We start from the raw sequence: 57671 nt of genomic DNA on the forward strand, positions 1-57671 counted from the left end.
CACCGCTCAAGCCGTCCTGGGCTTGCTGGAACTGCTTGAGTTTTTCCGGGTTGTCCAGGGTACTGGCATCCACCTGGATCGAGGTGGCCTTGGCCCGTGCTTCGATCACGGCGGTCAGGGTGTCCTGTTCATGGGCCGCATAGCCCTTGACCACTTCCACCAGGTTGGGGATCAGGTCGGCGCGCCGCTGGTACTGGTTCTGCACCTGGGCCCAGGCCGCCTTGGCCTGTTCGTCCAGGGTCGGGATCTTGTTGATGCCGCAACCGCTCAGCACGGTGCTCACCAGTATCAATGCCACGGCCTTCCAGCCCCAGCGGTAACCTTGTGCTGCTTGCATGGTGTTTCTCCTGCCAAACCTATGAAATTTACCGACTGACGCGTTAGCCACGGGCTTAGGGCATAATCCGCCACCACCCACTGGATTGCATCGTGCCAATCAGCTAAAAGATGCCCAGCGCCAATAAGAGTTCAGAAGTGTGCGGTATTTATCTGAACAACACCCGAACAACAATAGACGCTCTCCGGTCCCAAGGCTGCGAGAAAGGATTTTCATGAAGAAGCTGTGTTTGCTGGGCCTTGTTGTCAGTTTGGCCACTCATTCCGTATTTGCCGAAACAAAGCCCGCAGTACTCAAGGACAAAGACGCCTTCGTCAGTGATCTGCTGAAACAAATGACCCTCGATGAAAAGATCGGCCAGTTGCGCCTGATCAGCATCGGGCCGGAAATGCCCCGCGAGCTGATCCGCAAGGAAATCGCCGCAGGCCGTATCGGCGGCACCTTCAACTCGATCACCCGCCCGGAAAACCGTCCGATGCAGGACGCGGCCATGCGCAGCCGGCTGAAGATCCCGATGTTCTTCGCCTATGACGTGATCCACGGCCACCGCACGATTTTCCCCATCAGCCTCGCCCTGGCCTCCAGCTGGGACATGGACGCCATCGGCCATTCCGGGCGCATCGCCGCCCAGGAAGCCGCCGCCGACAGCCTCGACATCACCTTTGCACCGATGGTCGACATCTCCCGTGACCCACGCTGGGGGCGCACCTCCGAAGGTTTTGGCGAAGACACCTACCTCACCTCGCGCATTGCCGAAGTGATGGTCAAGGCCTTCCAGGGCACAAGCCCCGCCAAGGCCGACAGCATCATGGCCAGCGTCAAGCACTTCGCCCTGTATGGCGCGGTGGAAGGCGGTCGCGACTACAACGTGGTCGACATGAGCCCGGTCAAGATGTACCAGGACTACCTGCCGCCCTACCACGCCGCCATCAAGGCCGGTGCCGGCGGGGTGATGGTTGCGCTGAACTCGATCAACGGCGTGCCAGCCACCGCCAACACCTGGCTGATGAACGACCTGTTGCGCAAGGACTGGGGCTTCAAGGGCCTGGCCGTGAGCGACCACGGTGCGATCTTCGAATTGATCAAGCACGGCGTGGCCAAGGACGGGCGTGAAGCCGCCAAGCTGGCGATCAAGGCCGGCATCGACATGAGCATGAACGACTCGCTCTACGGCAAGGAATTGCCCGGCCTGCTGAAATCCGGCGAGATCGAACAGAGCGACATCGACAACGCCGTGCGCGAAGTGCTCGGCGCCAAGTACGACATGGGCCTGTTCGCCGACCCGTACCTGCGCATCGGCAAGGCCGAGGATGACCCGGCCGACACCTACGCCGAAAGCCGTCTGCACCGCGCCGACGCACGTGACGTGGCACGCCGCAGCCTGGTGCTGCTGAAAAACCAGAACGACACCCTGCCGCTGAAAAAGACCGCGACCATCGCCCTGGTCGGCCCGCTGGCCAAGGCGCCGATCGACATGATGGGCAGTTGGGCCGCTGCCGGTAAACCCGCGCAATCGGTGACCCTGCTGGACGGCATGAATGCCGTGATCGGCGACAAGGGCAAAGTGATCTATGCCCGTGGCGCCAACATCACCAACGACAAGAAAGTCGTCGACTACCTCAACTTCCTGAACTTCGATGCGCCGGAAGTGGTGGATGACCCGCGCTCGTCCCAGGACATGATCGACGAAGCCGTCAAGGCCGCCAAAGGCGCCGATGTGGTCGTGGCCGCAGTGGGCGAGTCCCGTGGCATGTCCCACGAGTCGTCGAGCCGCACCGACCTGAACATCCCGCAGAGCCAGCGCGACCTGATCAAGGCCTTGAAAGCCACCGGCAAACCGCTGGTGCTGGTGTTGATGAATGGCCGTCCGCTGTCGATTGTCGAGGAGAACGAACAGGCTGACGCAATCCTCGAAACCTGGTTCGCCGGTACCGAAGGCGGCAACGCCATCGCTGACGTGCTGTTCGGTGACTACAACCCGTCGGGCAAGCTGCCGATCACCTTCCCGCGTTCGGTGGGGCAGATTCCGACCTACTACAACCACCTGAGCATTGGTCGGCCGTTCACCCCGGGCAAGCCGGGCAACTACACCTCGCAGTACTTCGATGACACCACCGGGCCGCTGTTTCCGTTTGGTTATGGCTTGAGCTATACCAGCTTCAGCCTGTCAGACATGGCACTGTCGTCCACCACCCTGAACAAGTCCGGCAAGCTCGACGCCACCGTGCTGGTGAAAAACACCGGCAAGGTCGATGGCGAAACCGTGGTGCAGCTGTACATCCAGGACGTGGCCGGCTCGATGATCCGCCCGGTGAAGGAATTGAAGAACTTCCAGAAGATCATGCTCAAGGCGGGCGAAGAGCGCGCGGTGCACTTCACCATCACCGAGGAAGACTTGAAGTTCTACAACACCCAACTGAAGTTCGCAGCTGAGCCGGGCGAGTTCAATGTGCAGATCGGATTGGATTCCCAGGATGTGAAGCAGCAGAGTTTCGAACTGCTCTAAAGTCTTGCTCGGTCAAAGTGTGGGAGCGGGCTTGCTCGCGAATGCGGTGTGTCAGTCAATGGAAGTTTGGCTGATCCACCGCTTTCGCGAGCAAGCCCGCTCACACATTTGATTGGGGTGTTCTGGCTAGCCGCGGCGGTCCAGAAGATTGACCACCAACCGATCAATCCACCCCCACACCCGCTGCTTCACGCGCCGCCACAATGGCCGTGACTGCCACGCCTCAAGGCTCACCACCTGGCTCTTGGCAAAATCCCTTTCGAAACTCCCCGCCACCGCCAACGTCAATTCCGGGTCCAACGCCTCCAGATTCGCCTCCAGGTTGAAGCGCAGATTCCAGTGATCGAAGTTGCACGACCCAATGCTCACCCAATCGTCCACCAACACCATTTTCAGGTGCAGGAAGCACGGCTGATACTCAAAGATCTGCACCCCGGACTTGAGCAAACGCGGGTAATAACGGTGCCCGGCATACCGCACCGACGGGTGATCGGTACGCGGCCCGGTCAACAGCAAGCGCACATCCACTCCGCGCCCCGCCGCCCGGCGCAGGGCACGCCGTACGCTCCAGGTCGGCAGGAAATACGGCGTGGCCAGCCAGATACGCTGGTGGCCGCTGTTCAGCGCACGGATCAGTGACTGCAAAATATCCCGATGCTGACGAGCATCCGCATAGGCCACCCGCCCCAGCCCCGGCCCTGTCGCCGGCACCTTGGGCAAGCGTGGCAGGCCAAAATGCGTGGCCGGTTTCCAGGCCCTGCGATCGTCGTTGGCCAGCCATTGGCGATCAAACAACGCCTGCCAATCCAGCACCAACGGGCCACGAATCTGCACCATCACTTCGTGCCAGTCGGCGGTGTCTTCCCCGGGTGTCCAGAATTCATCCGTCACACCCGTGCCGCCGACCACAGCGACGGTCTGGTCGATCAGCAACAGCTTGCGGTGGTCTCGGTAGAGGTTGCGCATCCAGCGGCGCCACCTCAGGCGGTTATAGAAACGCAGGTCCACCCCCGCATCGATCAATCGCCGGCGCAGGCCCAGGGTAAACGCCAGGCTGCCGTAGTCATCGAACAGGCAACGTACGCGCACGCCACGTTCGGCGGCGGCCACCAAGGCCTGAACCATCGCCTCGGCACACGCGCCCGCCTCCACCAGATACAACTCCAGCGCGACCTGTTGCTCAGCCTGGGCGATGCCTTCCAACATGCGTGGAAAGAAACTCGGACCGTCGATCATCAACTCGAAACGGTTGGCGCTGCGCCACGGGAACACTGCGCCGCTCATGTCAGCGCGCCGTGAAAATCAGGACCGCACCCACCGGCACCGACAGGCTGATCTGCGACAGCCCGGCGGCCTTGCGCAATGTGGCCACGCCCGGCAGCAAATCGAAATCCTCGGCGTGCACCACCAGCGGTTCCAGGGTGACCACCTGGAAGCGTCGGTCATCCAGGCGAGTCGCCAGCAATTCGGCGCTGTAGGTCTGGGTCTTGCCGTGCAGCGTCACCGACAGCGGCAGGCGCAGCTCGTATTGCGCACCGGGGGCTAGGTCGTTGATCGGTTGCAGGTTGATCTGCGCGTTGATCACCGCGTCCGGGAAGGTCTTGATCTCGAACAGCTCATTGCGCATGCGCTCGTCGCGCAGCGGAATGCCGCTGTTGATCGACTCCAGTTCGACTTCCAGCTGCGCCGCGCCCTTGCTGTCGACCTTGCCATGCAGCACCAGAAAGCGCTGCACTTCGGCGACGTCGGTGTTTTTGGTGGTGACGAACGACAGGCGCGAGGACTCGTTGTCCAGGTACCAGTCGGCGTAAGCAGGCACCGCTGCACCGGCCAGCAGCAGGAAAGCCATGGGTTTGAACAGGGACATAAAGACTCTTGGGGCAAAAAACCTGGACGAACCTTAAGCGCAATGTAACGAACGGCGCAAATCCAATGTGGGAGCGGGCTTGTGTGGGAGCTGTATATCAGGCCAACGCCTGCTGCACATCGCGAATGGTCGATTCCAGGGTGGCCAGGTGCAGGCTCAGCACCCGTTCCACCGGAGCCTGATCCATCGGCCAATGCAGCGCCATGCTGCCCACCAACCGGCCATTGGCCCGCACCGGCAAAGCCACCGCGCGAATCAGGAACGGCAGGCGCACCGGGTATTCCCAGTAGCCTTCGGTGCGCTGGCCAAACCCCTGGTGCTGGGATTGTTCACACGCCCGGTATTGATCGTCTTCCGCCACCCGCTCACGGCCGGCCAGGCGCTGCACTTCATCCGCCGACAATTGCGACAAGCACGCCTTGCCCATGGCCGAATGAAACAGGCTGGCGTGCTGGCCGACGATCTGGCAGTTGTTCGGGTAGAGCTTGCGTAGCACCGTGGGGATCGCGCTTTCCATCACTTCCAGGCGTTCGCCGTCGAAGCTCGACAAATCCACCACCAGGCCGGTGCGCTCGCTGAGGTCCAGCAGCCACGGCGCGGCGCTTTCCACCAGTTGGCGTTTGAAACGTTGCTGTGTGTCGCCGAACAAGCGCCGGGCCCGCAGGCGGTAACGGCGATCGCTGAGGCCACGATAGATCCAACCCTGTTCCTGCAAGGTCAGCAGCATCCGCGAGACGGTGGCCTTGGGCAGGTGAGTCAGGTAATGCAACTCTTCCAGCCCCAGCGCCTGGTGCTCGCCGAGCAATTCGATGATCGCCAGTGCCCGCCCCACTGAGCGTACGGTTCCCGTCTCGGCGTCGCTGCCCATGTGTCGATCTCCTTGATGCCGATGGATGATCTGATTTCACAGCAAGATACAGGCCCGTCGCGACTCAGCCGGTCGGCGAGAGGTAAGCGGGCGGCCGCCGCTGCACCCACTGGGTCAGTTGTTCGTGGGCGTACGCCAGTTGCAACACCGCCCTGTCCGCCTGGGCCGGGCCGATGATCTGCAGGCCCATGGGCAAGCCCTGGGGGTTGAACCCCACCGGCACGTTGATGCTCGGCAGACCGGCCAGCGTGGGGCCGATCACTACTTCCATCCAGCGGTGATAGGTGTCCATCTCGCGCCCTGCGACGAGGCGCGGCCAGGGTTGTTGTGCATCGAAAGGGAACACTTGGGCGGTGGGCAGCAACAGGAAATCGTAACGTTCGAACAGTTTGCCGAGGGCGCGGTACCAGTCGCTGCGGTTGACCGACGCCAGGTAAACGTGCGCCGCACTCAATTGCAAACCGCCCTGCACTTCCCATTGCGCCTCAGGCTTGAGCAGTGCGCGTTTTTGCGGGTCGGCATAGGCCGCGCCGAGGGAGCCCTGGATCAGCCAATGGCGGTGTACCAGCCAGGTCTGCCACAGGCGTTCCAGGGAGAATTCCGGTTGGCAGTGCTCGACCTCGCAACCCAGCGCGGCGAAGTCCTTGAGGGCCGATTCGCACAGGCTCATCACGCCGTCTTCCATCGGCAGATAACCGTTGTAATCCCCGAGCCAACCCAGGCGCACCCCCTTGAAGTCGCGCTGCAACGGCTCACCCAACACCGCCGGATCTTCCTTGAGCGACAACGGCACCCGAGGGTCGTAGCCGGCCTGCACACTCAGCAGCCGCGCCACATCCGCCACGCTGCGGCCCATCGGGCCTTCCGTGGCCAGTTGCTGGACGAACAGCTCCGGCGCCGGCCCGTGAGGCACCCGGCCCTGGGACGGGCGCAGGCCAAATACGTTGTTGAACGCCGCCGGGTTACGCAGCGAACCCATCATGTCGCTGCCATCGGCCACCGGCAGCATGCGCAAGGCCAACGCCACCGCCGCGCCGCCGCTGCTGCCACCGGCCACGAGGCGCGGGTCATAGGCGTTGCCGGTGGTGCCGAACACGCTGTTGTAGGTCTGCGAGCCCAGGCCGAATTCCGGCACGTTGGTCTTGCCGATGATGATCGCGCCACTGGCCCGCACCCGCGCCACGCTGATCGCATCTTCTTGAGGAATGTGCTCGGCGAACAGCGGCGAGCCAAGGGTGGTACGCAGACCTTGGGTGGCCGCCAGGTCCTTGATCGCCTGGGGCATGCCGTGCATCCAGCCACGGGATTGGCCTTGATCCAACTCGCGATCACGCTGCATCGCTTCGGCCAGCACCTCCTCATCAGAGCGCAGCGAGACCAGCGCATTCACCGCCGGGTTGAAGCGCTCGACCTGGGCCAGATACGCCTGCATCACTTCATGGCAGGACACCTGCCGCGCATGGATCGCCCGGGACAGTTCGATGGCATCCAGTTCAACAATACTCAAGGTTTCACCTCGCTGGAAAACGGCGCCGGTCGTTTCGCCCGTGGCGCCTCATGCATGCAGTAAGTGCCCAGCAGCGTCAGGACGCAAGCGAACAGCACATAAAATGCCGGGGCTACCGGCGTGCCCAGCACCTTGCTGAGCCAGGTGACGATCAACGGTGCAAAGCCCCCGAACACCATCACCGCCACGTTGTAGGCCACCGACACCCCGGTAGAGCGTACTTCGATGGGAAACTGCTCGGCCAGGGCCGTCGGCGCCGGGCCGAAAAAACCGCCGATGGCGGTGCACAACATCACCTGCATCACCAGCAAGCGCTCGATGGACGGCGCGGCCGCGACCCACACATAGAGCGGGTACACCATCACGAAAAACGCCAGGGTGAACGCCATCAATACCGGACGCCGACCCAGCCGATCCGACAACAGGCCGGACAGCGGAATCACCACAGTCATCAGCGCCACCGCGAACATCTGCACCATCAGCACCTGGTCCAAAGGCAGGCCGAGGTTCTTGTGGGCAAAGGTCGGCATATTCACCAGCACTACGTAGAACGACACCGTTGCCCCGCAGGCCAGGCCCATCGACACGAGGATGCTGCGGCGGTGATCGCGTATGACGTCCATCAAGCTCGGTGCCGCCCCCTTGGCCTGTTTGCGCGCCTCGATAAATTCCTCGGGGTCTTCCATGTGCCGGCGGATCCACAAGCCCACCGGGCCGATCAGCAAACCGAAGATGAACGGCAGGCGCCAACCCCAGACTTCAAGGGTTTGCGGCTCGAAGAAGTGCGTCACCAACGCCACCATCGCCGCGCCGCCGAACACCGCCAGGCACTGCCCCACCAACTGCCACGAACCGTACAACCCCTTGCGATGGGCCGGCGCGCTTTCCACCAGGAACGCCGTGGCACTGGCGTATTCGCCGCCGGTGGCAAAGCCCTGGAGCATGCGTGCAACCACGATCAGCATCGGCGCGCCCATGCCGATCGCGGCGTAGCTGGGGGCGAAAGCGATCAAGGCGATGGAGATGGTCATCAGCCGGATGATCAACTGCATCGCGGCCTTGCGGCCTTTACGGTCCGAATACATGCCCAGCAGAATCCCGCCCACCGGGCGCATGAAGAAGCCGACACCAAAGGTGGCCAGGGCCATCAGCAGCGAGGCGTATTCATCCTCCGACGGGAAAAATTGCCGGGCGATGATGCTGGCGAGAAAGCCGTAAACGATGAAGTCATACCATTCCAGCGCATTGCCGATCACCGCCGCCACGACCTGGCGGGTGCGGGATACGCCCTGTTTTGCAGTCTGCATGAGGAACACTCCATTCAACCTGTTGGGAAAGGGTCCAGCGGCAGAAAAAAGAGGTCGTCAGGCGGGCTTGAGCCAGCTCTCGGCCAGCGCGCCCCAGTAGGCGGCGCCGGTCAACAGGATGTCGTCGTTGAAGTCATAGGCGGGGTTGTGGACCATCGGCCGCGAGACGCCGTTACCGATAAACAGGTAGCTGCCGGGGCAACGTTGCAGCATCCAGGCGAAGTCTTCGCTGCCCATCAGCTTGGTGGTGTTGCCGTCGACGGCGTCCTCACCCAACAAGGCGACACCGACCTGCCGAGCGAATTCGGTTTCTTCGGCGTGGTTAACCAGCACCGGATAGGCCGGCCGATGTTCGATCTGCGCGGTGCAGCCGAAGCTCGCGGCCTGGGTCAGGATGATCGCCTTGACCCGCTCCAGCATCAATTCACGCACGTTTGCATCCAGGGCCCGCAGGCTCAAACGCAACAGTGCTTGCTGGGGAATCACGTTGGCCGCCTGGCCCGCTTGCAGGGCACCGACGGTCACCACGGCGGCTTCCTGGGCATTGATATTGCGCGCCACCACGGTCTGCAACGCCATGACCATACTGGCGGCGGCCACCAGCGGGTCCACCGTTAGGTGCGGCATGGAACCGTGGCCGCCGACACCTTCGAGGGTCACGGTGAGCAAGTCCTGGGAGGCCATCATCGGTCCGACCCGCAGGCCCAGATGGCCAGCGGGCAAGCCCGGCATGTTGTGCATGCCGAACAGTGCGTCGCAGGGAAAACGTTCCAGCAAGCCGTCGGCGAGCATGGCTTCGGCGCCGCCCTGGCCTTCTTCGGCGGGCTGGAAAATCAGGTTCAGGGTGCCGTCGAATTGACGGGTCGCGGCCAGGTAACGGGCGGCGCCCAGCAGCATGGTGGTGTGGCCGTCGTGGCCGCAGGCGTGCATGCAGCCGGCGTGTTGGCTGCTGTAGCTGGCGCCGGTGTTTTCGATGATCGGCAAGGCATCCATGTCGGCACGAATCCCCAGCTTGCGCGCGCTGCTGCCATTGCGCAGCACACCGACCACGCCGGTCTGGCCGATACCAGTGTGGACTTCATAGCCCCAGCTTCGCAGGGATTGCGCCACGAGGGCCGAGGTGCGGTTTTCTTCAAAGCCCAGTTCGGGGTGGGCGTGAATGTCCTGACGCACGGCGTGCAGGTCGCTGACGACATCGCTCAGCCAATCCAGGATGTGCTGGTGTGGGCTCATGGTGATTCTCCTCGCAGGCGGGTGTTCCCGTTCTTGTTCGTTGCACACCGCCAGATAACCGCGATGTGCGCAGGAGGACAATCAAAGGTGGTTCCACCCTGTGGAACCTCATGGCGTGAGTCGGCAGCCCTCGCGTTGGCCCAGCCATTGGGCACTGTGGGTGCGGCCCAGGCCGCTGGCGGTCACCCGGTGTTTTTCCGGGTTGTCGGCGAAGGCGCTGGTGGGCACGTATTGCTTCACATAACCCAGGCAATAATCAGCGGGATTGCCTTCCACATACCGGCAAGAGCAGTACTCCTTGGCGGTGTAGGCGGCGATGATGTCGGGGAAGGCTTGCAGGTTGACCCGCTCGTGCCAGACCCAGCCGAGCAACATGAGTAGCAGCAGGATCAACAGGCTGATGAAGGGATGACGGCGGATCATGGTTGCACCGCCGCGAGGACGCGCTTGAGGAGTTCGTTATGGCGATAGCTACCGTCGCGGTCGTCGCCGTAGCGCACGATCACCAGGTGCTCATCGGGCATCACGTAGAGCGCCTGACCCCAGTGGCCAAGGGCGGCGAAGGTGTCGGCGGGCGCGTCCGGCCAGGGTTTGGCGGCGCCCTGCACTTCGCGGTTGAGCCACCATTGGCCGCCGGGGACGGCTTCGTCCTGGCCGGGCTTGTAGTGGTCGAAGGGTTGGCGATTGAACGCGATCCACTCCTTGGGCAGTAACTGGCGCTCGCCCCAGCGACCGTCGCGCTGCATCAGCAGGCCGACGCGCGCCAGGTCGCGGGCGGTGAGGTAGGCGTATGAAGAGGCGACGAAGGTTTCGTCGGCGTCACTTTCCCAGGTGGCGTTGCGGATGCCCAGCGGCTGGAACAGGGCGGTCCATGGGTAGTCGACGTAGGCCTTGTGGCCGAGCATGCCTTTGAGGGTGGCGGACAGGATATTGCTGTCGCCGCTGGAATAGCGGAATGCCTGACCGGGGGCGCTGAAGGTGGTGGTGTCGGCGCTGAATTCGGCCATGTCGTGGCGGCCGCGGGTGTAGAGCATTGCCACCACCGAGGATTTCAGCGGGGCGAATTCGTAGTCTTCCTGCCAGTCGAGGCCCGAGGCCCAGTGCAGGAGGTCGGCCATGGTCACCCTTGGGTGTTGTTTCATGGGTGGGTAAAAGCGAGCGGCGGGGTCGCTGAGTTTGAAGCGGTTTTCGCCGAATGCCACGCCGAGTACGGTGGCCATCAGGCTTTTGCTGATGGACCAGGTCAAGTGCGGGGTGTTGGCGGTGGTGGGGGCGGCGTAGCGTTCGTAGATGATCTGCCCGTCACGGATGACCAGCAAGGCGTCGGTGCGGATGCCTTTGCGGGTGGTGTCGTCGCGGGGTGGGAAGGCGTAGTCATCCAAGGCCTTGGCGGCCGGGCCGGTCAGGGGCTGGCCTTGGGACCAATCCTTCTCCGGCCAGGTTTCGGCGTGGGCTGTCAGGGTGAACAGCAGCGCGGCGTATAGGAGGCCTTTGAACATGGACGTTGAGACTCAGGGCATTCAAGCCCGCGAGGCTAGCCCAGGGGGATGACGGTTTTGTTACGGGCCCCTGGGGGGAGTACATATCCGTTATTCGGGTAACGGCGGCTTATGGTTCCGCTCTTACAGCGGCTCACTTTTGAAGAGCGCAAAAGTAAGCAAAACGCTCTTGCCCCACCACTCGGCTCCTCGCCTAGGCTCGGCATGCCCGCACTCCGGCCCGATTCCGCGGGCCGCCGCGATGGGCCATCCTTGGCCCAGCGCGGCTAACCCGGCGTCCTGCCGGGTTACCCACGCTCCAAAGCCTGCGTTCGGCCAGCGTGGTTTAACGGGGCGCCTAAGATCAAGATCAAAAGCAAGAGCACAGCGGCCTACCGGCCGGCTTGAGTGTTTTAGAGCAACAGCACAATCAAAAGCTAAAGCGGGCACGGTCCAAATGTGGGAGCGGGCTTGCTCGCGAAGGTCGTTAACGATGACGCTGGCATTCTGGATGAACGCGGCGCTCTCAGGTTTTTCGCGAGCAAGCCTGCTCCCACAGAAAAGCAGCTCTGCTTCCGCTCTGGATCTTGCCTCTGCTTTTAACACTCAAGCCGGCCGGTAGGCCGCTGTGCTCTTGCTTTTGATCTTGATCTGCGGGCCCCGTTAACCACGATGGCCGCAAGTAGGCACGGTGGAGCGGGTAAATCGGCAAGGATGCCGATTTAGCCGCGCCGGGCCATGGATGGCCCGTCGCGGCGGCCCGCGGAATCGGGCCGGAGTGCGGGCATGCCGAGCCTAGGCGAGGCACCGAGTGGTGGGGCAAAGCGTTTTTTGGTTACTTTTTTAGGCGTTTGTAAAAAAGTGACCCGCTGTAAGAGCGGAACCATAGGCGGCCGTTACCTAAATAACGGATATGTACACAAAAAACACAGCCCCCACCGGCGAAACGCCTGTCATCTAAGCGTCACCGTAACTTCATGGAGATGACACCGGCCCTACATAGCCTGACATGGCACAAACAAGTCGACTGGCCGCAACCCTGGCCGGCACTCGGAGACTCGCCATGACTCAGATCGCCCGCATCAGCGACACCGGCAATGAACGCCGTCTGCAAGCCGAACGCCTGATCGGCGCCCAGGCTTTGCAGGAAGCCCAGGCCCTGCGATTCAACGTATTCAGCGGCGAATTCAACGCCAAGCTGAAAGGCGCGGAACTGGGCCTGGACATGGATGACTATGATGTTCACTGCAGCCACATCGGCGTGCGGGATTTGAACAGCGGTCGACTCGTCGCCACCACCCGTTTGCTCGACCACCAGGCCGCCAGCACCCTGGGCCGCTTCTACAGTGAAGAAGAATTCAGCCTCCACGGCCTGCTCCACCTCAAGGGCCCAATCCTGGAAATCGGCCGCACCTGCGTCGACCCCGCCTACCGCAACGGCGGCACCATCGCGGTGTTGTGGGGCGAGTTGGCCGAGGTGCTCAACCAGGGCGGCTACAGCTACCTGATGGGCTGCGCGAGCATCCCGATGCACGACGGCGGCATCCAGGCCCACGCGATCATGCAGCGCCTGCGCGAACGCTACCTGTGCAACGAACACCTGCGGGCCGAACCGAAAAAGCCGCTGCCAGCGCTGGACCTGCCGTCCAACGTCATCGCTGAAATGCCGCCCCTGCTCAAGGCCTATATGCGCCTGGGCGCAAAGATTTGCGGCGAACCGTGCTGGGACGAAGACTTCCAGGTGGCCGACGTGTTCATCCTGCTCAAGCGCGACGAACTGTGCCCGCGTTATGCCCGCCACTTCAAGGCGGCCATGTGATGAGCCGCCTTCGGGTGTACGGGCGAATTGCCCGCGTGCTGGTGGTGGTGGCCCTGGGTTTGACCATGGCCAGTGTGTTTGGCGTATTTGAGCGTTTGGGCGTGGCCAACTCGATGGTGCGCCGGCAACGCTGGTCGCGGTTTTTCATGGCGCGGTTGACCAACGCCCTGCCCTTTCGCGTAACCGTTCACGGTGAGTTGCCGCAGCAATCCATGTTGTGGGTCAGCAACCATGTGTCGTGGACCGACATTCCGCTGCTGGGGATGGTGGCGCCGATGTCGTTCCTGTCCAAGGCCGAGGTACGCACCTGGCCGGTGGCGGGTTGGTTGGCAGCCAAGGCCGGCAGCCTGTTTATCCGTCGTGGTTCAGGTGACAGCCAGTTGATCCGCAAACAGATGACGCGTCACCTGGAACAAAAACACCCGCTGTTGATGTTCCCGGAAGGCACCACCACCGATGGCCGCACCCTGCGTACTTTTCATGGGCGCTTACTGGCCAGTGCAATTGATGCCGACGTGTCGTTGCAACCAGTGGCGATTCGTTATCTGCGCGACGGCAAAATCGACCCTCTGGCACCCTTCATTGGCGATGATGATTTGCTCTCGCACTTGATGCGGTTGTTTGGCAATGACCAGGGCGATGTGGAAATTCATCTGCTCAAGCCGATTGCCTGCGCCGGGCAGGAGCGTGCGGCGCTGGCGTTCCAGGCGCAGCAGGCGGTGCAGAAGGCGTTGTTTGGCCCCCTTCCAGAAGCTGAGCAAATGCCAGCGCGGCCAGCATTCGCGGCCTAAGGCGAGCACGGTGAAAATGTGGGAGCGGGCTTGCTCGCGAAGGCGGTGTATCAGTCAGCAGATTCATTCGCGGACCCACCGCTTTCGCGAGCAAGCCCGCTCCCACATTTATAGTTGTATTGCCAACTGGCTATTTGAGAACCGCTGCAACTCTGGGTAAAACACCCGGAAGTCCTCGCTCAACGGTTCATACAGCGCTCGCAATTCCTGCATGGCATGGCCCAGTTCTTCGGGCCGTGTCAGGCGCCGGCCAATTCCCCGCAGTACCTGCTCCATCACCGCAAATTCCCGGTACGAACCCAGCCAGTCATCCGCCGCCATGTACGGCGCAATCTGCGCCAGCCGACCCGGCAGCGCCGGCTCTTCGGCGAGCACCCGGTAAACCTGGGAGGTAAAACGCTCCAGAGGCTGATCGGCATATAACGCCCAATCCCGCGCCAGGCAATGGTCGAAAAACACATCGAGGACGATCCCGGCGTAGCGGCGTCGGGTCAGCGTGAAGCGCGACAGCGCCTCCCCGATCAGCGGGTGGCTGTCGGTGTAGCGATCAATTGAGCGATGCAACTGAATCGCCGACTCGATTTGCGGGCTGAACTGGCCTTGCAGGCGACCTTTAACAAAGTCGCCATACAGGCTGCCGAGCAATTGAGCAGGAAGTTGGCCGCCAAGGTGCAGATGTGCGAGATAATTCATGGCGCGCAGTTTAGCACTGCCGTCAACGTATCGTTATAACCCGATATACCGATTTAATCTGGTTTAAGACCAAAATCATATTGGTATATCGGGATACAACGATTTAAGGTTCGCCTCATCGCGATATAACGTTTTACAAATTTGAGCATCACTGCCATGTCCATCGACCTCGACGAAATAATAAAAGCCCTGGCGCACCCAGTACGGCGAGACATCCTCAACTGGCTGAAAGACCCGAAGACGCAATTCCCCGATCAGATCCACCACCACGAGCATGGCATTTGCGCCGGGCAGATCGACCAGCGCTGCGGGCTGTCCCAGTCCACCGTCTCGGCGCACCTGGCGAACCTGCAACGGGCGGGGCTGATCAGCAGCCAGAAGGCCGGCCAATGGCACTTTTTCAAACGCAATGAGGACGTGATCCAAGCCTTCCTCAAAGCGCTCACCGAAGAACTCAGCGCACCGCTGTAACAAGGACTCACCCATGCCTCTCTCGCTACTCATCCTGGCCTTAAGCGCCTTCGCCATCGGTACCACCGAGTTCGTCATCATGGGCCTGTTGCCCGATGTGGCGGCCGACCTCGGTGTATCGATTCCCGGCGCCGGCTGGCTGGTGACCGGTTACGCCCTGGGCGTGGCCATCGGTGCGCCGTTCATGGCACTGGCCACCGCCAAGCTGCCGCGCAAGGCCGCCCTGGTAGCGTTGATGGGCATCTTCATCGTCGGCAACCTGCTCTGCGCCCTGGCCAGCGACTACAACGTGCTGATGTTTGCCCGTGTGGTCACCGCGCTGTGCCACGGCGCCTTCTTTGGTATCGGTTCGGTGGTCGCCGCCAACCTGGTGCCGGCCAACAAGCGTGCTTCGGCCGTGGCGCTGATGTTCACCGGCTTGACCCTGGCTAACGTGCTCGGCGTACCGCTGGGCACCGCGCTGGGTCAGGAAGCCGGCTGGCGCTCGACCTTCTGGGCAGTGACGGTGATTGGGATAATCGCCCTGATCGGCCTGATCCGCTTCCTGCCAGCCAAGCGTGACGAGGAAAAACTCGACATGCGTGCCGAGCTGAGAGCGCTCAAAGGCGCCGGGATCTGGCTGTCGCTGAGCATGACCGCGCTATTCGCCGCCTCGATGTTCACCCTCTTTACCTACGTCGCACCGCTGCTGGGGGATGTCACTGGCGTCTCGCCCAAAGGCGTGACCTGGACCCTGCTGCTGATCGGCCTGGGCCTGACCGTCGGCAACATCATCGGCGGCAAGCTGGCCGACAAGCGCCTGGCCGCCACCTTGATTGGCGTGTTCATCAGCATGGCGGTGGTGTCCACGGTCCTGACCTGGACCAGCGTCGCCGTGATCCCGACTGAAATCACCCTGTTCCTCTGGGCCACCGCCTCGTTTGCCGCCGTACCGGCGCTGCAAATCAACGTGGTGACCTTCGGCAAGGCGGCACCGAATCTGGTGTCCACCCTGAATATCGGCGCCTTCAACATCGGCAACGCCCTCGGCGCCTGGGTAGGCGGCAGCGTGATTGCCCATGGTTTCGGCCTGACCAGCGTGCCCCTGGCCGCTGCAGCACTGGCGGTGCTCGCTCTGCTGGTGACCCTGATTACTTTCCGTCAGACCGGCAATGCCGACCTGGCCCCCGCGACTAACTGATCAACTAAACAGAAGGGTGTTATCCCATGACGACTATTTTCGATCCGATCAAACTGGGCGACCTGGAACTGTCGAACCGCATCATCATGGCGCCGCTGACCCGCTGCCGTGCCGACGCCGGTCGCGTACCCAATGCGCTGATGGCTGAATACTACGTACAACGCGCTTCCGCCGGCCTGATTCTCAGCGAAGCGACTTCCGTGACGCCAATGGGCGTGGGTTACCCGGACACCCCGGGCATCTGGTCCAACGACCAGGTGCGCGGCTGGGCCAATGTGACCAAAGCCGTGCACGGTGCAGGCGGCAAGATCTTCCTGCAACTGTGGCACGTGGGCCGGATCTCCCACGAGTCGTACCTGGACGGCGAAGCACCGGTTGCCCCAAGCGCCATCGCCGCCAAGGGCCACGTCAGCCTGGTGCGTCCGCTGGCCGACTACCCTACTCCGCGTGCCCTGGAAATCGCTGAAATCGCCGATATCGTCGACGCCTACCGCGTAGGTGCCGAGAACGCCAAGGCCGCCGGCTTTGACGGCGTTGAAGTCCACGGTGCGAACGGCTACCTGCTCGACCAGTTCCTGCAAAGCAGCACCAACCAGCGCACCGACAACTACGGTGGCTCCCTGGAAAACCGGGCACGCTTGCTGCTCGAAGTCACTGACGCCGTGATTGAAGTCTGGGGCGCCGGTCGTGTCGGTGTGCACTTGGCACCACGTGCCGACGCACACGACATGGGCGACGCCAACCTGTCGGAAACCTTCACCTACGTCGCCAAAGAGCTGGGCAAGCGTGGCATCGCGTTCATCTGCTCCCGTGAAAAGGAAGCAGGCGACAGCCTCGGCCCACAACTGAAAGCAGCTTTCGGCGGCCCGTACATCGCCAACGAACGCTTCACCAAGGACAGCGCCAACGCCTGGCTGGCCTCCGGCAAAGCTGACGCCGTAGCGTTTGGCGTGCCGTTCATCGCCAACCCGGACCTGCCCGCTCGCCTGAAGGCCGACGCGCCGCTGAACGAAGCACACCCAGAGACGTTCTACGCCAAAGGCCCGGTCGGCTACATCGACTATCCAACCCTGGCACTCTGATCTGCTGAAACGAAAAAGCCCCGGCTTGCGAGAGCCGGGGCTTTTTTATGGGCGGCGGGAAACATTCCCTGTAGGAGCGAGCTTGCTCGCGAAAACGCCCAGGTGACGCTTTAATCCAGAATGCCTGCGTTATCGTTGACGATCTTCGCGAGCAAGCTCGCTCCTACAGATGGTGCGGGAAACACTCCTTCACAGCCTTGCAACAATATTGCTACAAAATACTTAGCAAACTACCTATCAACCACCCGCCAGCCCGTATATAAAGTCACCCACAAAATCAGGGAACAGTCCGGTTGATCTCCCTTGGCCTTTATTGTTGACACAACTGGTCGCAATTACGCATTTTGTCTTAATTGCGCAGGCCAGGGCTCAAGCGCAGCATGTCCAACGCGATATCGACCCACCGCTCTGCATCCTGGGCCAACTGAAAACTGTCGGGTACCAGCAGCCATTGGCCGAGAATTCCGTCGATATAGGCGTGCATGCACACCGCCGCACGTACGGTGTCGAGATTCTCCGGAAGCTGCCCGCGATGGACCGCGTTACGCAGGGTCAGCCCGATGCGCAGGTTGCATTCAAGGCTGGCGGTCTGCCGCTGACGGCGCAGATCACACATTTCATCGGTGAATTCGCACTTATGAAACAAAATCTCATTGATGCGCCGGGTCTTCGGGTCCAGGGCCACTTGATGGAACAGATGAATCAGCAGCTTGCGCATGCAACCCAGCGGATCGACCTCGTCCTCGCTCTCACTGGCCCTGGCCAATTCATCCAGCGGCTCGTGCAGGGTATCGAGCATCGCCTGCACCAGATCGGCCTTGTTGCTGAAGTGCCAGTAGATGGCACCGCGCGTCACGCCTGCCAGCGCGGCGATATCCGCCAGTGTGGTACGCGCAACCCCGCGCTCGTAAAAGGCTTGCTCGGCCGCTTCAAGAATCTGGCTGCGCGTTTCCTGAGCTTCCTCTTTGGTACGACGAACCATGGCAGTAAAACCTCAATCAGGAATCCTGGGGCGATAGGTAACGGCAATTCAAGAGCCGGTAACCATCATCTGAATAATTGTGGGACGACACCGTCAAGGGCGCCGAACGTACTAGAATCGAGGCTTTGCACGTTGCTTTGTCAACATTGCGCGAAGCCTGTCAATAGTTTACAAACAACCATGAACGTAAGTATATTGCGTAGCAAGCTACTTATCTACTCAGTGCCTGTTTTTTACCCTTCCACACTTCTTGTGCGCACCCTGCGCGCCTGACCCGAGGATCTTCATGCAACTTAAGCCAGCTGTTACCGCCCTGGTTACTGCCGTCGCCCTGGCATCGCTGCTCAGCGGATGTAAAAAGGAAGAAGCGGCTCCGCCCGCTCAAACCCCTCAGGTCGGCGTGGTCACTATTCAACCTCAAGCCTTTACCCTGACATCCGAGCTGCCAGGCCGCACCACGGCCTATCGCATTGCCGAGGTTCGCCCTCAGGTCAACGGCATCATTCTCAAGCGTCTGTTCAAGGAAGGGGGCGACGTCAAGGAAGGCCAGCAGCTCTATCAGATCGATCCGTCGGTGTATGACGCCTCCCTGAAAAGCGCCCAGGCCAACCTGGCCCAGACCAAGTCGATTGCCGATCGCTACAAGCAATTGGTCGACGAGCAAGCCGTCAGCCGTCAGGAATACGACACCGCCGTGTCCAACCGCATGACCTCTGAAGCCAATGTGCAAACGGCCCAGATCAACGTGCGCTACACCAAGGTCTTTGCCCCGATCTCCGGACGTATCGGCCGTTCTTCGGTCACCGAAGGCGCGCTGGTCAGCAATGGCCAGACCGACGCGATGGCGGTGATCCAGCAACTGGACCCGATCTACGTCGACGTTACGCAGTCCTCCGCCGAGATGCTGAAACTGCGTCGCGACCTGGAAAGCGGCCAACTGGAAAAAGCCGGCGAAAACGCGGCCAAGGTCAAGCTGACCCTGGAAGACGGCAGCGCCTACAAGCTGGACGGCAAGCTGGAGTTCTCCGAAGTCTCGGTCGACCAGACCACCGGTTCCGTGACCCTGCGTGCCGTGTTCCCGAACCCGGATCACACCCTTCTGCCAGGCATGTTCGTACACGCCCAGCTGCAAGCCGGCGTGAACAGCAAGGCCATCCTGGCTCCGCAACAAGGCGTCACTCGTGACCTCAAGGGTGTACCGACGGCACTGATCGTGAACAAGGACAACAAGGTCGAGCAACGTGTCCTAGTGGCCAACCGCACTTCCGGCGCCTACTGGCTGGTGGAAAAAGGCCTGGACGCTGGTGACCGCGTGATCACCGAAGGCTTGCAATTCATCAAGCCGGGCATCGAAGTCAAGGTCAAGGACGCTGACAACGCTAAACCCGCCGGCACTGCTGCAGCGCCTGCTGCCGATGCTGGTAAAGGGGAGTAATCCATGTCGAAATTTTTTATCGACCGTCCCATTTTCGCCTGGGTAATTGCCCTGGTGATCATGCTGGTCGGGGCACTGTCGATCCTGAAGTTGCCCATCAACCAGTACCCGGCCATTGCGCCAACCGCCATTGATATTCAGGTGACCTACCCGGGCGCGTCCGCACAAACCGTGCAGGACACCGTGGTGCAGGTTATCGAGCAACAGCTCAACGGTATCGACAACCTGCGTTATGTTTCCTCGGACAGTAACTCCGACGGCAGCATGACCATCACCGTGACGTTCAACCAGGGTACCAACCCGGATATCGCCCAGGTTCAGGTGCAGAACAAGTTGAACCTGGCGACCCCACTGCTGCCGCAAGAAGTGCAGCAGCAGGGTATCCGCGTAACCAAGTCGGTGAAGAACTTCCTGATGGTGATCGGTCTGGTGTCCGAAGACGGCAGCATGACCAAGGACGACCTGTCCAACTACATCGTATCCAACATCCAGGACCCGATTTCGCGGACCGCCGGTGTAGGTGACTTCCAGGTGTTCGGTTCGCAGTACGCCATGCGTATCTGGCTCGACCCGGCCAAGCTGAACAACTACCAGCTCACGCCGGTGGATGTCAGCACAGCGATCTCCGCACAGAACGTGCAAGTGGCTACCGGCCAACTCGGCGGCCTGCCTGCCGTGCCCGGCACCCAGTTGAACGCAACCATCATCGGCAAGACCCGCCTGCAGTCTGCAGAGCAGTTCGGCAATATCCTGATGAAGGTCAATACCGACGGCTCACAGGTACGCCTGAAGGATGTTGCCCGTATCGAGTTGGGCGGTCAGAACTACAGCATCGCTGCACAGTTCAACGGCAAGCCGGCATCCGGTATGGCGATCAAGCTGGCGGCCGGTGCTAACGCGCTGGACACCGGCAAGGCCATCCGCGCCACTGTAGCGTCCCTGGAGCCGTTCTTCCCGCCAGGCATGAAAGCTGTGGTGCCGTATGACACCACCCCAGTGGTGACCGAATCGATCTCCGGTGTGGTTGACACCTTGGTCGAAGCGATCGTGCTGGTGTTCCTGGTGATGTTCCTGTTCCTGCAAAACTTCCGCGCCACCATCATCACCACCATGACCGTGCCGGTAGTGTTGCTGGGTACCTTCGGGATCCTGGCTGCGTTCGGCTTCACCATCAACACCCTGACCATGTTCGGCATGATCCTGGCCATCGGCTTGCTGGTGGACGATGCCATCGTTGTGGTGGAAAACGTCGAACGAGTCATGGCCGAGGAGCACTTGTCGCCTAAAGAGGCGACGGTCAAGTCCATGGGCCAGATCCAGGGCGCCCTGGTAGGTATCGCGCTGGTGCTGTCGGCAGTACTGCTGCCGATGGCATTCTTCGGCGGCTCCACCGGTGTGATCTACAAGCAGTTCTCCATCACCATTGTTTCGGCGATGGCGTTGTCGGTACTGGTTGCGCTGATTTTCACCCCGGCCTTGTGCGCCACCATGCTCAAGCCGATCGACCCGGAAAAACACGGCCAACCCAAGCGCGGTTTCTTCGGCTGGTTCAACCGTACCTTCGACCGCGGCGTATTGAGCTACGAACGCGGCGTCGGCAACATGATCAAGCACAAGATCCCGGCGTTCCTGGTCTACGCGCTGATCCTGGCCGGCATGATCTGGCTGTTCATGCGCATCCCTGCCGCCTTCCTGCCCGATGAAGACCAGGGCGTGATCTTCGCTCAGGTACAGACGCCGGTCGGTTCTTCGGCGGAGCGCACGCAGACAGTCATCGACGATATGCGTGCCTACCTGCTGAACGACAAGGAAGGCGAGCCGGGCGAAGGCAAAGGCGTAAAATCGGTATTTACCGTAAACGGCTTCAACTTCGCCGGTCGTGGTCAGAGCTCTGGCCTGGCCTTCGTGATGCTCAAGTCATGGGAGGAGCGCGACGCATCCAACTCGGTATTCGAGATTGCCAAGCGCGCCCAAGGTTACTTCTCCCAGACGTTCAAGGACGCCATGGTATATGCCATTGTGCCGCCTTCGGTTCTGGAGTTGGGTAACGCCACCGGTTTCGACGTATTCCTGCAAGACCAGGGCGGCGTCGGTCACGACAAGCTGATGGCTGCACGCAACCAGTTCCTTGGCGCAGCGGCACAAAGCAAGATCCTGGCAGGTGTGCGCCCCAACGGCGTGAACGATGAACCGCAATACGAGCTCAGCGTCGACGACGAGAAGGCAAGTGCCTTGGGCATCAGCCTGGCAGACATCCAGCAGACCTTGGCCATCGCCCTGGGTGGCAGCTACGTCAACGACTTCATCGACCGTGGTCGTGTGAAGAAAGTGTATGTGCAGGGCGACGCTTTCAGCCGGATGTCCCCGGAAGACCTGGACAAATGGTACGTGCGCAGCACCTCCGGGAAGATGGTGCCAATGTCGGCCATCTCGTCGGGCAAGTGGATCTACGGTTCGCCGAAACTCTCGCGCTACAACGGTGTAGCCGCGATGGAAATCCTCGGTACTCCGGCACCTGGCTACAGTACCGGTGACGCGATGACAGAAGTCGAGCGCATTGCCAAGGACCTGCCGGCGGGTGTCGGTTATGCGTGGACCGGCCTGTCGTACGAAGAACGTCTGTCCGGCTCCCAGGCACCTGCGCTGTACGCCCTGTCGCTGCTGGTAGTGTTCCTCTGCCTTGCGGCACTGTACGAAAGCTGGTCGATCCCGATTGCGGTGATTCTGGTGGTACCGCTGGGTGTGATCGGTGCGTTGATGGCCACCAGCCTGCGGGGACTGTCCAACGACGTGTTCTTCCAGGTAGGCCTGTTGGTGACGGTGGGCCTGGCAGCGAAAAACGCCATCCTGATCGTGGAGTTCGCCAAAGAGCTCCACGAACAGGGCAAAGGCATCGTCGAGTCGGCCATCGAGGCATCTCGCATGCGTCTGCGACCGATCATCATGACGTCCATGGCGTTCATGCTCGGCGTACTGCCCCTGGCGATTTCCACCGGTGCAGGCTCAGGTAGCCAGCACGCCATCGGTACGGGCGTAATTGGCGGTATGATCACCGCCACGGTCCTCGCGATCTTCTGGGTACCCCTGTTCTTCGCAACCGTGTCCTCCGCTGGCGAGCGTAAAAAGACTGAAACCAAGCAAACTCCTAAAGAGGCTGGCCAATGAGCAAGTCGCTACTTTCCTTAGCGGTCACAGCATTCGTGCTCAGTGGCTGCTCGCTGATCCCGGACTACCAGCGCCCTGAAGCGCCGGTAGCCGCGCAGTTCCCGCAGGGGCCGGCGTATTCGTCGGCCCAGGCGCCTGGCCAGGCCGCTGCCGAGCAAGGCTGGAAGCAGTTTTTCCATGACCCTGCCCTGCAACAGCTGATCCAGACTGCACTGGTGAACAACCGCGACCTGCGTGTCGCGGCCCTGAACATCGACGCGTATGCCGCGCAGTACCAGATCCAGCGTGCCGACCTGTTCCCGGCAATCTCGGCCACGGGCAGCGGCAGCCGCTCGCGTACCCCGGCCAAGCTGTCCCAGACCGGCGAATCGACCATCTCCAGCCAGTATTCGGCTGGCCTGGGGATCAGCTCCTATGAGCTGGACCTGTTCGGCCGCGTCCGCAGCCTGAGCGAACAAGCGCTGCAACAATACTTCGCCACTGAAGAAGCGCGTCGCACCACCCAGATCAGCCTGGTGGCCAGCGTGGCCAACGCCTACCTGACCTGGCAGGCCGACAAGGAGCTGCTCAAGCTCACCCAGGACACCCTGGGCGCGTACGAGCAGAGCTTCAAACTGACCTCGCGCAGCAATGAAGTCGGCGTGGCATCGGCCCTGGACCTGAGCCAGGCCCGCACCTCGGTGGAAAACGCCCGGGTTGCACTGGCGCGCTATACCCGCCAGGTGGCTCAGGACGAAAACAGCCTGACCCTGCTGCTGGGCACCGGCCTGCCGGCGAACATCGCCAGCCGGCCATTGTCTGATGACCTGTTGAGCGAAGTACCGGCCGGCCTGCCGTCGGACCTGCTGCAACGCCGTCCCGACATCCTGCAGGCCGAGTACAACCTCAAGGCGGCCAACGCCAACATCGGCGCAGCACGGGCCGCGTTCTTCCCGAGCATCAGCCTGACCGCCAGCGCCGGTACCGCGAGCCCGACCCTGGGCGGCCTGTTCAAGGGCGGTTCGGGCACCTGGTCGTTTGCACCGCAGATCAACATCCCGATCTTCAACGCCGGCAGCCTGCGCGCCAGCCTGGATTACTCGAAAATCCAGAAAGAGATCAACGTCGCCAACTACGAGAAAGCGATCCAGACCGCCTTCCAGGAAGTCTCCGACGGCCTCGCCGCCCGCGAGACCTACAAGCAGCAACTGGACGCCCAACGTGGCTTCGTCGCCGCCAACCAGGATTACTACCGCCTGGCCGAGCGTCGCTACCGCATTGGTGTCGACAGTAACCTGACGTTCCTCGATGCCCAGCGCCAACTGTTCAGTGCCCAGCAGTCGCTGATCACCGATCGCCTGGCGCAGCTCAACAGCGAGGTCAACCTGTACAAGGCCCTCGGTGGTGGCTGGAACGAGCAGACCGCGAAGAACGAGCCGTTGAAAGAAGAAGCGCCGCCCTTGAAGTTGTTCTGATAGTGGCGCAGTAAACAAAAACCGCTTCCCGCACAGGAAGCGGTTTTTTTACGCCCCTACTTTGCGTTCGATCATCGCCCACAACCCGCTTTCCCCCACTTTCATCGCCCCCATACTGCCCCGCACCATGGCCGCCACCTGCATAACCCCAATAACAACAGGTCCAACACCATGAGCACTTTCAACCCGCGCCGGCTCCTGCTGGCAACCGCTGTGGCCAGCCTTGCCCTCCCCGTCGTCGCGGAGGAACACGGCTTTCTCGAAGACGCCAGCGCTAACCTCAACCTGAGAAACTTCTTCTTCAACCGCAACTTCACCAACCCGACCAAAGCCCAGGGCGGCGCCCAGGAGTGGACCCAAAGTTTCATTCTCGACGCCAGGTCCGGCTTCACCCAGGGCACCATCGGGTTCGGCATGGACGTGCTGGGCTTGTACTCGCAGAAACTCGACGGCGGACGCGGCACCGGCGGCACTCAACTGTTGCCGCTGGACCATGACGGCGAGCCCGCCGATAACTTCGGACGCCTGGGCGTCGCGTTCAAGGCCCGAATCTCGAAGACAGAAGTGAAAGTCGGCGAATGGATGCCGGTATTGCCGATCCTGCGTTCGGACGATGGCCGCTCCTTGCCGCAAACCCTGCGCGGCGGGCAAATCACCTCCAAGGAGATCGACGGCCTGACCCTGTACGGCGGCCAATTCCGCGCCAACAGCCCGCGGGACGACAGCAGCATGACCGACATGTCGATGTTCGGGAAAACCGCGTTTACCTCCGACCGCTTCAACTTCCAGGGCGGCGAATATGCCTTCAACGACAAACGCACCCAGATCGGCGTGTGGAACGCTCAGCTCAAGGACATCTACAGCCAGCAATACCTGAACCTGATCCACAGCCAGCCCGTAGGCGACTGGACCCTGGGCGCCAACCTCGGGTTCTTCTATGGCAAGGACGACGGCAGCGCCCGCGCCGGTGACCTCGACAACAAGACCTGGTCCGGACTGTTCTCGGCCCGATACGGCGGCAGCACCTTCTACGTCGGCCTGCAAAAACTTACCGGCAACAGCGCCTGGATGCGCGTCAACGGCACCAGCGGCGGCACCCTGGCCAACGACAGCTATAACTCCAGCTATGACAATGCCCAGGAAAAATCCTGGCAGGTGCGCCATGACTACAACTTCGCCGCCCTTGGCGTGCCGGGCCTGACGCTGATGAACCGCTATATCAGCGGCAGTAACGTACACAGCGGCACGGTGACTGACGGTAAGGAATGGGGACGGGAAACTGAAGTGGCCTACGTTGTGCAGAGCGGAACATTGAAGAATCTCAATGTGCGCCTGCGCAATTCCAGCATGCGCAGGGATTACAACAACAATGAGTTTGATGAAAACCGGTTGATCGTCAGTTACCCGATAAGCCTGCTGTAAAGCCTCGACAGACTTGCTGTATGGTGCGCGCGTGTCATGGATGACCCGCCCCAGCAGCCAACGTCTTTCGAGTCCTCCATGAAACACTTCGCCATCGTATCGGTCGCATTAGCCTTGGCCCTCAGCGGCTGCATCGGCCCGCCCTTGGCGCTGACACCGCAAACTGAACAACGCCTGCAAGCCGAAGCGCCGATCCGCTTTTTGCTGACGTTCGACGACGGCCCCAGCGCCTCGGGTTTCATGAACCCCAGTCGCTCGGTGATGGCGGACCTGGCGAATAACCCGATACAGCCGGGAATCAAGGCGGTGTTCTTTTTGCAGACCGAGGCGCCTCGTTCCGGCGGCAACCCGCGGGGCCGCAAGACCATGGAACGCGAACACGCGGCGGGGCATATACTGGGCTTCCACACCGCGACCCCGTGGCACAGTAATCATCGCTCGCAAAATCCCACTGAGCTGGAGCACTACCTCAGCCTGGGTTCGTCGACCCTCGAATCCATCACCGGCCAGCCGCCCACGCTGGTACGCCCGCCGTTCTGGAATTACGACAAGCGCACCTTCGCCGCCTATCAGCAGCACGGCATGCATGTGCTGCTGACAGACCTGAGTGCAAACGACGGGGTGATCTGGGTATTCAACGGCAGCCCCCGCCGACGGGAAAACCTGATACGCCAACTGTCAGTGCTGCGCGAACGCATCGCCCGGGGTGAGTTGCCGACGGTGGACGGCGTGATCCCCGTGGTGGTGACCTTCCACGACATCAACCGCTACACCGCGTGGCACTTGAAGGAATACCTGCAAATCCTGGTGGACAGCGCCCATATCAATGGCGTACCCCTCGCCCCGCAGGCGTTTTACACCGACCGCGCAGCCCTGCAGCGAGCCGCCATGGCCCGCACCGTGAAGAACGCCGACGAAGTGGTGCATCTACCAGGGGTATGGAATTGGGTGTGGGACGCTGACACCCATTAAACGCCTGCATGAGAGCACGTAACATTTACCCCTGTCCAAGCTCGCCCGAAACAGGAACTCACGCTCAACCCGCACCACTCACTGGGGTATATCCACAATGAGATACCCCCATGAACACGCCTTCGCTATTTGTTTCGCCTACAGTTAGTCAGCTGTCGACATCACCCTTGCCAGCGGCTTCCACGAATTCCTCAGTCCAGGGCCCCGTTATAATCACCAGCAAATCGTCCCGGTATGTCGGTCACGACCGCCCCTTGGACTTCATGTATTTCTCCTCCCTCTCCAAGCTCACCACGGATCAGAATCCTGTCGACAAAAAAGAAAAAAATACATCAACTCCGACATATTGCGTCATGACCAGAATGTGAAGATCTACCAGGAAATCACCTATGTCAGCAAAGACGGGAAGCCTATAGGTGCTACCAATAACGAATTCATCATCGAGACCACCAATCAAGACGACAAGGTGATAATCAAAAAAGGTCCGGACAACAGTCTGATCGCCATCATCAACAACACGACCTATCAACTGAACTTGCTTCATTCCCCTGATGGAAGTGCAACCCAACCCCTGCGGATCAGGACCAATGGCGGCAACGATTGCGTGCTGATCGATCCACTGGTTGATAACGATATTTACGTTGAGTTGGGCGATGGTGACGATTACGCCCAGGCGGGCTCGGGCAATACGTGGCTATACGGTGGTGCAGGCAACGACTATCTCAAGCTCGGGAGCGGCAATGGCGTCGCGTTTGGCGGTGATGGCGATGACCTGCTGATCGCAGGCTCAGGCAACAGCATCCTCAAAGGCAATAACGGCAATGATCGCATGCAGGCAGGCAAGGGCAGCCCTGAGCGGCACCTGTTCATGGACGGCGGTGATGGCCATGACTTCATGATTGTCACCCGCAATGACACAGACATTCCGGCGGTCATACACGGAGGCAAGGGTGAAAACCTGATTGTCACTCACGGCCCCGCCACGGTTTATACCGGGCGCGACAAGAACATTGTCAGGTCCGACAACGATGACACCGTTATTTACGCCAAGCCTTCGGACCAGATTCATCGCACTCCAGGCTCCACACTCGTCCACACACAACCCAGTGAGGCAGGTAAAAGTGGCTATATCGTTGAAGGTTCTACCGAGTTCAAACAACAGGTAGAAGACGATATGGAGCTGCTGAGCATGTCTATTCAGGGCAAGAAGATGCTCAGAACCGCCGACGCCACGGCTCAGCGAAACGATGCGCCCGTCCGCATCATTGAGTTTCCTGAGGATAACGGTCAGTATTTTTTCAATAGCGCGGCTATTCGCAACCACTTGGCAGCGGGTAATACCCCTGAAACACTAACGCCCGCAGCCCGGGGCTACATCACCCATAATCAGCGCGGCGCGGTCGCTACAGGCGCGGAAATACACTACAACCCCTCCCACTCACTGGATAAAGACAGTGTCCCAGTCAACGTCCTCTATCATGAAATGGCCCATGCCTATAACGGTGCCACGGGGACCTTTCTCGAAGGCGATACCGGCATCCCGGAGAACCCCGGCGGCGAACCCAACGTCGAACGGCAAGCTGTAGGCCTGCCTACGATTGCGCTGCCTTTTGACTTCGACAATCATCGATCAACCGAACCCACAACAACCAATCCCAAGCCCTTTACGGAAAATGCACTTCGAGAGGAAATGGGACGCCCGTTACGCACCCGGTACACATAGCAGACGCGTCCTGCGGGGGTTCAATCAGGCTGGATCGCGCGATTCAACCCCCAACTCATCCCACACCGACTCGGCTAAATGAAACGTCGCATTGGCCGCCGGGATCCCGCAATAGATCGCGCTCTGCATCAGCACTTCCTTGATTTCGGCACGGGTCACGCCGTTACTCGCGGCGGCCCGCAGGTGCAGCTTCAGCTCTTCGCTGCGGTTCATGCCGATCAGCATGGCGATGGTAATCAGGCTGCGGGTATGCCGGGGCAGGCCCGGACGGGTCCAGATATCACCCCAGGCGTGGCGGGTGATCATTTCCTGGAACTCGCTATTGAACTCGGTCAGGGCGTTGAGGCTGCGGTCGACATGGGCGTCCCCCAGCACTTCGCGGCGCACTTGCAGGCCGTCGGCATAACGTTGTTTCTCGTCCACAAAAAACTCCTCATGCAATTTTTGACGACAGGCACATAACCTGTGGCGATACTCTCAGCGGGCTAACAGAAATTCCAGTACACGGTCGCTGAACGCGGCCCCGGCCTGTACGTTTGACAGGTGCGCGGCGTAGAACTCGGCGTACTCGGCGCCCTTCACGTGCTCCTGGATAAAGTGCCCGCCGGAAGGCGGTGTGACCGCATCTTCAGTGCCGGCAATCACCAGGGTCGGCACCTTGATCGACGACACTTGTTCACGGTAATCCGCGTCTCGCACGGCCGCGCAGTTTGCGGCATAACCCTGGGGATTGGTCGCTGCCAGCATGTCGGTGATCAGCTTGGCCTGGTCAGGGTGAGCCTCGGCAAAGTCGGCAGTGAACCAGCGCGCGATCGATGCGTCACGCAGGGCCACCATCGCTGCCGAACCGTCGCGCAGGACCATCTCGATGCGCGGGTTCCAGATCTCGGGCGTGCCGATTTTGGCTGCGGTGTTGCACACCACCAACCGATGCAAACGCTCACCCGCATGGATGCCCAGCCACTGTCCGATCAGGCCGCCCATGGACAACCCGCAGAAATGCGCGCGTTCGATTTCCAGTACGTCCAGCAGCGCCAACACGTCACGGCCCAACTGCTCGATGCTGTAGGGGCCTTCGGTGACCAGGGATTTGCCGTGGCCTCGGGTGTCGAACCGCAGCACCCGGAAGTACTTTGTGAACGCTTCGATCTGGGTATCCCACATGTGCAGGTCGGTGCCCAGGGAGTTGGAAAGCACCAGTACCGGTGCGTCTTCGGGGCCATCAAGTTGGTAGTTCAGTTCGCCATCGGCGAGTTGTACAAATCCCACAGCAGCCTCCTCAGGCAGTCAAAGCAAAATGTTCGGCCACGGCCCGGGTAACCCAGGTGTGTGCCTGGCCCAGGTAGTGCGCCGGGTCCAGCAGGCGATCGAGTTCGGCCGCCGAAAGCTCGGCAGTCACTTGGGGTTCATCCCCCAGCACCGCCCGCAGGTGGCGCCCATCGGCGACGGCGCGTTTGCAGCACTGTTCCAGCAGATGGTGCGCGGTTTCGCGGCCCAGGCGTTGGGCGAGGACGATGCTGACCGCTTCAGCCAGTACCAGGCCTTGGGTCAGGTCCAGATTCTGGGCCATGCGCCCGGGGTCGACTTCCAGCCCTTCACTTACCAGCAGCGCCTGGTGCAACGCACCGGATACCAGCCGGCAAATTTCCGGCAAGGTTTCCCATTCGGCATGCCACAAGCCCAGGCTGCGTTCGTGCTCCTGGGGCATCGCGCTGAACATCGTCGCCACCAGGCCCGGCACGCGGGTGGCGGCACTGATCAGCACGGCGGCGCCCACCGGGTTGCGCTTGTGGGGCATGGTCGAAGAGCCGCCCTTGCCGGGAGCCGACGGTTCGAACACTTCCGCCGCTTCGGTCTGCATCAGCAGGCTGATGTCGCGGCCCAGCTTGCCGAGGCTGCCGGCGATCAAACCGAGCACCGAGGCAAACTCCACCAGACGATCGCGCTGGGTGTGCCAGGGTTGTTCCGGCAGGCCCAGTTGCAACTCCGCCGCCAGCGCTTGTGCCACCGGCATCGCCTGTTCGCCAAGGGCTGCCAGGGTTCCCGAAGCACCGCCAAATTGCAGCACCAGCAAACGCGGCTTGAGCTCACTCAGGCGCTGCCGACTGCGGGTGACCGCGCCTAGCCAGCCGGCGATCTTCATGCCCAGGGTGACCGGTGTTGCATGCTGCAACCAGGTGCGGCCAGCCAAGGGAGTTGTCCCATAGCGTTGGGCCTGCGCGGCCAGGATCTCGCCCAACCGTGCCAGGTCATGTTCGATCAGCTCGACGGCGCTACGCAGTTGCAGCACCAGGCCGGTGTCCATCACATCCTGGCTGGTAGCGCCCAGATGCACATAACGCTCGGCACCGGCATCTTCGCCGGCGATCAATTTGCCAAGGACCTTGACCAACGGAATCGCCGAATTGCCCGCCGTGGCAATTGCCTCGCCGAGGGCATCCACGTCGTAGAGAGAAGCCAGGCAGGCCTGGGCAATCGGCGCGACAGCCGCTTGCGGGATCAACCCGACCTGAGCCTCGGCCCGGGCCAGTGCCGCTTCGAAATCCAGCATGCCCTGCAAGCGCCCTTGGTCGCAAAACACTTCGGCCATGCTATTGGCAGTGAAGTAGGCGTCGAACAGTTGGTTGCTCGTGCGCATCGTCATAAAACATCCCTAGGTGGCGCATACCCGACAATGGGCATGCGCCAGCCGGTTACAGATCGTGGTGCAAGTACGCCGCCTCTTTGGGCAAGCGCAAGCTGAACAGGAACGCCACCGCCATCATCGCCGTGACGTACCAGTAGAAGGTGTTCTCCATGCCCATGGACTTGAGACCCAAGGCCACGTACTCCGCCGAACCACCGAAGATCGCGTTCGCCACCGCATACGCCAGGCCCACGCCCAATGCACGCACTTGTGGCGGGAACATCTCGGCTTTCACCAGGCCGCTGATGGAGGTGTAGAAGCTCACGATGGCCAGGGCCAGGGTGATCAACACAAAGGCCAGGAACGGACTGCTGACGGTTTTCAGGGTCAACAGGATCGGCACAGTGCACAGCGTGCCCAGGGCACCGAACCACAGCATCGAGTTACGGCGGCCAATTTTGTCCGCCAGCGCGCCGAACACCGGCTGCATGCACATGTAGAAGAACAGCGCGCCGGTCATGATGTAGCTGGCGGTCTTGGCGTGCATCCCGGCGGTGTTCACCAGGTACTTCTGCATGTAGGTGGTGAACGTGTAGAAAATCAGCGAACCGCCGGCGGTGTAACCGAGCACGGTGATAAACGCGGCCTTGTGATCGCGGAACAGCGCGGCAATGCTGCCGGCGTCCTTGTCTTCACGCATTTCCTTGCTGGTGGTTTCTTTCAGGGTACGACGCAGCAACAGCGAGATCACCGCCGCAATGGCGCCGATCACGAACGGAATCCGCCAGCCCCAGGCCCGCAGTTCATCTTCGGTGAGGATCTGTTGCAGGATCACCACCACCAACACCGCCAGCAGTTGCCCGCCGATCAGGGTCACGTACTGGAACGAGGCGAAGAAGCCGCGCTGGCCCTTGAGGGCCACTTCACTCATGTAGGTAGCGGTAGTGCCATATTCACCGCCTACCGACAGGCCCTGGAACAGCCGCGCGACCAGGAGCAAGGCCGGGGCCCAGGCGCCGATGTCTTTGTAGGTGGGCAAAAAGGCGATGACCAGGGAGCCGGCGCACATCATCAGCACCGAGATCATCATCGAATTCTTGCGACCGTGTTTATCCGCGACCCGGCCGAACAGCCAGCCGCCGATGGGGCGCATCAGGAAGCCGGCGGCGAACACACCGGCGGTGTTGAGCAGTTGCACGGTGGGGTCGTCCGACGGGAAAAACGCCGGGGCAAAATAGATGGCGCAGAAGGCATAGACGTAGAAGTCGAACCATTCGACGAGATTGCCGGAAGAGGCACCGACAATCGCAAAGATCCTTTTGCTGCGTTCTTCTCCGGTGTAATGGCTGGTTTTTGTTGTCATGTTTTTTCACTCAGTGGGAACGGTTATAGCCTAGACATACTTTGCAACAACCATGTTCCGCAAGCAGACTTTTGCATATTTGTTGCCTGGGCCGGCCTCATCGCGGGCAAGCCCGGCTCCCACATTTGGAATGCATTCCCCTGTGGGAGCTGGCTTGCCTGCGATAAATCCCCAGCCAACTCAATAATCGAAGAACACCGTCTCTTCGTCTGTGCCCTGCAAAATCACATTCCACTGATACACACCCGTCGCATCCGCCTTGGCGATCAACGTGCGCCGGCGTTCTTGCGGTACACACGCCAGCAGCGCGTCATCCCCATTCGCCGCCTCACCGTCAAAGTAAATCCGCGTCAGCAGGTGCTTCACCAACCCACGGGCAAACACCAGTACCACCAGATGCGGCGCCTGGGTCGTGCCCTTCAACCCCGGCACACTGCCCGGCTTGATGGTGGTAAACCTAAAACGCCCTTCGGCATCCACCGGCACCCGGCCAAAGCCTTCGAAGTTCGGGTCCACCGGCTTGTCCTGCTCATCTTCAGGATGGTCGTACTTGCCGGCCGCATTCGCCTGCCAGACTTCCAGCATGGCGTCGTTGACCACATCGCCGTTGCCATCCACCACCTGCCCGGTGATCGCCACGCGCTCACCGAGGGTTGCGGCAACGGTGAGGTCTTCGCGGTTCAGCCAGGTCAGGCCGATGTGGTAATACGGCCCGACGGTGTGGGAAGTAGTCGCGTTGAGGCTCATCTCATTTCTCCATCGGCGTGGCGTCGCGGCCGCGCAGGACGATGTCCCAGCGGTAGCCGAGGGCATAGTGCGGAATGGTTTTTTCCAGGTCGAAACTGGCGATCAGGCGTTCCTTGGCAGAGGTGTCCGGGACGCAGTTGTAGATCGGGTCGTACGCCAGCAACGGATCGCCGGGGAAGTACATCTGCGTCACCAATCGTGTCAGCACACTCGGGCCGAACAGCGAGAAGTGGATGTGCGCCGGGCGCCACGCGTTGTGGTGGTTGCCCCATGGGTAGGCGCCGGGCTTGATGGTCTGGAACTGGTACCAGCCGTCAGCGTCGGTGACGGTACGCCCGGTGCCGGTGAAGTTCGGGTCCAGCGGCGCGTCGTGCAGGTCGCGCTTGTGGTTGTAGCGGCCGGCGGCGTTGGCCTGCCAGATTTCCACGAGGATGCCAGGCACGGGCAAGCCGTTTTCATCCAGCACGCGCCCGTGAATGATGATGCGTTCGCCCTGGGGCTCGCCTTCATGCTGGGCGGTCAGGTCGTTGTCCTTCTCGTTGATGCGCTCGGCGCCGATGGTCGGGCCGGTGATTTCCGACAGGGAATGGGGCAGGAACACCAACGGCTTGGACGGCGAACGCAGGTTCGTCGACTGGTAGGCCGGGTGCAGGTAATCAGGCTGAGTACCCGCTTGCGGGCGCCGGTATCCGGGCTTGTCACTCATGGAGCAATCCTCTTTATTCTTGTGGGTCTCAAACACGTTCGATCGCCAGGGCCAGGCCTTGGCCAACACCGACACACATGGTCGCCAGGCCTTTGCTGCCGCCGGTTTTTTCCAACTGATGCAGGGCGGTCAGTACCAGGCGTGCGCCACTCATGCCCAGCGGATGGCCGAGGGCAATGGCGCCACCGTTCGGGTTGACCTGCGGTGCGTCGTCGGCAATCCCCAATTCTCGCAGCACGGCCAGGCCCTGGCTGGCGAAGGCTTCGTTGAGTTCGATCACATCAAAATCAGTGACCGCCAGGCCCAGGCGCTCCACCAGTTTGCGCACCGCCGGCACCGGGCCGATACCCATGACGCGAGGCGCCACCCCGGCGCTGGCCATGCCCAGCACACGAGCGCGGGCAGTCAGGCCATGTTTTTTGACGGCTTCCGCAGAGGCCAGGATCAGTGCTGCGGCGCCGTCGTTCACACCCGAGGCGTTGCCCGCGGTGACAGTCTTGTCAGGGCCGTTGACCGGCTTGAGTTTGGCCAGGGCCTCCAAAGTGGTATCGGCCCGCGGGTGCTCGTCGTGCTCGACCAGGGTTTCGCCTTTTTTATGGGCGACACGCACCGGCACGATTTCTTCAGCAAAAAAGCCGGCAGCCTGTGCAACAGCGGTACGTTGCTGGCTGCGCAGGGCGAAGGCGTCCTGATCGGCGCGGGAGACTTTGTAATCGTCGGCCACGTTGTCGGCGGTTTGCGGCATCGGATCGACGCCGTACTGGGCCTTCATCAACGGGTTGATGAAACGCCAGCCGATGGTGGTGTCTTCCAGCTTCATGTTGCGCGAGAACGCCGCATCAGCCTTGCCCATCACAAACGGTGCGCGGGACATCGACTCAACACCACCGGCAATCGCCAGCTCCATTTCGCCGCTGGCGATGGCGCGGAAAGCCGTGCCGATCGCGTCCATGCCCGAGGCGCACAGGCGGTTCAGGGTGACGCCGGGAATGCTTTCCGGAAGGCCCGCCAACAATGCTGCCATGCGCGCCACGTTGCGGTTGTCTTCGCCGGCCTGGTTGGCGCAGCCGAGGAACACTTCATCCACCGCGTTCCAGTCCACCGATGGGTTGCGTTCCATCAGCGCCTTGATCGGCAGTGCCGCCAGGTCATCGGCACGCACGGTGGACAAGCCACCGCCAAAACGGCCGATGGGGGTACGAATGGCGTCACAGATAAATACGTCGCGCATCAGGCTTCTCCAGGGGCTTGGCCGTGGGCCGCAGCAGTGCGTGCCTCAAGGTCGCGCAGGGCGGTCAGTTCAATCTCGGTAGGTTCGGCGCTGGTGGCCACCTGGTCGGCAAAACGAATCGCCCAACCGGTGGCGGCCACCACTTGCTCACGGGTTACGCCGGGGTGCAGGGCGGTGACGACAAACTCGTGGCTGCCCTCCTCCGGTTCCATGATGCACAGGTCGGTAATGATGCCTACCGGACCGGCGCCTGGCAGACCCAGGCGTTTACGTGAGTCGCCGCCTTCGCCGTGGCCAACCGAGGTGATGAAGTCCAGCTTGTCGACAAACGAACGCGCCGACTGCTTGAGGATGATCAGCACACTCTTGGCGGAGCCGGCGATCTCCGGCGCGCCACCGGCACCCGGCAGGCGCACTTTGGGCTGGTGATAGTCACCGACCACGGTGGTGTTGATGTTGCCGAAGCGGTCGACCTGGGCAGCACCGAGGAAGCCGACGTCAATGCGCCCGCCCTGCAGCCAGTAGCGAAAAATCTCACCGGTTGGCACCACGGTGTCAGCGGTTTCCGCCAGCTCGCCGTCGCCGATGGACAGCGGTAGCACGGATGGCTTGGCGCCAATCGGGCCGGACTCGTAGATCAGCACCACATCCGGCGACGACGTCAGGCGCGCCAGGTTGGCGGCCTTGGAAGGCAGGCCGATGCCGACGAAGCACACCGAACCGTTCTTCAGGCGGCGCGCGGCGGCGACAGTCATCATTTCATTGGTGGAGTAAGCCATTATTTGGCCTCCTGCGCGGTGGCCAGCTTGGCCTGGAATTCACTGAAGTTGGCGGTGCCGTGGATGTATTCGTTGATCCACGCAGTAAACGTCTCACGGTCCCGGGCGATCGGGTCCCAGGCCTGGTAGAAGCGGTTGTCACGCTCGGTGTAACCGTGGGCGTAGGACGGATGCGCGCCACCCGGCACATGACACACGGCAGTCAGGGCCCAGGTCGGCAGGACGCAGGCGTTCATCGGTGCATTGAGGTCATCGACGATTTCTTCGACGGTGACGATGCAGCGCTTGGCCGCCAGGGCGGCTTCTTTCTGCACGCCGAGAATGCCCCAGAGCAACACGTTGCCCTTACGGTCAGCCTTTTGTGCGTGGATCACGGTGATGTCCGGGCGCACCGATGGTACGGCGGCCAGCACTTCGCCGGTGAAGGGGCAGGTCACGGTCTTGATCAGCGGATTGACCTTGGGCAGGTCGGAACCGGCGTAGGCCCGCAGCACCGCGAATGGCAGGCCGGACGCACCGGCGACGTAGGCATTGGCCAGGTCGGCGTGGCTGTGTTCTTCGATCTCCAGGGGTTGCGGCCATTGCTTTTCAACCGCGTCCCGCAGGCGATGCAGGGAGCCCACGCCCGGGTTGCCGCCCCAGGAGAAAATCAGCTTGCGTGCACAGCCGGCACCGATCAACTGGTCGTAGATCAGGTCAGGCGTCATGCGCACCAGCGTCAGGTCTTTCTTGCCCTGACGAATGATTTCATGACCCGCCGCCGTAGGGATCAGGTGAGTAAAGCCTTCCAGTGCAACGGTGTCACCGTCATTCACGAACTGCTTTACTGCATCAGCCAGCGAAAGGATTTCAGCCATGGGGTTGGGCTCCCGGTATCGATCGAAAAAGGCGCTGGGGGCAGCGCCGAAGTGCTTGAAGATTAAGCTGGGGGTCGGGGCCAAACAATCCGATAATCGACTGAGTGTTCGATTATCGAACGGATTGTTGTCTTGCTATCGGTCCGCTTCAGGTGGCGTCCGCATGGCTGACCATGCCCTTGATCACCACCGCGGTGGTGGCCAATGCCGCTGGTATCACCAGGGCCGTCAGCACCTGTTCGAAGTTCCAGCCCAGGCCCAGCAAGGTTGCGCCCATCCATGCGCCGAGGATCGCGCCAAAACGGCCGATGCCGAGCATCCACGACACACCGGTGGCACGGCCCTGGGTCGGGTAGAAGCGTGCGGCCAACGACGGCATCGCCGATTGCGCACCGTTGACGCACATGCCAGCGATCAGCACCAGGGTCGCCAGCAGCGTGATATTGCCCAGGCTCTGCCCCACCGCGTAGGCAAACACCCCGGCCAGCAGATAGAAGGTGCCGATGACCTTGTGGGGATTGAACCGATCCATCGCCCAGCCCACGCCGACTGCGCTTAGCACGCCGCCGAACTGGAATAACGCACCGATAAATGCGGCCTGTTCCATGCTGGCGCCGCTGTCACGCATGAGGGTCGGCAGCCAACTGGTCAGCAGGTAAACAATCACCAGGCCCATGAAATAAGTCAGCCACAACAGCAAGGTGCCGGCGCTGTAGGTGCCCGAGAAGATCACCGCGAACACATTGCGCGCCTTGACGGTTTTTTGCTCGGGTACGCTGAAGCTTGAGGCTTGGGCGACGATGCTGGGTTCTATGGGCGCGAGGGTCTTGCGCACCTTGTCGGTGCCGCGATTGCGCACCACCAGGTAACGCGCCGACTCCGGCAGCCAGAACAGCAACACCACCGCGAGGATCAACGGCAAGATGCCGCCGATCATCAGCAGGCTGTGCCAGCCAAAGGCCGGGATCAACTTGGCCGAGATAAACCCGCCACCGGCCATGCCCAGGTTGAAGCCGCAGAACATACTGGTCACCAGCAGCGACTTATGGCGCTCCGGGGTGTATTCGGAGAGCAGCGTCGTGGCATTCGGCATGCCCGCGCCCAGGCCCAGGCCGGTGAGGAAACGCAGGATCAGCAGTTGATCGACGTTGCTGCTGTAGGCCGATGCCAGGCTGAAGGCACCAAACACCAATACCGCCCCCACCAGCACCACCTTGCGCCCGAAGCGGTCGGCGAGCGGGCCGGAGCCGAGGGCGCCAAAGACCATGCCGATCAACGCGGCGCTCATCACCGGGCCGAGGCTGGCGCGGTCGATGCCCCAGTCCTGGGACAGCGCCGGGGCAATAAAGCCCATGGCGGCCGTGTCGAGGCCGTCGAGGAAGACGATGAGAAAACACAGGATCACCACCCGCCACTGATACCGCGACAGCGGCTGGGCGTTGATGAAGGACTGAACGTCCAGGCAAGTACCGACAGCAGGTGAAGGCTGATTCATTATTTTTATTTCCACACCGATGGGCGGGCGAACGACCTTGAGTCGTCATTATTATTGGGGCCGCGCCCTGAAGCGCTGCCGCACATTAATAAGCCTTGGGAAACACCGTCAATTCATCCAGCCGGGATCTGTGCGGTCACCGAACAGCTTACGCAAACAGCTGGGCACTCAGTTCCTGGCTGGCGCTGAGCATGCTTGGCAGGAAACGCTGCTCCAGTTCACTGCGGCTGACCCGCCCGGCATGGGTGCTGACGTTCAGCGCGGCCAGCACCTGGCCGGAGGCGTCGTACACCGGCACGGCGATGGAACGCAGGCCCTGTTCCAGTTCCTGGTCGACAATGCACCAGCCTTGTTGCCGCACTTCCTGCAGGCATTCAAGCAAGGCTTGCGGGGTGGTGAGGGTGCGGCTGGTCTTGGTTTGCAGGTCGGCGTGGTCGAGGTAGTCCTGCAGCGAGGCGTCATCCAGCGCCGCCAGCAGGATACGGCCCATGGAGGTGCAATAGGCCGGCAAACGACCGCCCACCGACAGGTCGACGGAAATCAGGCGCTGGGTGGTAGCGGAACGGGCGATGTAGAGGATGTCGTCGCCTTCCAGGGTCGCCATGTTGCAGGCTTCGTGGAGTTGTTCGCTCATGCGGTCCAGGTAAGGCTGGGCCGAAACCGCCAGGGGCGTGGATGACAGATACGCGTGACCGAGGGTCAACACCTTGGGCAGCAGCGAATAGGTACGCCCGTCGGTGGTGGCGTAGCCGAGTTTGATCAGGGTATGCAGGCAACGGCGTACGGCGGCGCGGGGAATTTCCGTGCGGTGGCTGATCTGGGCGATGGTCAGGTGGCGCTTGCGCTCCTGGAACGCCTGCACCACGGCCAGGCCACGGGCCAGAGAGGTCATGAAGTCCGGATCACCGGTAAACGCCTGGATACGCTTGGCCGGTGACGCAACGATCGGCGGCGCCACTGATGCGAAGGAGTTGCGCAATTGATCGTTCATTTAGGATCCTTTCTCTTATTTTTAACCGCTGCGGGGGTGAGCGCTATTACAAGCCGCCGTGCAATTGATACACAAGGCAGCGAGGCCAACATTGGGCGATTATCGGACGATCATTCGATTATCGCAATTTTTCACTGCCGGCTGGTGTCGGGTCCGGATCGTCCACCAGGGTGGCTTCTCAAGCGACTTTCAGAATCGACTGATGTACGAGAGAAGTTAAGATTTATTTATCGCGTTTAGAAAGCTTCACCATTTATGACGCCAATAGTTCAGCAAGTACCTCACCTGCGCGCGTAACAAAACTCTCACACAAAGTTGACGATTTTTAACTTGATCGCGATAGTGTTATTCAAACGCGTCGCTATAATGCATCCTGTGTAGAGGCCAGTCGTCTCGCCCTCGAGGACGAACCTCACCCAGCCGTGTACCGGCTTTGTGCAAACTGCGCCGCAAGTACCTGACACTCATTTCAAATGCCTGCCAACTGCTTGTGGTTGTGAACAAGAAAACTGTTGCTACGACAGCTGTTCTTCTCCGGCATCGTGGCCGCGTGCAATAAAGAAGTGGTTTTTGCTGTATACCTTCACACGCTGATCTTTCGGGTTGATGGTATACCGGGGCGACTTCTCGGCATCGCGCTTCGCCGGAATCAAACTCAACTCAATTAGGTAACAATGTGACGAAAGACGAACTGCGCGCGGAACTTGAGCGCCAGGAACAACGTTACAAGGATGTTTACGGCGGGGAAGTCACCACCTACGCCGCCCAACCAGAACCTGAACGCAAGCCATGGCGCAAACGAGCCAGTCTGCTCGACCAGGCCTTTGCCCAGGAAATCCAAAAGATTGAACAGGACCTCAAAGCCGAAGAGCCATAAGCGATTCGGATTGAGCTTCCAGAGGTGCCATCTCTCTGCCAGTACCGCGCTGGCGGAGGGAAGCGCCTATATGGTGTCTTACCGAAATTTCATACAATTGTTTCAGATGCTTCCTTCCAGCGGTTTAAGCCGCACATTTAAAGCATCCTCCTTATAAATCAACCACTTGCCAAAGCCCCGAAAACACCGGGATGCGCCCCTCCCCGCCATTTTTTTTCGTTGAAGAATGTTACCGATGAGCAGCTAGTGCATTGATTACCGATGTTTTCTGGCATAATCGCGCCCCCTTACGACCGGGTCAGAAAACCTTCATGATCGATTTATTCAGCGGACTGGATGCTTGGGTTCTAGTGAGCCTGTTGCTCGCCCTGGCCTTTGTCCTCGCCTTCGAGTTCATCAATGGCTTTCATGACACCGCTAACGCGGTTGCCACAGTCATCTATACCAAAGCCATGCCTCCGCATCTGGCCGTGTTCTTCTCCGGGGTGTTCAACTTCCTCGGCGTGTTGCTCGGTGGTGTCGGTGTTGCATATGCCATCGTGCACTTGCTGCCGGTGGAGTTGCTGATCAATGTGAACACCGGCCACGGTCTGGCCATGGTCTTCTCATTATTGGCCGCGGCGATCACCTGGAACCTCGGCACCTGGTATTTCGGGATCCCGGCGTCCAGCTCCCACACCCTGATCGGTTCGATCCTCGGTGTCGGCCTGGCCAACGCCCTGATCAACGACATTCCCCTGGCTGACGGCGTGAACTGGCAGAAAGCAATCGATATCGGTGCCTCGCTGGTGTTCTCGCCGATGGCCGGCTTCGTGGTGGCAGCCCTGGTGCTGCTCGGCCTGAAGTGGTGGCGCCCACTGTCGAAGATGCACAAGACACCGGACCAGCGCCGCAAACTCGACGACAAGAAGCACCCGCCGTTCTGGAACCGCCTGGTACTGGTGATTTCGGCAATGGCCGTGAGCTTCGTGCACGGTTCCAACGATGGTCAGAAAGGTATTGGCCTGATCATGCTGGTGTTGATTGGTATTGTCCCGGCGCAGTTCGTACTGGACCTGGGCAGCACCACTTACCAGATCGAGCGTACCCGCGACGCCACGCTGCACTTGAATCAGTTCTACCAGCGTAATCACGAAACCCTCGGCGAGTTCCTCGCCCTGGGCAAGAGTGTGAAAGACGATTTGCCGGGCAAGTTCCAGTGCAATCCGCAACAGACCGAACCGACCATCACCGCCCTGCTGGATACATTGAAGGGGGTCTCTGACTACCATTCGCTGACCGCCGAGCACCGCATTGAAGTGCGTCGTTATCTGTTGTGCCTGGATGACACCGCGAAGAAGGTGGGCAAGTTGCCTGGCCTGGAAGCGCGTGAGAAGTCGGACCTGGACAAGTTGCGCAAGGATCTGACGGCTACTACCGAATATGCACCGTTCTGGGTGATCCTGGCGGTAGCGCTGGCCCTGGGCCTGGGCACTATGGTGGGCTGGAAGCGTGTGGTGTTGACCATTGGTGAGAAGATCGGCAAACAAGGGATGACGTATGCCCAGGGCATGTCGGCGCAGATCACCACGGCCAGCATGATTGGCCTGGCTAACATCTTTAGCCTGCCGGTATCCACGACCCATGTGTTGTCTTCGGGTGTGGCCGGGACCATGGTGGCGAACAAGAGTGGGCTGCAAGGCGGCACCGTGAAGACCATTTTGATGGCTTGGGTGCTGACGCTGCCAGCGACTGTGGGCCTTTCGGCCGGGTTGTTCTGGTTGGCTTCCAAGGCTTTGGGTAGCTGACAGATCTTTGGCTTGTGAAGAAGGTGCGACCTGTGAGGGTCGTGCCTTTTTTTGTGGCTGGGGTTTGGGTGTATATCCGTTATTTGGGTGATGGCTGATATGGGTTCCGCTCTCACAGCGGCCTACCGGCCGGCTTGAGTGTGGTGAAGCAAAAGCAACAGCAAAATCAGAAGCGGGCACGGTCAAATGTGGGAGCGGGCTTGCTCGCGAAGGTCGTTAACGATGACGCTGGCATCCTGATTCAACGCGGCGCCCTCTGGTTCTTCGCGAGCAGGCCCGCTCCCACATAAAAGCAGCTCTGCTTTCACTCTTAACACTCGAGCCGGCCTTTTGTAAAAAAGTGACTGGCTGCAAGAGCGAAACCCTAAGTGGCCGTTACCTAAATAACGGATACACACCCACATCCACCACTAAATCCAAAACAAAAAAAAGGCGACCGAAGTCGCCCAAAATGCCTTGCGTGCTCATGTATCCCGAAAAGACCTAAGGCTTCTTACGCTTATTAGCGTCTTTCCAGATAAAAATTCCAAACCCTACAAAGAACATCACCATGAGGCCAACCGTCAGCACTCCGGCAAATACCACATTATCGAAAAACATGACCGGCCTCCTGCACTTGCCCTGTTGCGATAGGGCTAAGTTAACCAAGAAGACGAAAGAAGAAATTGACGAGGATCAATGTCGCCCGCGACGGGGCGTAAAGAAGGGAAATAACTGACCTGCATCAACTGATGCAGGCTATATCAACGCTTTTTCGGTTTGTTTTTCGGCTTTTTCTTGGCCTTACCCAACGGCATCGCCTGCTCAAACGCCTGGCGCACTTCATTCAGTCGTTTGTCATTCAGATCATGGACACGTTTGGCCCGTTCGGCATTCAGGTCTATCAGTTTGTCATCGTCACTCATGGCTTGGCTTACGTAATGGCTTGGATGCCCCAATAATGCGTCCTGCGCCAATCCCACGTAAACAAAATCGGTGTCATCCCGCGCATTTGCCCGCAAAATCACCCCATCCCAACCCTCACACAGAGCGTTCGACGTGGCACTGCACAAGGACCTTCCCCCACTCCTGGCCCTGCGCGCCTTTGAAGCCGTGGCCCGGCATCTGAGTTTTATCAAGGCTGCCGCCGAACTGTCGGTGACCCAAAGCGCCCTCAGCCATCAAGTGCAGAAACTCGAACAGCATCTGGGCAAGCCTCTATTTATCCGACGCACCCGCGCCATCGATCTGACCGAAGACGGCCAACACTACTACGACCAAATCCGCCCCGCCCTCGACGTCATCGCCGCCGCTACCCGCCAGCAACAAACGCCACCCGCCACCACCGTGCTGCGCGTCGGCCTGCTCGCCTCGTTCGCCACCTTGTGGCTGGCGCCGCGCCTGGCCGGGTTTCTTAGCCGCTACCCGCACATCCAGGTGGAGTTGGTACCCGCGATTCAACTGGCAGATGTCGCCGCCGCCGAGGTCGACCTGGCGATTCGCTACGGCAAGGGTGACTGGGCCGACGTGCAGGCCACCCGCTTGATGAGCGAAACCCTGTCACCGGTGTGCAGCCCGGCGTTCAAGGCCAGCCAACTGGAGAACGGCCCCCTGCTGATGGCCACCTCGCACCGCCCTTTCGAGTGGACCGACTGGTCCCGGCATTACCAGATGGATGTGGAGCACTACCCCAAGGCACTGTTGCACGACTACAACATCGTGGTCGAAGCCGCCGTCGCCGGCCAGGGCATCGCCATGGGCCGCCACCGCCTGATCGAGCGCAAGTTGAAGGACGGCTCATTGGTGGAAGCCTTCGACCAGCCGCCCTACCAGAGCGAGATCGGTTACTGGCTGATCACCCCGCAAGGCGATACCAGCCAAGCGGCCACCTGTTTCAGTGAATGGCTGCGGGAAATCTGTGCTGACGCATAAGTTATTTAGATACGTCGAGTGAGATCTATCCGTTTGTCTGCCAAAACCACGCCGCCCATGCTGAAGACTCTTCTCAAGAGGATTCAACATGAGCCACTCCATCTCGCAACGCGTACAAGCCCTCGGCCTGAGCCTGCCAACACCCAGCCAGCCGATCGCCAACTACGTCAATTACGTGATCAGCCAGAACCAACTGTTTATCTCCGGCCAAATCCCGCTGCTGGACGGCAAACCCACCTACATCGGTCGTCTCGGCGAATCCATCAGCGAAGACGAAGGCGCCAAGGCCGCCGAACTCGCTGCGCTGGGCCTGCTGGCACAATTGAGCGATGCCTTGGGCGATGACCTGTCGCGGCTGGTGCGCATCATTCGGTTGGGCGTGTTTATCGCCAGCAGCGGTGATTTTCAGCGCCAGGGCGCAGTGGCCAATGGCGCCTCGAACCTGCTGGTCAACGCCCTTGGCGACAAAGGCCGCCATGTCCGTACTGCCGTGGGCGTCGCCAGTTTGCCAGGCGGCGTGGCAGTGGAGGTTGATGCCATTTTCGAGCTGCAGCCGTGACCGCGCTGTCCCTGACCGAGGTCCGGGAGCTGCGGGACGAAACGCCGGGCTGCCAGTCCGGCATCGTCCACTTCAACCACGCCGGGGCCTCCTTGCCGAGCCAGGGGACGCTCGACGCAATCATTGACCAGTTGCAACGCGAAGCCCGTGACGGCCCGATGGAAGCCGGCGAGCACGGGTCGCTGCTGGCGGAGAAAGCCCGTCGCGCGGCGGCGCAATTGCTCAACGCCCCCGCGTCATCGATTGCCTTTGCCAGCAGCGGCTCGACCGCCTGGAGCCTGGCGTTTCAGGCGCTGGGCCCATGGCAGCCGGGCGACCGCATTTTGGTGGGCCGCCACGAATGGGGCGGCAACCTGGCGAGCATGCAGACGGCCGTGCAAGCGGGTGCGCACGTAGAGGTGATCCCTTGCGATGAAGCCGGCGCGGTGTCCGTCGCCGGCCTGGAAGCCATGCTCGACGACCGGGTGCGGTTGATCGACCTAACCTGGCTCCCCGCCAACAGCGGCTTGATCAACCCTGCCGAGGCCATCGGCGCGTTGGCCAAGCGTCGTGGCATCGCCTACTTCATCGACGCCGGACAAGCCATCGGCCAGGTGCCGGTGGATGTGCAAGCGCTGCACTGCGATGTACTCAAGGGCGCCGGGCGCAAGCATCTGCGCGGCCCGCGCGGGACCGCATTGCTGTACGTGCGGCCGGATTTTCTCGAGCGCTTGAACCCGGCCCAACGCGATGTGTTTTCTGCGCCCTGGAGCCCTGCGGGTTTCGACTTGCGCAACGACGCCCGGCGTTTTGAAACCAGCGAAGTGTCATTCGCGTTGCTGGCAGGCCTGGGCAATGCGCTGCTGGAGGTCAATCGACTGGGCGTTGAGCGGATTCGCCGGACGGTTCGGCTTCTAAGTGACACGATCCGCGAAGAACTACGCGGGATCGAGGGGATTACCCTGCATGATTTAGGCATTGCCGGAAACCAGTCAGGCCTGATCGCCTTCAACCTGGCCGGCTGGGACGCCTTTGAGCTCAAGCGGCGCCTGGGGCTCAAGCGGATCAACATCGGTGCCAACGGCGTGCCCTACACACCGCTGGACATGCAGGCCCGGGGGCTGGACAGCGTGGCGCGAATCTCCGTGAGCTACCTCAACACCGCGCACGATATCGAGCAACTGGTAGCCGCCCTGCACGAACTGCGGGATTAAACCTCGACGTCCACCCACAGGCCTTGGCGTGGTGCATCTTCAATCAGCGGCACCACCGGCACGGTGTTGTCGGCGTTGAGTTCGTCGCCGGGAATGGCCAGGTGCTGCTCCGAATCCTCATCGGCTTCGCGGCGGCGTTTTTGCTGCTCCTGTTGGCGTCGCTGCTCCTCGCGCAGCAACAGGGCTGCTTCCTCGGGGTCGCGCTTTTGCAGGTCGATGGTGCTTTCGTTGGAGCCTGGTTGAACCGGCACCACAGGCGGGATATCCGGTTTCTGGCGCACCGGATCAAGCTGCGACGTGACCGGCACAACACTCAAGGGCAGCATGGGTGGCAGCATATTAATAGTCTCCTGTTCAGCAGACTGTCGGCTGCGTGGGTGACGACTTGAGCGTCAAGCCGCCAACTTGTGAACCAATCGTCATCTATCCGACGAACATACAGCCCTTTTTCTTGCCGCTTGTAGCTTAAAGCTAGAAGCTGCACCTATTCCTTTTGGTCTGGAAGCCGTGTTCCGTTAGAATAGTCGGCTTTTTCACGGCGGGAGTCAGGCAGCATGGCGCAGCAGTATCAACCGGGGCAACGCTGGATTAGTGACAGCGAAGCAGAGCTGGGGTTAGGCACCGTTCTGGCACAGGACGGCCGCTTGTTAACCGTGCTCTATCCGGCCACTGGCGACACCCGCCAGTATGCGCTACGGAATGCGCCCCTCACTCGCGTGAGGTTTTCGCCGGGTGACACCATCACCCATTTCGAAGGCTGGAAAATGACCGTGCAAGAGGTCGACGACGTCGACGGCCTGCTGGTCTACCACGGCCTCAATGGGCAGAACGAGCAGGTCACCCTGCCGGAAACCCAACTCTCGAACTTCATCCAGTTCCGTCTGGCCAGCGACCGTCTGTTCGCCGGCCAGATCGACCCGCTGCCCTGGTTCTCCCTGCGCTATCACACCCTGGAACACACCAGCCGCCAGTTGCAGTCCTCGCTCTGGGGCCTGGGCGGCGTGCGTGCGCAACCGATCGCGCACCAACTGCACATCGCCCGTGAAGTCGCCGACCGTATCGCACCGCGGGTTCTGCTGGCGGACGAAGTGGGCCTGGGCAAGACCATCGAAGCCGGCCTGGTGATCCATCGCCAGTTGCTGTCGGGTCGCGCCAACCGCGTACTGATCCTGGTGCCGGAAAACCTCCAGCACCAGTGGCTGGTGGAAATGCGCCGCCGCTTCAACCTGCAGGTGGCGCTGTTCGACGAAGAGCGCTTTATCGAAAGCGATGCCACCAACCCGTTCGAAGACACCCAGCTCGCGCTGGTGGCCCTGGAATGGCTGGTGGACGACGAGAAGGCCCAGGACGCGTTGTTCGCCGCCGGCTGGGACCTGCTGGTGGTCGACGAAGCTCACCACCTGGTCTGGCACGAAGAAAAAGCCAGCCCCGAATACTCGCTGGTGGAGCAACTGGCCGAAGTGATTCCCGGCGTACTGCTGCTCACGGCAACCCCTGAGCAGTTGGGCCAGGACAGCCACTTCGCGCGCCTGCGCCTGCTGGACCCGAACCGGTTCCACGACCTGCACGCCTTCCGCGCCGAGAGCGAAAACTATCGCCCGGTGGCCGAAGCCGTTCAGGAGCTGCTGGACAAGGGCCGCCTCTCGCCCGCCGCCCACAAGACCATCCAGGGTTTCCTCGGCGACGAAGGCGAAGCGCTGCTGACCGCCGTCAACGATGGCGATGCCGAAGCCAGCGCCCGTTTGGTACGCGAACTGTTGGACCGCCACGGCACAGGCCGCGTGTTGTTCCGCAACACCCGCGCCGCCGTACAGGGCTTCCCGGAGCGCAAGCTGCACGCCTACCCGCTGCCGTGCCCGGACGAATACCTCGAACTGCCCCTGGGCGAACACGCCGAGCTGTACCCGGAAGTCAGCTTCCAGTCCCAGCCGGATGCGGATGAAGAACAACGCTGGTGGCGTTTCGACCCGCGCGTCGAGTGGCTGATCGACCAGCTGAAAATGCTCAAGCGCACCAAAGTCCTGGTGATCTGCGCCCACGCCGAAACCGCCATGGACCTGGAAGACGCCCTGCGCGTGCGTTCCGGCATCCCGGCCACGGTGTTCCACGAGGGCATGAACATCCTCGAGCGCGACCGCGCCGCTGCGTACTTTGCGGATGAAGAGTTCGGCGCCCAAGTGCTGATCTGCTCGGAAATCGGCAGTGAAGGCCGCAACTTCCAGTTCTCCCACCACTTGGTGCTGTTCGACCTGCCATCCCACCCGGACCTGCTGGAACAGCGGATTGGCCGTCTGGACCGGATCGGCCAGAAGCATGTGATCGAACTGCATGTGCCGTACCTGGAAACCAGCCCGCAAGAGCGGCTATTCCAGTGGTACCACGAAGCGCTGAACGCGTTCCTCAACACCTGCCCGACCGGCAACGCCTTGCAGCACCAGTTCGGCCCGCGCCTGCTGCCGCTGCTGGAAAACGCCGACGACGGCGAGTGGCAAGCGCTGATCGACGAAGCCCGTGCCGAGCGCGAGCGCCTCGAAGCCGAACTGCACACCGGCCGCGACCGTTTGCTGGAGCTCAACTCCGGTGGTGCCGGTGAAGGTGATGCGCTGGTGGAAGCCATCCTCGAGCAAGACGACCAGTTCACCCTGCCGATCTACATGGAAACCCTGTTCGACGCCTTCGGCATCGACAGCGAAGACCATTCGGAAAACGCGCTGATCCTCAAGCCCAGCGAAAAAATGCTCGACGCCAGCTTCCCCCTGGGCGACGACGAAGGCGTGACCATCACCTACGATCGCAACCAGGCGCTGTCCCGCGAAGACATGCAGTTCATCACCTGGGAACACCCGATGGTGCAGGGCGGCATGGACCTGGTGCTGTCCGGTTCCATGGGCAACACCGCCGTGGCGCTGATCAAGAACAAGGCGCTCAAGCCGGGCACCGTGTTGCTGGAACTGCTCTACGTCAGCGAAGTGGTTGCCCCGCGTTCGCTGCAATTGGGCCGTTACCTGCCGCCGGCTGCGCTGCGTTGCCTGCTGGATGCCAACGGCAATGACCTGTCGGGCCGCGTGTCATTCCTGACCTTGAACGACCAGCTCGAAAGCGTGCCCCGGGCCAGCGCCAACAAGTTCGTCCAGGCCCAGCGCGACCAGCTGACGCCACGGATCAACGCCGGCGAAGAGAAGATCGCCCCGCGTCACGCCGAGCGTGTGGCCGAGGCTCAACGTCGCCTGGCGGCGGACACCGACGAAGAACTGGCACGCCTGACCGCGTTGCAAGCGGTCAACCCGACCGTGCGTGACAGCGAACTGGTTGCCCTGCGCCAACAGCGCGAGCAAGGCCTGGCCATGCTCGACAAGGCTGCGCTGCGACTGGAAGCGATTCGGGTGTTGGTCGCGGGCTGACTTCGCCGCCCTACCCTGCCAAACAAAAAGGCCCGCGTAATGCGTAATGCTGTTCACTTAAGCGGAGCAGCCTTACGGTCTACTGGAAATCGGGTTTTTGAGATCTTCACCGTCCTTGGCCTCGAAGGCCTTGGACGGTGATCCAGAAACAATCCTCCGATACCTGCCCTTAACTCTGCCAATCGTCTCCCTGTCGCTGAAATCGGGTTGGCCGCAGCCATCACAATCAATTGCACCGCGATGTACTGACAAGCCGGTTTGAAACGGATGTCCGAGGGCGCTCGGCCAAACGCCACCGCTGCCTGACTGGCTTCCCGACGAATTATGTTGTAAGCCAGCAAAAGTCCCCACACCTCCTGATAAATCAGCTCGACTTTTTTGCTGCGCAAGGTCATGGCGTTCTGTTGCATCGAACTCTTGATGTCCCTGAAGCCCAGCTCGATCTCCCAGCGTTCCTGATAAAGCTTGGCAACGGCCTTGGTGTTGTAGGTCTCGGCCGGCAATTTTGCCGGGATCAACCAATGACGGTGGGTGCCCGAACGGCTCAAACTCGACAGTAGCTCGGCGCCCCAGAACCCTTTGTCGAACAGCGTCACTGAGTGGTCGGGAATCTGCTGCAAAAACTCGTCGGCCAAGCGCATTTCACTGCGTCGGTAAGGGCTCAATTGAGCATCCAGGATCACATGCGAACGCACATTCATCAGCGCCACCAGGCGCAGCATGGCAAACGGTGTCTGGCGCTCACTCGGGGTGTTTCCCGATCCAAAGTGATCTCGCAGCTCGGGCGTATCCGGAGTGCGTAAAAGTGCACCGTCCACCGCGAATACCTGCAGGTCGTGCCAGGCATCATCGTCGTAGCGCTGCGCCCCCCATTGAGTACCGGTCTTGCGAAACAGCCACTCAACAGGATCGGCACCGAGCCGCTTTCGCGCCTCGGTCACACCGCTGCGGGCCAACAAGTGGTCAGAAGCCAGGCCTTGGGCGCAGATGTTCAAACGTCTGGCCACTTCGTGAACCGGCTCATCTCGAAATAGCGCCATCCCCAGTACCAACCAAAGCACTTGATCAGCGGGCAGGCGACGCCGGCGAATGGTGGCCTGACTGGAAAGATCCAGCGCAGACGCTACCCACTCAATGGGAATATTTTGGGTAAAGGTGCTCAGGTCGCAGAAGTTGAAAAGGTCGCCGAGGTCAAGCAGGTCCTGTTGAACAGACATAAAAATCCGATGCCAGAGGTCTGGTATCGGATTTTCTAGGAAGCCCGGCGTGGGCTCAAATGCTTAAGTGAACAGCATTACGCGTAATGCGGGCCTTTTTTATTCACTTGAGACATCGTTGTTATTGATGGCCTCTTCGCGAGCAAGCCCGCTCCCACATTAGACCGCATTCTCAAGATGGAACTCGGTCAACTGTGGGAGCGGGCTTGCTCGCGAAGGCGTCACCTCGGTCTCAGGCAGTAACCGCCGCAGCCGGCACCTCCACCACCCCCAGCCCATCCTTCATCCGCTTGGCATCGCGCACAAAACTGCGGGACGCCTGGAACAGAAACAGCATGGTCAGAAACAGCGCCACCGGAATCAGGTACATGGCATCGTGCAAGCCTATGGCTTTATAAGCCTCGGTCATCTGCTCCGCCCCCGCCGCATACATCGCCGAATGGGCAAAATGATCCGACAACCCGCCCACCACAATCGGTCCCATGCCACCGCCCAGCAAATACAAGCCGGCGAAGAACAACGCCATCGCCGTGGCCCGCAGGCGCGGCTCGACCACGTCCTGGATCGCCGTGTACACGCAGGTGTAGAAGTTATAGGCAAACAGCCAGCCGACACTGAACAACGCCACAAACACACCAATCTCGATCCGCCCGGCGTGCAACGCCCAAGCAGTGGTGACGGTAGAAATGATCAAGCTGCACGCCGCGAACAACAACCGACCATTCGCGATGCGTTGATGGATCTTGTCGGCAATCCAGCCGCCCAGGGTCAGGCCCACCAGGCCGGTAATACCGACGATAACACCGGTGGCGACTGCCGCATCCTGTAAAGGCAGCAGGAAATAGCGCTGCAGCATCGGCACCAGGAACGAGTTGCAGGCATAGGTGGCGAAGTTGAAGCACAAGCCTGCCAGCACCAGCCATAGAAACGTCGGCACCGCCAGCACCCGGCGAATCGGCCGGTCGACTTTCTCCTGGGAGACTTGCACGGTTTCTGCGGCGCCGCGCTTGGGCTCCTTGATATAGAACATGAACACCGCAAGGATCAGCCCCGGCACCGCCGCAATAAAGAACGGCGCGCGCCAGCTGTCGAACGCCTTGACCATTGCACCGATGGTAAAGAACGCCAGCAACAGCCCCAAAGGCAGGCCCAGCATGAAGATCCCCATGGCCCGCGCCCGGCGATGGGCCGGAAACAAGTCACCAATCAACGAGTTCGCCGCCGGTGCATAACTGGCCTCGCCGATGCCGATGCCCATGCGCACCAGCAAAAACGTCCAGAAGCTGCCCACCAGGCCATTGACCGCTGTCAGGCCGCTCCACGCCGCCAGGCCCCAGCCCATGAGCTTACTGCGCGAGCCAGTATCGGCCATCCGCCCAAGGGGCAAGCCGGCAATCGCATAAACAATGGTGAACGCAGTGCCGATGATGCCGAGCTGGAAGTCGCTGAGGTGCCACTCCATGCGGATCGGTTCGATGATGATCGCGGGGATGGTGCGGTCGAAAAAGTTGAACAGGTTGGCCAGGAACAACAGGAACAGAATGCGCCAGGCATTCGCCGCTTGGGTCGAGTTCTGCATGGGTCCGTCTCTTTTATTGTTATGTGAGCCGCGATGCCAGACGCATCCTGAGCCCGGAACCTGCAATCTAGTCAGCCCCGTGGGGATTGTCTGTAATGATTCGTAAGCCTGATGTCACGCCATCGGGCGACCCGGGCGGTCATCCCTAATCATTTAGTTCTAGTTATTTATAAACTCATCGCCAAATGATTAGAAGCAATCTGCCATCAGCCCTTGTAACCCGCTCACGCTCTCTATACTGAAAGACGCAGTCAGACTAAAACTCTGTGACGGGACATGCTATGGAATGGCTTGGTTTGCATTTTTTTACCGACCTTCCGGACAGCGGGCATTTATTACTCAATTGCAGTCATAACCCCTTTCTGGTGCTTCTGGCTTACGTGGTGGCCTGTGCAGCGGGCTTCGGCACCCTGGACATGGCCGAGCGGGTCGGCCATGTCGACAACCCCAAGGCTCAACGGCACTGGCGCTGGGTAGGTGCGGGCTGCCTGGCAGGCGGAATCTGGTCGACCCACTTCATCAGCATGCTGGCCTTCCAGGCACCTATCGCGATTCACTACGAATTGATCATGACGTTCGCCTCGCTGCTGATCGCCCTGATCGCGTCGCTGTTCGCCATGCAAACCCTCAGTCATCCCAGGCTGCGCCTGCACCAATATGTGCTGGCATCGGTGTGGATGGGGCTGGGTATCGCGTTGATGCACTACGTGGGCATGTCGGCCATGCGCTCCGAGGCGGGCGTGTATTTCGAGACCAGGCTGTTCCTGGCATCGGTGTTGATCGCCATCGGCGCCAGCCTGGCGGCGTTGCTGCTGTCGTTGTACTTGCGCAACGGCACCGGCATGTTTCATCAATTACTTAAGTACGCCGCCAGCCTGGTGCTCGGCGCCGGCATTATCAGCATGCACTTCACCGGCATGGCGGCCATGCAACTGCTGGTGCCCGCGGACCTTGTTCCGTCGGCGCTGCCCGTGGACAACAACCCCATCCAACTGGGCCTGCTGGTAGCGGTCATCGCCTTGCTGGTGATCGGCAGCAGCATCAGCGCTGCGCTGGCAGACAAGAAGCTGCAACACAAGGAAACCGACCTGCGCCGGGTCAATGCACTGCTCACCGAACTCGACCAGGCCCGCGCCTCGCTGCAACAGGTGGCGCACTACGACGCCTTGACCAGCCTGCTCAACCGCCGTGGCTTCAACCAGATCTTCGCCGAGAAGCTCGCAGAAAAAACCGCCACCGACGGCATGCTGGCGGTGATCTTCCTGGATATCGACCACTTCAAGCGCATCAACGACAGCCTCGGCCATGACGCCGGCGACGAATTGCTCACGGTGCTGGCCGGCCATATCAAAAGTTCGGTCCGCAGCCATGACGACGTGGTCGCGCGGTTTGGCGGCGACGAGTTCTGCATCCTGATCAGCATTCACCATCGCGATGAAGCGCGGCACATGGCCCAACGCATCATGCAGAAAATGAAAGACCCCATCGAGTTGGCCGGCCGGCGCATGGTGATGACCACCAGCATCGGCATCAGCCTGTTCCCCGAAGACGGCAAAACCAGCGAAGAGCTACTCAAAACTGCCGACCTGGCGTTGTATCAATCCAAGGATACTGGGCGTAACAACCTGAACTTCTTCAGCTCCAACCTGAAAACCCGGGCTTTCCTGGAACTGCAACTGGAGGAAGAACTGCGCGCCGCGCTGCGTGGCAAAAACGAGCTGGTGCTGTTTTACCAACCGATTCTTGACCTAAAAAAAGGCCGGATCACACGCCTCGAAGCCCTGGTGCGTTGGCAACATCCTCAACACGGCCTGCTGACCCCGGACCGGTTTATTGGCATTGCTGAAAACAACGGACTGATTGCCGAACTGGATCACTGGGTTCTGCGCCAGGCCTGTCACGACCTGAGCTTGTTGTCGGAGCAGGGTCATACGGAATTGATCATGGCGGTCAATTGTTCGGCCTTGAACCTGACCCGTGACGAACTGGCCGATGAAATCGAAAACGCCCTGCGCTTCGGCGGGATCGCCGCCAATCGCCTGGAACTGGAAGTGACCGAAAACGCCCTGATGGGCAATATCAGCAGCACCCTGGCACTGCTGCGGCAAATCCGCGCCTTGGGCGTGTCGCTGTCCATCGACGACTTCGGCACCGGCTATTCGTCCCTCGCCTACCTCAAGCGCCTGCCGCTGAATACCTTGAAAATCGACCGCTCGTTTATTCAGGATATTCCCAAATCCGCCACCGACATCGATATCGTCCAGGCCATTATCGGCATGGCCCACACCCTGCATCTGCAAGTCGTGACCGAAGGCGTGGAGACCCTGCAACAATTGGAAGTGGTACAAAAACACGGCTGTGATTTCGTTCAGGGTTACTTGCTCAGCGCCGCGGTACCGATGAGTGACATCAGCGCAGTGATCAAAGGCCTCGATCAGCACAACATGTTTAGCCTGCTGGGACTTACAGGCAGTGAACCCGCGCCCAAAGATCCGCCTTCGGGCCGTACGGGTCCCGCCTCCATCGTCAGGCCAATTCGCTGACGCCGAAAATTTGGCAAATCGCCATCACTTCACTAAAGAATCCCGACGAACGGCCGATTCATCAGAGTCCGGCCAGGATTTCCCCTTAAAACCCTAGGGTTAAACCCTCCCGCCCAGGACCAGGACGCACTGTAAAGTCGCGATCTCTCATTCCGTGATGGCTACCTGATACCTCTTCAGCCATCCGTCCAGGCACATGGCGCACAATGACTTCTAAAAATAACTCTGCCACTGCGGTATCCGACGTGTTGCTGACAGCCCCTGCGGAAAAACCCTCAGGCTCAAAGTCATTGAGCAGCGCGCGCCCACTGGCCACCCAGCAGTACCTGTACTTCACCGAGACCAACACCGACCGCATCCTCGACAACCTCGACGGCCTGCGCGACATGGTGTTCCCGCGCTCACCGCACCTGGAAGTCGACGGCGAACTGCGCAACGAGCAGGAATTCCCCTCGGTGTGCCTGATCGGCCTGGGCCGCTGCGGTTCGAACATTGCCCTGGATGTGGCGGAGCTGGTGTACAACGCCCGCAAGTTCTACCTCAACGAATTCAGCAACGAGGATAAAACCACTGACAAGGGTTACCGCCCGGCCCAGTGGATTCGCAACAACCTGCGCCTGGGGTCGAACAAAGGCACCAAGCCGGTGTTCCTGGTCGAGCCACTGGTGATGCTGGGCGACCTGGACAAGGACATCGCCGGGCGCATCCGTTTCTCGCGCAAGGGGGAGAAAAGCGGTTTCCTGCGGGACTACAGCAAGATGAAAATCATGGACCTCTCGGAAGTCCATGCCGGTGGCGCCGGTAACGCGCCGATCCTCGGCCAGTACCTGGCCAAGATCATCCTCAACAAAGACACCCAGCGTTTTTCCAGCCCCGACTGGAAGATGATCCACTCGTACCTGATCGACTCCTGCGGCATCAAGGCCAACCAGTCACGCCTGTACTTCTCGATCTTCAGCGCCGGCGGCGGTACAGGCTCGGGCATGGCCTCGGAATTTGGCCTGGCCCAGCAGCACTCGTACATGAACAAGACGTTCGACACCAAGCCCGCCGACGAGCATGACAGCAAGAGCGGTCACGCCTTCGTGTTCGAGCCGATCTTCACCAGCGGCATTTGCGTGCTGCCGAACATCTCCGATCACCGCAGTGAAATGTCCGAAGCGCTGCACATCAACGCCGGGCGGCTGCTGTGCAAATACCTGTCGGAAGAATGGGATTTCTCGTACAACTTCGACAATGAAGACAGCAGCGAGGCCAGCGTGAAAGGCCGCATCCGTCCGTGGAACGCGATGATGCTGATCTCCAACGACATCATGCGGTATGCCGAAGAAAGCGATGACGGCAATATCCAGAACATTGATGTCAATGCCATGGAGAAGCACGCCAACCAGTACATCTCACAACAGATCTTCAACATTCTGACGGCCCAGGCGGTTACCACCGACTACGACCAGAACTACTTCCGTCGCGCCGGGATCGACATTGGCGAGACCATCCGCCTGGACGCCAACGACCTGTTTATGAGCCTGGCCGGCCCGGTGGCGATTGCCTATGCCGAATCGGTGGTGCCGGAAACGCCCGCGCCTTCGAGTGACAAGTTCAAGGTGTTCGACAAAGAGCCACAGCGGCTGAATATCGATGACCTGTTTTTCCGCTCCATTGATCTGCCGCACTTCAACAAGGTGACCCAGGCGATCGAGGGCATCAGCCTGTTGCCGATTGAGTCCAAGCGCTATAAGGCCTCCTTGGAGCAGTACAAGAATTCCGGGTATGACGCGGCGGCGCTGCATGACCTGCACTTCTTCAAGAACTGCTCGTCGGTGGTGTCGATTGTGTCGTTGCCCAAGGATTACAAGCTGTCCTATATGGACCTGAATCGGCTCAAGACGCACCTCAACAGTCTGTTTCCCAACACGACGCTCAAGCGGTATGCGCTGGTGATCGGGGCGTCGGCCAACTTGTCACTCACCACCTTGATCGCTAAAAGCCCATGCCTGTCGGATGACTTTTTGACGTTGATCGTGGCGTTTATCAAGCGCTGCTTTGCGAGGAATCCGTATCGGTTTGATGACACGCTGGATAACTCGATTCTGGATTTCATCATCCATGAGGATTTTGATGAAGACCGGATTGATGAGCTGCTCAATGAGTTTGAGAACCCGGCGAAGATCCTGGATACCAACTGGTATGCCATCAAGCCGATGTACGAGAAGAAGTATCGTGAGTTGATCAATGACAAGGACAAGTTTGTGTCGATCAACGATATCCGGCTGTCGCGGGATTGTGTGAAGAAGGCGATCAAGTACCTGCGTGAGATTTATCGTCACCGGATTGGGAAGACCAAGGTTATTTCGCTGAATAACCATACGGGGAAGACGGCGTAGGCTTGATTCTTAGGTGGGGTGTATATCCGTTATTTAGGTAACGGCCGCTATTGGTTCCGCCCTTACGGCGGCTCACTTTTGAAAAGCGCAAAAGTAAGCAAAACGCTCATGCCCCACCACTCGGCTCCTCGCCTAGGCTCGGAGTGCCCTCACTCCGGCTTTGGACCGTGGGCCGCCGCGATGGGCCATCCTTGGCCCAGCGCGGGTAACCCGGCGTCCTGCCGGGTTACCCACGCTCCAAAGCCTGCGTTCGGCCAGCGTGGTTTAACGGGGCGCCTAAGATCAAGATCAAAAGCAAGAGCACAGCGGCCTCCCGGCCGGCTTGAGTGTTGAAGAGCAAAATCAAAAGCTAAAGCGGGCACGGTCCAAATGTGGGAGCGGGCTTGCTCGCGAAGGTCGTTAACGATGACGTGGGCATCCTGATTGAACGCGGCGCTCTCAGGTTTTCGCGAGCAAGCCCGCTCCCACATAAAAGCAGATCTGTTTTCACTCTGGTCTTTGCTTTTAACACTCAAGCCGGCCGGTAGGCCGCTGTGCTCTGCTTTTGATTTTGATCTGCGGGCCCCGTTAACCACGATGGCCGCAAGTAGGCACGGTGGAGCGGGTAAATCGGCAAGGATGCCGATTTACCCGCGCCGGGCCATGGATGGCCCGTCGCGGCGGCCCGCGGAATCGTGCCGGAGTGCGGGCATGCCGAGCCTAAGCGAGGCACCGAGTGGTGGGGCAAAGACCTTTTGGTTACTTTTGGGGCGTTTGCCAAAAGTGACCCGCTGTAAGAGCGGAACCCTAAGCGCCGTTACCGCAGCAACGGATATGTACACAAAACTCACACAAAGAAACAATTCCCCCAGCATTCCGCCGCTACCAAAACTGTTCCCATGACGCGCACGTAACCCCCGCCTGTGACCTTTCTCTACGGCAACATGCCATCACGGCGAATGCAGTTACCCGCCTACACACTTAAACTCAGAAAAATCACGCACCATTTTCGCGCAGTCATTTCCTACGCCGCCCTTTCCTGGATCAGAATCCACGGCGAAACCACCACCGCCCACAAACTCGGGTCCCGCTCAACCAGGTCCAACGCCCGCGTCGCAGACACCTCGCCAAGACTCCCCGCAGCCAGCCAGGCA

48 protein-coding genes (2 of these 48 only partly in view) are annotated in these 57671 nt (G+C 60.6%); 20 read left to right on the forward strand and 28 right to left on the reverse strand.

The window, feature by feature from the left end; genetic code table 11:
• A protein-coding gene (locus tag D109_RS0125125) for a LemA family protein (RefSeq protein WP_017479313.1) crosses the window boundary here: on the reverse strand, window positions 1–337 show its 5' portion. The gene continues 272 nt to the left of window position 1, outside the view; only the first 337 of its 609 coding nucleotides appear in the window; its start codon is at window positions 335–337; the stop codon falls past the left edge of the window.
• A 214-nt stretch (window positions 338–551) separates the two neighbouring features.
• Here D109_RS0125125 and bglX point away from each other — a divergent pair, with 214 nt between their 5' ends.
• Window positions 552–2843: a beta-glucosidase BglX gene (bglX, locus tag D109_RS0125130; protein ID WP_017479314.1), complete on the forward strand. Its 2292-nt coding sequence runs from the start codon at window positions 552–554 to the stop codon at window positions 2841–2843.
• 126 nt (window positions 2844–2969) lie between these two features.
• Here bglX and D109_RS0125135 read toward each other — a convergent pair whose 3' ends face one another.
• The 8 genes from D109_RS0125135 to D109_RS0125170 form a co-directional block, all read right to left on the reverse strand.
• Entirely contained in the window at window positions 2970–4127 is a 1158-nt protein-coding gene (locus D109_RS0125135; protein WP_017479315.1) for a phosphatidylserine/phosphatidylglycerophosphate/cardiolipin synthase family protein, read from the reverse strand.
• 1 nt (window position 4128) lies between these two features.
• Window positions 4129–4710: a YceI family protein gene (locus D109_RS0125140; RefSeq protein ID WP_017479316.1), complete on the reverse strand. Its 582-nt coding sequence runs from the start codon at window positions 4708–4710 to the stop codon at window positions 4129–4131.
• A gap of 97 nt (window positions 4711–4807) precedes the next feature.
• Window positions 4808–5578: a helix-turn-helix domain-containing protein gene (locus D109_RS0125145; protein WP_017479317.1), complete on the reverse strand. Its 771-nt coding sequence runs from the start codon at window positions 5576–5578 to the stop codon at window positions 4808–4810.
• Between the two features lie 64 nt (window positions 5579–5642).
• Window positions 5643–7085: an amidase gene (locus D109_RS0125150; protein ID WP_017479318.1), complete on the reverse strand. Its 1443-nt coding sequence runs from the start codon at window positions 7083–7085 to the stop codon at window positions 5643–5645.
• Window positions 7082–8392 carry a citrate-proton symporter gene (locus tag D109_RS0125155; protein ID WP_017479319.1) on the reverse strand — a complete coding sequence of 437 codons (1311 nt, stop codon included), beginning with the start codon at window positions 8390–8392 and terminating at the stop codon, window positions 7082–7084. The genes D109_RS0125150 and D109_RS0125155 overlap by 4 nt, the downstream gene beginning before the upstream one ends.
• 57 nt (window positions 8393–8449) lie before the next feature.
• The gene (locus D109_RS0125160) at window positions 8450–9625 is read right to left on the reverse strand and encodes a M20 aminoacylase family protein (RefSeq protein WP_017479320.1); all 1176 of its coding nucleotides are present in this window, start codon (window positions 9623–9625) and stop codon (window positions 8450–8452) included.
• Window positions 9626–9733: 108 nt separating this feature from the next.
• Window positions 9734–10048 (reverse strand): hypothetical protein, encoded by a 315-nt coding sequence (locus D109_RS0125165; protein ID WP_017479321.1) that lies wholly within the window; start codon window positions 10046–10048, stop codon window positions 9734–9736.
• A complete protein-coding gene (locus tag D109_RS0125170) occupies window positions 10045–11124 on the reverse strand; it encodes a serine hydrolase (protein WP_017479322.1) in 1080 nt (359 codons plus the stop codon). The genes D109_RS0125165 and D109_RS0125170 overlap by 4 nt, the downstream gene beginning before the upstream one ends.
• A 1042-nt stretch (window positions 11125–12166) precedes the next feature.
• Here D109_RS0125170 and olsB point away from each other — a divergent pair.
• Both olsB and D109_RS0125180 read left to right on the forward strand, forming a co-directional pair.
• On the forward strand, window positions 12167–12922 hold the full coding sequence (olsB, locus tag D109_RS0125175) for an L-ornithine N(alpha)-acyltransferase (RefSeq protein WP_010176659.1): 756 nt from the start codon (window positions 12167–12169) through the stop codon (window positions 12920–12922).
• Window positions 12922–13713: a lysophospholipid acyltransferase family protein gene (locus D109_RS0125180; protein WP_017479323.1), complete on the forward strand. Its 792-nt coding sequence runs from the start codon at window positions 12922–12924 to the stop codon at window positions 13711–13713. Before olsB ends, D109_RS0125180 begins: the two co-directional genes overlap by 1 nt.
• A 108-nt stretch (window positions 13714–13821) precedes the next feature.
• On the opposite strand, the gene D109_RS0125185 is transcribed toward D109_RS0125180, so the two are convergent.
• On the reverse strand, window positions 13822–14406 hold the full coding sequence (locus tag D109_RS0125185) for an ACP phosphodiesterase (RefSeq protein WP_017479324.1): 585 nt from the start codon (window positions 14404–14406) through the stop codon (window positions 13822–13824).
• Window positions 14407–14562: 156 nt separating this feature from the next.
• On the opposite strand from D109_RS0125185, the gene D109_RS0125190 reads away from it, so the two are divergent.
• Genes D109_RS0125190 through D109_RS0125200 form a run of 3 tightly spaced genes read left to right on the forward strand, consistent with a single transcriptional unit; the run spans window position 14563 to window position 17139 of the window.
• On the forward strand, window positions 14563–14877 hold the full coding sequence (locus D109_RS0125190; protein ID WP_017479325.1) for a helix-turn-helix transcriptional regulator: 315 nt from the start codon (window positions 14563–14565) through the stop codon (window positions 14875–14877).
• A gap of 13 nt (window positions 14878–14890) precedes the next feature.
• Complete coding sequence (locus D109_RS0125195; RefSeq protein ID WP_017479326.1) at window positions 14891–16057, forward strand: MFS transporter; 1167 nt, start codon at window positions 14891–14893, stop codon at window positions 16055–16057.
• 26 nt (window positions 16058–16083) lie between these two features.
• Window positions 16084–17139, forward strand: a complete 1056-nt coding sequence (locus tag D109_RS0125200; RefSeq protein ID WP_017479327.1) for an alkene reductase — start codon at window positions 16084–16086, stop codon at window positions 17137–17139.
• Window positions 17140–17488: 349 nt separating this feature from the next.
• Here the strand turns inward: D109_RS0125200 and D109_RS0125205 are convergent, their stop codons facing one another.
• A complete protein-coding gene (locus tag D109_RS0125205; RefSeq protein WP_003219798.1) occupies window positions 17489–18121 on the reverse strand; it encodes a TetR family transcriptional regulator in 633 nt (210 codons plus the stop codon).
• A 286-nt stretch (window positions 18122–18407) separates the two neighbouring features.
• Here D109_RS0125205 and D109_RS0125210 point away from each other — a divergent pair, with 286 nt between their 5' ends.
• From D109_RS0125210 to D109_RS0125240, 6 genes are all read left to right on the forward strand, one after another.
• The gene (locus tag D109_RS0125210; RefSeq protein WP_017479328.1) at window positions 18408–19556 is read left to right on the forward strand and encodes an efflux RND transporter periplasmic adaptor subunit; all 1149 of its coding nucleotides are present in this window, start codon (window positions 18408–18410) and stop codon (window positions 19554–19556) included.
• Between the two features lie 3 nt (window positions 19557–19559).
• The gene (locus tag D109_RS0125215) at window positions 19560–22721 is read left to right on the forward strand and encodes an efflux RND transporter permease subunit (protein ID WP_017479329.1); all 3162 of its coding nucleotides are present in this window, start codon (window positions 19560–19562) and stop codon (window positions 22719–22721) included.
• Complete coding sequence (gene adeC / locus D109_RS0125220; protein ID WP_017479330.1) at window positions 22718–24175, forward strand: AdeC/AdeK/OprM family multidrug efflux complex outer membrane factor; 1458 nt, start codon at window positions 22718–22720, stop codon at window positions 24173–24175. Before D109_RS0125215 ends, adeC begins: the two co-directional genes overlap by 4 nt.
• Window positions 24176–24346: 171 nt before the next feature.
• The gene (locus D109_RS0125230) at window positions 24347–25597 is read left to right on the forward strand and encodes an OprD family porin (RefSeq protein ID WP_017479332.1); all 1251 of its coding nucleotides are present in this window, start codon (window positions 24347–24349) and stop codon (window positions 25595–25597) included.
• A gap of 78 nt (window positions 25598–25675) precedes the next feature.
• The gene (locus tag D109_RS0125235) at window positions 25676–26569 is read left to right on the forward strand and encodes a polysaccharide deacetylase family protein (RefSeq protein WP_017479333.1); all 894 of its coding nucleotides are present in this window, start codon (window positions 25676–25678) and stop codon (window positions 26567–26569) included.
• A gap of 364 nt (window positions 26570–26933) precedes the next feature.
• On the forward strand, window positions 26934–28292 hold the full coding sequence (locus D109_RS0125240; protein ID WP_017479334.1) for a M91 family zinc metallopeptidase: 1359 nt from the start codon (window positions 26934–26936) through the stop codon (window positions 28290–28292).
• Between the two features lie 24 nt (window positions 28293–28316).
• Here the strand turns inward: D109_RS0125240 and pcaC are convergent, their stop codons facing one another.
• From pcaC to pcaR, 11 genes are all read right to left on the reverse strand, one after another.
• Complete coding sequence (gene pcaC / locus D109_RS0125245) at window positions 28317–28715, reverse strand: 4-carboxymuconolactone decarboxylase (RefSeq protein WP_017479335.1); 399 nt, start codon at window positions 28713–28715, stop codon at window positions 28317–28319.
• Between the two features lie 54 nt (window positions 28716–28769).
• A complete protein-coding gene (gene pcaD, locus D109_RS0125250; protein WP_017479336.1) occupies window positions 28770–29561 on the reverse strand; it encodes a 3-oxoadipate enol-lactonase in 792 nt (263 codons plus the stop codon).
• 10 nt (window positions 29562–29571) lie between these two features.
• Window positions 29572–30936 (reverse strand): 3-carboxy-cis,cis-muconate cycloisomerase, encoded by a 1365-nt coding sequence (locus D109_RS0125255; protein WP_017479337.1) that lies wholly within the window; start codon window positions 30934–30936, stop codon window positions 29572–29574.
• A 49-nt stretch (window positions 30937–30985) separates the two neighbouring features.
• Window positions 30986–32281: an MFS family transporter gene (locus D109_RS0125260; RefSeq protein WP_017479338.1), complete on the reverse strand. Its 1296-nt coding sequence runs from the start codon at window positions 32279–32281 to the stop codon at window positions 30986–30988.
• 180 nt (window positions 32282–32461) lie between these two features.
• On the reverse strand, window positions 32462–33028 hold the full coding sequence (gene pcaG / locus D109_RS0125265; RefSeq protein WP_017479339.1) for a protocatechuate 3,4-dioxygenase subunit alpha: 567 nt from the start codon (window positions 33026–33028) through the stop codon (window positions 32462–32464).
• Window position 33029: 1 nt separating this feature from the next.
• Window positions 33030–33734: a protocatechuate 3,4-dioxygenase subunit beta gene (gene pcaH / locus D109_RS0125270; RefSeq protein ID WP_017479340.1), complete on the reverse strand. Its 705-nt coding sequence runs from the start codon at window positions 33732–33734 to the stop codon at window positions 33030–33032.
• A gap of 28 nt (window positions 33735–33762) precedes the next feature.
• Window positions 33763–34968: a 3-oxoadipyl-CoA thiolase gene (gene pcaF / locus D109_RS0125275; protein ID WP_177070999.1), complete on the reverse strand. Its 1206-nt coding sequence runs from the start codon at window positions 34966–34968 to the stop codon at window positions 33763–33765.
• Window positions 34965–35747 (reverse strand): CoA-transferase subunit beta, encoded by a 783-nt coding sequence (locus D109_RS0125280; protein ID WP_177325539.1) that lies wholly within the window; start codon window positions 35745–35747, stop codon window positions 34965–34967. Before D109_RS0125280 ends, pcaF begins: the two co-directional genes overlap by 4 nt.
• Window positions 35744–36601 carry a CoA transferase subunit A gene (locus tag D109_RS0125285; protein WP_003219830.1) on the reverse strand — a complete coding sequence of 286 codons (858 nt, stop codon included), beginning with the start codon at window positions 36599–36601 and terminating at the stop codon, window positions 35744–35746. Before D109_RS0125285 ends, D109_RS0125280 begins: the two co-directional genes overlap by 4 nt.
• A gap of 148 nt (window positions 36602–36749) precedes the next feature.
• Complete coding sequence (locus D109_RS0125290) at window positions 36750–38096, reverse strand: MFS transporter (RefSeq protein WP_017479343.1); 1347 nt, start codon at window positions 38094–38096, stop codon at window positions 36750–36752.
• A gap of 148 nt (window positions 38097–38244) precedes the next feature.
• Window positions 38245–39087, reverse strand: coding sequence for a pca regulon transcriptional regulator PcaR (pcaR, locus tag D109_RS0125295; protein ID WP_003219833.1), 843 nt, complete (start codon window positions 39085–39087; stop codon window positions 38245–38247).
• Window positions 39088–39763: 676 nt separating this feature from the next.
• On the opposite strand from pcaR, the gene D109_RS0125305 reads away from it, so the two are divergent.
• Together D109_RS0125305 and D109_RS0125310 are read left to right on the forward strand one after the other, a co-directional pair.
• The gene (locus D109_RS0125305) at window positions 39764–39964 is read left to right on the forward strand and encodes a hypothetical protein (protein WP_003219834.1); all 201 of its coding nucleotides are present in this window, start codon (window positions 39764–39766) and stop codon (window positions 39962–39964) included.
• A gap of 311 nt (window positions 39965–40275) precedes the next feature.
• Entirely contained in the window at window positions 40276–41751 is a 1476-nt protein-coding gene (locus D109_RS0125310; protein ID WP_017479345.1) for an inorganic phosphate transporter, read from the forward strand.
• Between the two features lie 483 nt (window positions 41752–42234).
• On the opposite strand, the gene ccoM is transcribed toward D109_RS0125310, so the two are convergent.
• Window positions 42235–42351: a cytochrome c oxidase subunit CcoM gene (ccoM, locus tag D109_RS1000000135130; RefSeq protein WP_010176679.1), complete on the reverse strand. Its 117-nt coding sequence runs from the start codon at window positions 42349–42351 to the stop codon at window positions 42235–42237.
• A gap of 143 nt (window positions 42352–42494) precedes the next feature.
• Window positions 42495–42656, reverse strand: coding sequence for a hypothetical protein (locus tag D109_RS1000000134675; RefSeq protein ID WP_003172386.1), 162 nt, complete (start codon window positions 42654–42656; stop codon window positions 42495–42497).
• Window positions 42657–42789: 133 nt separating this feature from the next.
• On the opposite strand from D109_RS1000000134675, the gene D109_RS0125330 reads away from it, so the two are divergent.
• The 3 genes from D109_RS0125330 (at window position 42790) to D109_RS0125340 (ending at window position 45414) form a co-directional block, all read left to right on the forward strand.
• Window positions 42790–43662 carry a LysR substrate-binding domain-containing protein gene (locus D109_RS0125330; RefSeq protein ID WP_017479347.1) on the forward strand — a complete coding sequence of 291 codons (873 nt, stop codon included), beginning with the start codon at window positions 42790–42792 and terminating at the stop codon, window positions 43660–43662.
• A gap of 88 nt (window positions 43663–43750) precedes the next feature.
• Window positions 43751–44221 (forward strand): RidA family protein, encoded by a 471-nt coding sequence (locus tag D109_RS0125335; RefSeq protein WP_017479348.1) that lies wholly within the window; start codon window positions 43751–43753, stop codon window positions 44219–44221.
• Window positions 44218–45414 carry an aminotransferase class V-fold PLP-dependent enzyme gene (locus tag D109_RS0125340; protein ID WP_017479349.1) on the forward strand — a complete coding sequence of 399 codons (1197 nt, stop codon included), beginning with the start codon at window positions 44218–44220 and terminating at the stop codon, window positions 45412–45414. The genes D109_RS0125335 and D109_RS0125340 overlap by 4 nt, the downstream gene beginning before the upstream one ends.
• Here D109_RS0125340 and D109_RS0125345 read toward each other — a convergent pair.
• On the reverse strand, window positions 45411–45752 hold the full coding sequence (locus D109_RS0125345; RefSeq protein WP_017479350.1) for a hypothetical protein: 342 nt from the start codon (window positions 45750–45752) through the stop codon (window positions 45411–45413). The two genes, D109_RS0125340 and D109_RS0125345, sit on opposite strands and share 4 nt — an antisense overlap.
• Window positions 45753–45968: 216 nt before the next feature.
• On the opposite strand from D109_RS0125345, the gene rapA reads away from it, so the two are divergent.
• On the forward strand, window positions 45969–48815 hold the full coding sequence (gene rapA / locus D109_RS0125350) for an RNA polymerase-associated protein RapA (RefSeq protein WP_017479351.1): 2847 nt from the start codon (window positions 45969–45971) through the stop codon (window positions 48813–48815).
• A gap of 53 nt (window positions 48816–48868) precedes the next feature.
• Here rapA and D109_RS0125355 read toward each other — a convergent pair whose 3' ends face one another.
• Entirely contained in the window at window positions 48869–50032 is a 1164-nt protein-coding gene (locus D109_RS0125355) for an IS4 family transposase (protein ID WP_017479352.1), read from the reverse strand.
• 232 nt (window positions 50033–50264) lie between these two features.
• Entirely contained in the window at window positions 50265–51611 is a 1347-nt protein-coding gene (locus D109_RS0125360) for an MFS transporter (RefSeq protein ID WP_017479353.1), read from the reverse strand.
• 281 nt (window positions 51612–51892) lie between these two features.
• Here D109_RS0125360 and D109_RS0125365 point away from each other — a divergent pair, with 281 nt between their 5' ends.
• Complete coding sequence (locus tag D109_RS0125365) at window positions 51893–54154, forward strand: bifunctional diguanylate cyclase/phosphodiesterase (protein WP_017479354.1); 2262 nt, start codon at window positions 51893–51895, stop codon at window positions 54152–54154.
• Between the two features lie 206 nt (window positions 54155–54360).
• Window positions 54361–56538: a hypothetical protein gene (locus D109_RS0125370; RefSeq protein ID WP_026078211.1), complete on the forward strand. Its 2178-nt coding sequence runs from the start codon at window positions 54361–54363 to the stop codon at window positions 56536–56538.
• Window positions 56539–57541: 1003 nt separating this feature from the next.
• Here D109_RS0125370 and D109_RS0125375 read toward each other — a convergent pair.
• Window positions 57542–57671: the 3' end of a DUF2288 domain-containing protein gene (locus D109_RS0125375; RefSeq protein WP_017479356.1), read on the reverse strand. 173 nt of this gene lie beyond the right edge of the window; the window shows 130 of its 303 coding nt (coding positions 174–303); its start codon lies off the right edge, out of view — the gene reads right to left on this strand; it ends in the stop codon at window positions 57542–57544.

Origin of the sequence: Pseudomonas sp. PAMC 26793 (assembly GCF_000313235.1) — a bacterium.
GTDB classification, from domain to species: Bacteria; Pseudomonadota; Gammaproteobacteria; order Pseudomonadales; family Pseudomonadaceae; genus Aquipseudomonas; species Aquipseudomonas yamanorum.

What these genes read in the sequence shown, in the direction of transcription:
- bglX (WP_017479314.1), top strand. Translation starts at nt 552, where the DNA reads ATGAAGAAGCTGTGTTTGCTGGGCCTTGTTGTCAGTTTGGCCACTCAT.
- D109_RS0125135 (WP_017479315.1), bottom strand. Translation starts at nt 4,127, where the DNA reads ATGAGCGGCGCAGTGTTCCCGTGGCGCAGCGCCAACCGTTTCGAGTTG.
- D109_RS0125140 (WP_017479316.1), bottom strand. Translation starts at nt 4,710, where the DNA reads ATGTCCCTGTTCAAACCCATGGCTTTCCTGCTGCTGGCCGGTGCAGCG.
- D109_RS0125145 (WP_017479317.1), bottom strand. Translation starts at nt 5,578, where the DNA reads ATGGGCAGCGACGCCGAGACGGGAACCGTACGCTCAGTGGGGCGGGCA.
- D109_RS0125155 (WP_017479319.1), bottom strand. Translation starts at nt 8,392, where the DNA reads ATGCAGACTGCAAAACAGGGCGTATCCCGCACCCGCCAGGTCGTGGCG.
- D109_RS0125160 (WP_017479320.1), bottom strand. Translation starts at nt 9,625, where the DNA reads ATGAGCCCACACCAGCACATCCTGGATTGGCTGAGCGATGTCGTCAGC.
- D109_RS0125165 (WP_017479321.1), bottom strand. Translation starts at nt 10,048, where the DNA reads ATGATCCGCCGTCATCCCTTCATCAGCCTGTTGATCCTGCTGCTACTC.
- D109_RS0125170 (WP_017479322.1), bottom strand. Translation starts at nt 11,124, where the DNA reads ATGTTCAAAGGCCTCCTATACGCCGCGCTGCTGTTCACCCTGACAGCC.
- olsB (WP_010176659.1), top strand. Translation starts at nt 12,167, where the DNA reads ATGACTCAGATCGCCCGCATCAGCGACACCGGCAATGAACGCCGTCTG.
- D109_RS0125180 (WP_017479323.1), top strand. Translation starts at nt 12,922, where the DNA reads ATGAGCCGCCTTCGGGTGTACGGGCGAATTGCCCGCGTGCTGGTGGTG.
- D109_RS0125185 (WP_017479324.1), bottom strand. Translation starts at nt 14,406, where the DNA reads ATGAATTATCTCGCACATCTGCACCTTGGCGGCCAACTTCCTGCTCAA.
- D109_RS0125190 (WP_017479325.1), top strand. Translation starts at nt 14,563, where the DNA reads ATGTCCATCGACCTCGACGAAATAATAAAAGCCCTGGCGCACCCAGTA.
- D109_RS0125195 (WP_017479326.1), top strand. Translation starts at nt 14,891, where the DNA reads ATGCCTCTCTCGCTACTCATCCTGGCCTTAAGCGCCTTCGCCATCGGT.
- D109_RS0125200 (WP_017479327.1), top strand. Translation starts at nt 16,084, where the DNA reads ATGACGACTATTTTCGATCCGATCAAACTGGGCGACCTGGAACTGTCG.
- D109_RS0125205 (WP_003219798.1), bottom strand. Translation starts at nt 18,121, where the DNA reads ATGGTTCGTCGTACCAAAGAGGAAGCTCAGGAAACGCGCAGCCAGATT.
- D109_RS0125210 (WP_017479328.1), top strand. Translation starts at nt 18,408, where the DNA reads ATGCAACTTAAGCCAGCTGTTACCGCCCTGGTTACTGCCGTCGCCCTG.
- D109_RS0125215 (WP_017479329.1), top strand. Translation starts at nt 19,560, where the DNA reads ATGTCGAAATTTTTTATCGACCGTCCCATTTTCGCCTGGGTAATTGCC.
- adeC (WP_017479330.1), top strand. Translation starts at nt 22,718, where the DNA reads ATGAGCAAGTCGCTACTTTCCTTAGCGGTCACAGCATTCGTGCTCAGT.
- D109_RS0125230 (WP_017479332.1), top strand. Translation starts at nt 24,347, where the DNA reads ATGAGCACTTTCAACCCGCGCCGGCTCCTGCTGGCAACCGCTGTGGCC.
- D109_RS0125235 (WP_017479333.1), top strand. Translation starts at nt 25,676, where the DNA reads ATGAAACACTTCGCCATCGTATCGGTCGCATTAGCCTTGGCCCTCAGC.
- D109_RS0125255 (WP_017479337.1), bottom strand. Translation starts at nt 30,936, where the DNA reads ATGACGATGCGCACGAGCAACCAACTGTTCGACGCCTACTTCACTGCC.
- D109_RS0125260 (WP_017479338.1), bottom strand. Translation starts at nt 32,281, where the DNA reads ATGACAACAAAAACCAGCCATTACACCGGAGAAGAACGCAGCAAAAGG.
- pcaG (WP_017479339.1), bottom strand. Translation starts at nt 33,028, where the DNA reads ATGAGCCTCAACGCGACTACTTCCCACACCGTCGGGCCGTATTACCAC.
- pcaH (WP_017479340.1), bottom strand. Translation starts at nt 33,734, where the DNA reads ATGAGTGACAAGCCCGGATACCGGCGCCCGCAAGCGGGTACTCAGCCT.
- D109_RS0125285 (WP_003219830.1), bottom strand. Translation starts at nt 36,601, where the DNA reads ATGGCTGAAATCCTTTCGCTGGCTGATGCAGTAAAGCAGTTCGTGAAT.
- D109_RS0125290 (WP_017479343.1), bottom strand. Translation starts at nt 38,096, where the DNA reads ATGAATCAGCCTTCACCTGCTGTCGGTACTTGCCTGGACGTTCAGTCC.
- pcaR (WP_003219833.1), bottom strand. Translation starts at nt 39,087, where the DNA reads ATGAACGATCAATTGCGCAACTCCTTCGCATCAGTGGCGCCGCCGATC.
- D109_RS0125310 (WP_017479345.1), top strand. Translation starts at nt 40,276, where the DNA reads ATGATCGATTTATTCAGCGGACTGGATGCTTGGGTTCTAGTGAGCCTG.
- ccoM (WP_010176679.1), bottom strand. Translation starts at nt 42,351, where the DNA reads ATGTTTTTCGATAATGTGGTATTTGCCGGAGTGCTGACGGTTGGCCTC.
- D109_RS1000000134675 (WP_003172386.1), bottom strand. Translation starts at nt 42,656, where the DNA reads ATGAGTGACGATGACAAACTGATAGACCTGAATGCCGAACGGGCCAAA.
- D109_RS0125335 (WP_017479348.1), top strand. Translation starts at nt 43,751, where the DNA reads ATGAGCCACTCCATCTCGCAACGCGTACAAGCCCTCGGCCTGAGCCTG.
- D109_RS0125345 (WP_017479350.1), bottom strand. Translation starts at nt 45,752, where the DNA reads ATGCTGCCACCCATGCTGCCCTTGAGTGTTGTGCCGGTCACGTCGCAG.
- rapA (WP_017479351.1), top strand. Translation starts at nt 45,969, where the DNA reads ATGGCGCAGCAGTATCAACCGGGGCAACGCTGGATTAGTGACAGCGAA.
- D109_RS0125355 (WP_017479352.1), bottom strand. Translation starts at nt 50,032, where the DNA reads ATGTCTGTTCAACAGGACCTGCTTGACCTCGGCGACCTTTTCAACTTC.
- D109_RS0125360 (WP_017479353.1), bottom strand. Translation starts at nt 51,611, where the DNA reads ATGCAGAACTCGACCCAAGCGGCGAATGCCTGGCGCATTCTGTTCCTG.
- D109_RS0125365 (WP_017479354.1), top strand. Translation starts at nt 51,893, where the DNA reads ATGGAATGGCTTGGTTTGCATTTTTTTACCGACCTTCCGGACAGCGGG.
- D109_RS0125370 (WP_026078211.1), top strand. Translation starts at nt 54,361, where the DNA reads ATGACTTCTAAAAATAACTCTGCCACTGCGGTATCCGACGTGTTGCTG.